Origin of the sequence: Aureimonas sp. SA4125, assembly GCF_019973775.1 — a bacterium.
Lineage (GTDB): Bacteria > Pseudomonadota > Alphaproteobacteria > Rhizobiales > Rhizobiaceae > Plantimonas.
On sequence record NZ_AP025032.1, the window covers coordinates 4,482,604 to 4,537,953 of the forward strand.

Below are 55,350 nucleotides of genomic sequence, written 5' to 3' on the forward strand. Positions count from 1 at the left end.
GCCGTCCTCCGCCGATCCTGCCGATCCGCCGTCTGCATCCCCCGTGAGCGCGCCTGCCATGGGCGATCCGGAGACGAGCCTGGCGGCGAGCGCGAGCGACACAGGCAGTGAAGCGTCGGCGAACCTGCCGGCTGCAGACGCAGCATCGACCGTCGAGGACGAGGTCACGGCACCGGCGAGCGGGCAGGAGGCATTCGCGGCGGAAGAAGGTCTGCAGGGGCCGACCGTCGCCAGCGACAGCGACGTCGACGAGACCATCCTCTCGGCGGCCGAACCCGACTTCATTCGCGACGAGAGCGCCGCGACCAATGGTCCGCCGCAGCCGACGCAGGACTACTCGGCGCCGGCCTCCGCCCATCAGGAGACGCGCAGCGGCGGGATGGGCTCGGCCTTCGGCGGTGCCCTTCTCGGTGCCGCGCTGGCGCTGGCCGGCGCCGGCGCGCTGCAATATGCCGGCGTCCTGCCGAGCGTCGGCCTCGCCGAGGTTGACGAGAACGCCCCGCAATATGCCAGGACCGGCGACGTCCAGCAGGTGTCGAGCGACCTTGGAACGCTTCGCGACGAGGTCGAGCAGTTGCGATCGGTCCAGGCGGCGGGCGGCACCGGTCCGGGCGCCTCGCAGGCAGACCTGACCTCGCTCGGAGACCGGGTCGCCGCGCTCGAACAGCGGGAGCCGCCGCCGGCCCCGACGACCGATCCGGCCGCGCTCGACGCGATCCGCGGTGCCGCCGATGGCGCGCGTGCGGCGGCTGAAACGGCGACGCAGACGGGCGCCGACGCCCGCACGGCCGCCGAGGTCGCCAAGAGCGCGGCCGATGCAGCCAAGACCGCCGCCGACCAGGCGGGCCAGCTCGCCGGCCAGTCGCAGTCGAGCGCCGAGAGCGCCCGGCAGGCGGCGGAGACGGCGCGGCAGACCGGCGAGACGGCGCAGCAGGCCGCCACGACTGCCCAGCAGACGGCGGCCGCGGCGCAGACAAGCGTTGCCGCCACCAACGAGGCCGTCGCCGCGCTGAAGCAGCAGCTGGCCGCGATCGAGGCGGCCAACCAGAAGGCCGGCGCGGCGATCGCGGCGGCCGGGCTGAAGGCGGCCATCGACCGCGGCGGCCCCTTCATGGGCGAACTCGAGGCGTTCGCCACGGCGACCGGCGACGAGGCCGTCGTCGGCGCCCTGCGCGGCTTTGCCGCCGAGGGCGTACCGACGCAGTCGCAGCTTCTGTCCGCTTGGCCCGAGGTCGAGACACGGATCCTCTCCGCCTTGAACCCGGTCGATCCCAATGCCAGCGTCGGCGACCAGATCCTGAGCGGACTGAGCGGCCTCGTCACGACCCGCCCGGTCGGCGCCGCGCCTGCCGGCGTGACCGGACCGAACGCCGCGATCTCGCGCCTGGCTGCCGATGTCGAGGGGAACGACCTTCCGGCCTTCCTCGCCGAATGGGAGGCGCTGCCGCAGCCGGCCAAGGATGTCAGCCAGGAATTCCAGGCACGCGTCGCGGCCCGGGTGAAGGCGGAACAGGTCGTCGGCGAGACCTTGACGAACGCGGTGAAAGCCGTCGGCCAGCCGGCCGGCACGGCAGGGTGAGGAACTGACATGCTGCGTATTCTGGCCTTCCTTCTCGTCGTCCTCGCGCTGGCCCTCGGCTTCGGCTGGCTGCAGGACAATCCCGGCACCATCCAGCTGTCCTGGCAGGGCGTATTGCCGGCGGGCAGCGACAGCCTGACGCTGCAGGTCTGGACCTTCATCGTCCTGCAGCTCGCGCTTCTCTTCCTCGTCGTCCTCACGGTCTGGGTCCTGCGCTCGTTCTTCAAGGCTCCGGACCGGATCGGCCGCTATTTCAGCACGAGGCGCCGCGACAAGGGCTATGGTGCCCTGTCGGCCGGCATCGTTGCCGCCGGTGCGGGCGACGCCGTCCTCGCCCGGCAGATGACGAAGCGGTCGCAGAAGCTCCTGACCGGCCGCCGCGAGCCGCTGGTGCAGTTCCTCGACGCGCAGACGGCCATGATCGAGGGCGATCACGATCGCGCCCGCTCGGCCTTTGAGACCATGGAGCGCGAGCCGGAGACGCGGCTTCTCGCGCTGCGCGGCCTCTTTCTCGAGGCCGAGAGGCTCGGCGACGACGCCGCTGCGCGCGGCTATGCCGAGCGCGCCGTCCGCATCGCCCCGCACGTTCCCTGGGCCGGGGGCGCCGTGCTGGAGGCCAAATCCATCGAGGGCGACTTCGACGGCGCCTTGGCGATCCTCGAGGCGCAGCGCAATGCGCGGCTGATCGAAAAGCAGGAATCGGCGCGACTGCGTGCCGTGCTCCTCACCGCCAAGGCCATGTCGATTGCCGAGCGCGATCCGAACGGCGCCAAGCTCGCCGCGACCGAGGCGCAGAAGCTTGCGCCGGACCTGACACAAGCCGCCGTCACCGCGGCGGAGGCGCTTTTCCGGCTCGGCGACCTGAAGCGCGGCACGAAGATCCTGGAAAAAGCCTGGACCGAATCTCCGCATCCCGATCTCGCGGTCGCCTATGTCCAGGCGCGCCCCGGTGATTCCGTCGCTGACCGGCTGAAGCGGGCGAAGGTCCTGCAGGACCTCCGGCCGACCCATGTCGAATCCTCGCTCGTCGTCGCCCATGCCGCGCTCGACGCGCGCGACTTCACCCTCGCCCGTTCGGAAGCGCTGAATGCCAGCCGCATGGAGCCGCGCGAAGGCGTGTTTCTCCTTCTGGCCGACATCGAGGAGGCCGAGACCGGCTCCGTCGGCAAGGTCCGCGAATGGCTCGGCCGGGCCATCCGCGCGCCCCGCGATCCCGCCTGGACCGCCGACGGCTACGTCTCGGAGAAATGGGCGCCGGTCTCCCCCGTCACCGGGCGCCTCGACGCCTTCCGCTGGAAGACACCGGGCCAGCGCATCGACGCGCAGGGCATGGTCATCGAGGCGCCGGCGGATACGGTCGAGGCGATCGGTCCAGCTTCCCCCGGCGTTGGCGAGGCGCCGCGCGAGATATCACCCGCGGCCGCCAGCGTCCCGGCTCCCGCCGCAGTAGTCTCCATACCGGCAGAGGCAGAGGCACCACCGCCTGGCCCGCCCGCTGCCAATGGCTGGACGGACCAGGAACCCGAGGTCGAGACCATTCCGCCGGGCCATTCGCCGAAGGCGCCCGGCGAAAGTCGCCTGCGACTGTTTTGATTTTTTCCGGACGCGCACGATTGGTCTTGGTCATGCCGCTGAGTTTGCGGCATGATCGCAGCTGTTGCACTGCAGCAGCACAACATGGATGGGAAGGTGCCCTCCAAAGGTGGACGACGGCTGATGTTTCAGGCCTTTCGTGATTTTCTGACCTCGATCAGCGAAACACCTGATCGCGCGCGCGCCGATGATCCGCGCGTCGCCGCTGCCGCCTTGCTCTATCATGTGAGCGCGGCCGACGGCATCGTCAGCGAGGCGGAGCTCGAAAGCCTCAAGGCCTCGCTTGCGCACGAGTTCGGCCTCGACGCGGATGCGGCCGACGAGTTGCTCGATGCCGGCCGGGAGGCCGACCAGGATGCCGTCGACCTCTATCGTTTCACCAGCGTCCTCCTCCAGAGCCTCGACGAGGCGGCCCGCATCCGCTTCGTCGAGCTGCTCTGGGAAATCACCTATGCCGATGGCGACGTGCACGAGCTCGAGGACAACACCATCTGGCGTGTCGCCGATCTGCTCGGCGTGTCGACGCGCGACCGTATGTTGATGAAGCAGGAAGCCGCGTCGCGGCACGTGCGCAACGGCGGTGAGTGAAGGCAGCCCTTTGGAACGGCAGGACAGCGAGAGCACCGGCGGCATCGGCGCACAGCATCGCCGCTACAGTCTCGAGGGAGCGAGCGATCCCCGTCCGGTGCTGGTCGTGCTCCATCAGGAGACCTCGACGCCCGGCCGTGTCGGCCAGGTGCTCGCCGCCCACGGCGTCGCGGTGGACATCCGCCGTCCGGTGATCGGCGACCCTCTGCCGGAGACGCTCGACGACCACCGCGGCGCCATCGTGTTCGGCGGCCCGCCGAGCGCCAACGATCCGGACGAGCATCTTCGCCGCGAAGTCGACTGGATGGCCGTTCCTCTGGCGGAAAACCGCCCCTTCCTCGGCATCTGCCTTGGCGCGCAGATGCTGGTGAAACATCTCGGCGGTACCGTCGCCCCGCATCCGGAGGGCCTTGTCGAGGTTGGCTACTATCCGCTGCAGGCGACGACCGAGGGGCGTATGCTCGTGCCGCAATGGCCCGAAATGGTCTACCAGTGGCACCGCGAGGGATTCACCCTGCCGCACGGCGCTATCAGGCTTGCCACCGGCGAGCGTTTCGAGAACCAGGCCATCCGCTACGGCGACCACGCCTACGGCGTCCAGTTCCACGCCGAGCTGACGCTGGCCATGCTGCATCGCTGGACCACCCATGGCCACGAGCGCACCCTTCTCCCCGGCGCCCAGAAGCGCCGCGACCATTTCGACGGCCGCGCCGTCTACGACGCGCCGGTGAAGCGCTGGCTGGAACAGTTTCTGGGACTGGTGTTTGGCGAGCCGGCCTGAAGGGACTGCAATGTCGGCCTGCCTGACCGACGAGGCCCGAACACGTGACCGCTTGCCTTCCCCGATCGCATCGGGGCGCCGGGATCAGGCGGCGACGGCCGAGCCGGCCTCAGGCAGGTAGCGCTTCTCGAAATCCCTCGCGGTCATCGGACGACCGAAAAAGTATCCCTGGCCCTCCGTCGCATAGGAGGTCATGTAGCGGGCCTGCGCCTCGGTCTCGATGCCTTCCGCGATGACCTCGAGCCCGCAGCCCTGCGCCATCCGGGCGATCGCGTCGACGATCGCCTGGTCCCGAAGGTCACTGTCGACGTTCCGGATGAAGGAACGGTCGACCTTCAGGCGGTCGATGTCGATCCGCTTCAGCATCGTCAGCGAAGCAAAGCCCGTCCCGAAATCGTCGAAGGCGATCTTCACGCCGAGCTTTCGCAGGTTCGTCAGATGGCCGAGGGTCATGCCCTCATTCTGCAGCACGATGTTCTCCGTCACCTCGATCTCGAGCGCGTCGGCGGAAAGGCCGGTTTCCCGGAGAGCCGTCGCCACGACCTCGACGAAATCCGGCGCCCTGAGTTGCGCGGGGAAGAGATTGACGCCGATCCGTAGATCGCCGAGACCGGCCGCCCGCCAGGCGGCGGCCTGACGGCAGGCGGTGGTGAGGATCCAGGTTCCCACGGGAACCGCGATCGCGCTGCTCTCGAGGACGTGAAGGAAGGCGCCGGGGGCCAGAACACCGCGATAGGGATAGTTCCAGCGCAGCAGCGCCTCCGCGCCGACGAGCGCGCCGTCCGACAACCGGACCTGTGGCTGATAGTAGAGCTCGAAGTTCCTTGCCTCCCAGGCGTCCCGAAGTTCCGAGGTCAGGTCGCTCCGTTCGATCGCCGCCTGGCGCAGTTCCCGCGTGAACAGTCGCACCCGGCCTCGACCGTTCGACTTCGCATCGTAGAGCGCCAGATCGGCGTTTTCGAGGATCTGCGTCGTATCGACATGCCGGTCCGTGGAGAGAATGGCGCCGATGCTCGCGGATACGTGGACAACATGGCCGGTTACATGGATCGGTTGCTCGAGGGCGGTGATGATCCGGTGACCCAAGGCATCGGCACGAAGAGGATCGGCGCCATCGCGGGTGAGGACGACAAATTCGTCACCGCCGAGACGTGCCGCCACGTGACACGTCTCGATGGTGGCTCGCAGGCGCTCGGATACGATGCGCAGAACCTCGTCGCCGCCGTGATGGCCCAGCGCGTCGTTGACACCCTTGAAGCCGTCGAGGTCCATCATGAGGACGGCAAAGCCTGGGCCTCCTTCCGAGGCTGCCTTCACGCTCTCGGAGAGCAGGTCGAGAAAACGGGTCCGGTTCGCAAGCCCCGTCAGATGATCGGAGAAGGCCAGGGTGCGGATCTTTTCCTCGCTGCTCAGCCGCTCGCGCTGGTCGCGGAAGGCAAGGACGGTCTGCGAGCGATGTCCCAGCCGGACCGCGCTGCGGATCACCCGCACCGGGACCAGCTCACCATCGGCATTGACCAATCTGGCTTCGACCTCCTCCCGCTCCGGAAGAGAGGCGATGTCGAGCGCGGGGATCAGCGATTTCAGGCTGCATGTTGCGAGGTCCTTGCGCCGCCGACCGCTCATCCTCTCCAGGCTCTCGTTGGCAGTCACGATGATGTCGCCATCGCAGATCGCAAGCCCTTCAAGACCGAGATTGGCCAGCTCTCCCAGTCGAAGCCGTTCCCGGCGGAGGGTGGCCTGGGCATGCAGCGTGAACCACAGGCCGAGAAGCGCGACCGCGAAAAGCCCCGCACAGACGATGGCGACGATCGGCGCCAGAACCTCGGGCGGCAGCGTGAGCGCGGGAAACGGCACCCTCGGATCGTAGGTGAGCCGAAGCGACGCCATGCCGCAAAGGTGCAGGACAGCAATGGACAGGAGCAGCATCGGTGCGCCGAGAAGCCGAACCTGCCTGTTTCTCTCTCCCGCCAGGGACAGGGACAGCGCAAACAGCGGCAGACTGCCGATGACCGAGGCGGCAACCAGGACATGGTCATAGGCAACGGTCCCCCGCACGACGTAGGCGAACTGACCGACATAATGCAGGGCCACGATGCCCAGCCCGAGCACCAGGCCGCCCAGAAGACGACGGGACCGCTTACGCTGGCCGAACGCGATCGCTATTGCGAAACCGATGCCGAGAATGCCGAGAAGCAGCGAAACCGCCGTCATTACCGGCTCGAAACCGGCGGGCATGCCGGGGGAGAAGGCGAGCAGGGCGATCATATGGGTCGCCCAGGCCGTGCAGCCCGCAGCGACAACGCCCGTCGCTGTGAGAACCGCGCGCCGTCGACCCGAGGATTTGGCGGCATGCTTGGCGACCGAGAAGGACCCGAACACACCGATGACGCAGACGGCGGCGGCAGCGAGCAAGAGCCAGCCGTCATGGGCATCTTGAATGCACGTTAAGAGTGTCTGCATCGGGGTCTCCCGATGCGCACAGTCCACCAAGCTTGTTAAAAGCCGGTATTCCAGCAGGAACAAATTTGTGGCTGCCTAATAACCGGCGGGGCCGGCTCATCGCGCCTCCCATGCCTCATCATCTCCCCATGGACGACAGCATCACCACGATCGGCTTCGACGCCGACGACACGCTCTGGCAGAGCGAACAGTTCTACAAACTGACAGAGGAGCGCTTCGCAGGGCTCCTGGCGGAGCATGCCGACGGGGCGGACATCTCGGTGCGGCTGCTCCAGGCCGAGCGCCGCAACCTGGCGCTCTATGGTTTCGGCATCAAGGGCTTCACCCTGTCGATGATCGAGACGGCGCTGGAACTGACGAAGAACGAAGCGCCCGGCACGCTGATGCGCGAGATCCTCGACATCGGCCGGGAGATGCTCGCCCATCCCGTCGAGACATTGCCGGGCGTGGTGCCGACGCTGGAAGCCCTCGGGCCCCGCTTCCGTCTCGTCCTCATCACCAAGGGCGATCTCTTCGACCAGGAACGCAAGCTCGCCGCCTCCGGCCTCGGCGAGTTGTTCGAGGCGGTCGAAATCGTCAGCGACAAGACACAGGCCGTCTACGAGGGGGTGTTTTCCCGGCATGGGGACGGGCCGGGCCGGGCGATGATGGTCGGCAATTCGCTGAAGTCGGACATCTTGCCGGCGATCGCCGCCGGCAGCACCGGCGTCTTCATACCGCATGATCTCACCTGGGTGCATGAGCACGCCGAGGCCCCGGAAAGCGATCCGCGCTTCTTCCGCCTCGAACGTTTTTCCGATCTTCTCGGCCTCGTCGACGATCTCGCCTGAGCCGGGGGCGCGGAGTGGCTATTCCCGTCCGCGCAGATGCTTGGCCTTGCGCAGGTCCGGAAAGAGCTTTGCCCAGAGCGCGGCGATGCCCATCGTCGCCATGCCGCCGACCACCACGGCCGGCACCGCGCCGATCCAGAAGGCCATGACGCCGGCGCGGAATTCGCCAAGCTCGTTCGACGCGCCGACGAAGACCATGTTGACGGCATTCACCCGCCCGCGCACCTCGTCCGGCGTCCAGAGTTGCAAGAGCGTCTCGCGGACATAGACGGAGATCATGTCGGACGCCCCCATGAGCGCCAGTGCTACGACCGAAAGCCAGGGCCAGGTCGACAGGCCGAAGACGACGGTGAACGCGCCGAAGAGCGCGACGAAGGCGAACATCACGAGGCCGGCATTGTTCTGAACGGGGTGGCGGGTGAGGTAGATCACCATGAGGATCGCGCCGATGCCGGGAGCCGCTCGCAGCATGCCGAGCCCCCAGGGCCCGACGTCGAGGACGTCGCGGGCATAGATCGGCATGAGGGCGACGGCGCCGCCGAGGAGGACGGCGAAGAGGTCGAGCGAGATGGCGCCGAGCACCACCTTCTCGTGCCAGATGAAGCGGAAGCCGGCAACGACGGTCTCCATCGTCGCCGGCTCGTTGGCCGCGGCCCGCGGCAGCTTGCGCATCGACAGGATGAGGGCGGCCGAGGCGAGAAACATCACCAGCGCCACCCAGTAGGCGGCATGGGCGGACAGCCCGTAGAGGAGGCCGCCCGCGACCGGGCCGACGATCGAGGCGATCTGCCAGGCCGAGGAGTTCCACGCGATCGCCTCGGGCAGTTCCTCGCGCGGGACGAGATTGACGACGAGCGCCTGGCTCGCCGGCCCGAAGAAGGCGCGGGCGATGCCGAAACCGACGAGGACGGCGAAGACCGGCAGCGGCGAGGAGAGGCCCTCATAGGTCATCGCCAGCAGCACCGCGGCGCCGACGGCCTCCATGCCGATCGACACGCCCATGATCTTGCGCCTGGAATAGCGGTCGGCGACCGAGCCGGTGACGAGCACCAGGAGCAATGCGGGCAGGAACTGACAGAGACCGACGAGGCCGAGATCGAGCGGATCGCGCGTCAGGTCGTAGATCTGCCAGCCGACCGAGACGGCGACGATCTGCACGGCAAAGGAAGTGCCGAGGCGGGCGAGCCAGTAGCGCAGATACTGTCCGTTGCGAAACACGGCGAAACGGTCATGCGACACAGGTTTGTCCGAGGCCCCCGGTGCTGCCGGCGTCCCGCTCTCGTCCTCGATGCTCACGGCTTGCTTTCCGGGGATGTGCTTGTTCGCCCGTGCCTAGCGAGGTTTCCCGGCTCGCGCCAGAGGCAGGCGGCAAAAGCCAGGCGCATTCCGACCTCGCCTGTCGGGCTTATCGAAGCTCGGCACAGAACGAGCCGAGTTTCCGAAGAGAGGCATCGCTGCTCGAGCGGAATCTCGCTGATCACGCGCGCACGGCCGCCTCCAGAACCGATGACGACAGTTTGCCGCGCGGCGCCTGCAACCACGAGCGCTAACGGCCGTTACGCTCCTGCTCCGATCGCCGGAGATGACGTTTTCCAAGGACCCGCAGATGATCCTCTCTTTACGCCGCCGCATCTCTCACCCGACGCCGATCTGGCCGACGCTGGCAACGGCGGCCGCCATGCTGATGGTTGGCGCAATGGTCTTCGCTTAGGTCGGTCGATGAGCGGGCAGCATCTGAGCGACAAGGCCATCTCGATTCTCGTCTTGGCCGCCTACCATTCCCTGTCCAGCGGAGAGACGGTCGGGCAGATCGTGCTGGACGATGGGCACGGCCACACGGCCGATGCCGATGGCCTGGGAGAGCTGCATGCCGAGGGATTGCTCGAAGTCAACGGCACCCGCGGCCGGCTGACGGAGGCGGGGTCGGAGGAGCTCCAGATCATCATAGACGCCATACGGGCCTCACAGACCTGATGGCGGTGGGTTTCAGGCCGCTTCCGGCCAGTCCACCCATTGTACCGACCCACAGCGACGCCGATGGCAGACAGGCCACCGCAAACGCTTGAGCTTGAAGTGGCACAATAATCGGCGGCACAATAATCGGCGGGATGAGCGACTGGTGGAGCTGAGCGGGATCGAACCGCTGACCTCGTCATTGCGAACGACGCGCTCTCCCAACTGAGCTACAGCCCCATTCACCAGTGGGCGGGATTTAGAGGCAGGGGCGGGAACTGTCAAGCACGGCGCGAAGCCCGCTGGCCGCGAAACCAGCGGGGGCGGGCCTTCGGCCTCGGTCCCTGCCAGCGCACGGGATCGCCGCAACGTCGGCAGTGAGGCCTTCGTTGGCGCCGATGCCGAAAGGCCGTGGCAACCACGCTGGCAGCCGGACGCCCGACAGGGCCGGCTGCGCCTTGCGCAGGGGCTTTCCGGTCTTTACATGGGAACCGATCTCATGAAGGTTTTTCCATGCTGGCTGTCCTGCAAGTCGTTCTCCTCATCCTCGATATGCTGTGGTGGCTGATCATCCTGTCGGCGATCCTGTCATGGCTCTACGCCTTCAACATCATCAATCCCGGCAATCAGTTCGTCGACCAGGTCGGCCGATTCTTCTACCGCGCGACAGAGCCGCTCTACCGGCCGATCCGCCGTGTCCTGCCCGATCTCGGCGGCATCGACCTGTCGCCGCTCGTCGTGCTGCTCGGCATCTTCTTCCTGCAGCAGCTCATCGTCCTCTATATCGCTCCGGCGGTGATCCGGGCCGGGATCTGAGCGAGCCCGGCTTCGCCGAGCTTTCCGAGAACGGCCTCTGCCTGCGTGTGCGTCTGACGCCAAAATCCTCCGCCGACCGCATCGACGGCGCGGGAACTGCGCCAGACGGGCGCCCGGTGCTGCTTGTCCGCGTGCGCGCCTTGCCGGAAAACGGCGCCGCCAACGCCGCGCTGCTGGCGGTTCTGGCCAAGGCGCTGAAGCTGCCGAAGTCGACCCTGATCCTCGACAGCGGCGGCAAGGGCCGCGTCAAGAGCGTGCGCGCCGCCGGCGACCATGCCGGCCTGCGCCAGGCGCTGGATCGCTTGTCCGTCTCTCTCGGTTCTGCGGTCGACTAGCCCCGTCTGGGCGCAGGACAGCGAGGGCCAGCCCGGCTGCGCCGTCGCCTCTGTCGACGCTCTCGCCAGCACGGACGCCAATGCCCCTTGCCCGCGACACCGCCGACGCCTCCGTGCAGCGCTTTCGCTACGGCATGCAAAGGCCCTTCGAGGCCGGCCGCACAGGGTAGCGGCCGAGCCCGGCCAGCGGCACCGAGGAAGGCCGCCGGCGTTTTCGGGGTCCGTTTGCCCGGCTTACAGATCAGCCATGGCGCCCCTGATCAGGCCTTGCCGGCCTTGTAGGCGGCTTCCCGGTCGATCGCCTCGGTGATCAGGCGCTTGGCCATGGCGGAGTCGCCCCAGTCGCCGATCTTCACCCACTTGCCGGGTTCGAGATCCTTGTAGTGCTCGAAGAAGTGCGCGATCTGCTCGAGCGTGATGGCCGGCAGGTCGCTGTATTCGGTGATGTTCTCGTAGCGGCGCGTGAGCTTGGGCGACGGCACGGCGAGGATCTTCTCGTCCTGGCCGCTATTGTCTTCCATCACCAGGACGCCGATCGGCCGGCAGTTGATGACGCAGCCGGGAAACAAGGGCCGTGTGTTGCAGACGAGGACGTCGATCGGGTCGCCATCGTCGGACAGGGTGTGCGGAACGAAGCCGTAATTGCCGGGATAGGTCATCGGCGTATAGAGGAAGCGGTCGACGAACAGAGCGCCGGCTTCCTTGTCCATCTCGTACTTGATCGGATGGCCGCCAACCGGGCATTCGATGATGACGTTGATGTCTTCGGGCGGGTTCTTGCCGCGGGGGATCGCGTCGATGCGCATGGCGTGCCTCTTTTGTGAAATTTCCTCGCGTCCTTAGCGGGACGGCAGACGCGAGGCAACTCGCGACGCCGCCGCCGACCGCCGTGGCCGGCAGGGTCGCCCCCCTTTGGCAAGGCGAAGTCGCCTCGCTGCGCCGGGCTCCAGCCCTGCGGTCCCGCAGCGCCCGGCGTCCGGCCGACGGCTTCTGTCGCGAACGGGCACGATATGCCAGCCTGCCCCGGCTATCCTGATGCGTATCGTCCATCACGGATCGGACCTTCCGGAGACGTCTTGCGCATGATCAGCATCTTCGAGCTCTTCAAGATCGGCATCGGACCCTCGTCCTCGCACACCGTCGGGCCGATGAAGGCGGCGCTCGCCTTTGCCCGGGGTGCCGCCGCTCTCGCTGATCCCGATTGCCGCCTGCAGGTCGTCCTCTACGGCTCGCTCGCCTGGACGGGAAAGGGCCACGGAACGGACAAGGCGGTGATCCTCGGCCTTGCCGGGATGAGCCCCGATACCATCGACCCGGACGAAGCGGATGCGATGCTCGCGGTCCTCTCCGACAAGCGTCGCCTGCCCTTCGCGGGACTGGCTCCGCTTGCCTTCGACGAGACGACCGACATCGTCTTCGACGGCGTCGCCGCGACGCCCCAGCATCCGAACACGCTCGCCTTCTCGCTCGTCTCCGGCGACGGCGCGGTGATCGTCGAAGAGCGCTGGTGCTCTGTCGGCGGGGGTTTCATCGTCCGCGAGGAGGAGGTCGGAAGCGTCTCCGGCGAGCAGCGCGACGTCCCCTACCCTTTCCGCAGCGGCCGGGCGCTCCTTGCCTTCGGTGAGGCGAGCGGGCTGTCGATCGCGGACATGGTGTTTGCCAATGAATGCGCCCTGAAGCCCGCGGCGGACGTCGAGGCGCATGTCACCCGCGTCCACGGCGCGATGATGGAATGCGTCGATCGGGGGCTCCGGCAGAAGGGCGAGCTGCCAGGCGGCCTGTTCGTCCGCCGAAGAGCCGCCGCCTTGCGCGAGAAGCTCGAGGCCGAGCGGGCCAGCAACGACCGGCCGCCGCACGAGATCATGGACTGGGTCAGCCTCTACGCCATCGCGGTGAACGAGGAGAATGCGGCGGGCGGGCGCGTCGTCACCGCCCCGACGAACGGCGCCGCCGGCGTCGTGCCCGCGGTGCTGCGCTACTACCGCGAGCATTGCCATGGCGCGAGCTTGGCTGGCGCCCGCGATTTTCTTCTGACGGCGACCGCCATCGGCGGGCTGTTCAAGATGAACGCCTCGATCTCCGGCGCCGAAGTCGGCTGCCAGGGCGAGGTCGGCGTCGCCTGCTCGATGGCCGCGGCGGGCCTTGCCGCAGCGCTCGGCGGCACCCTCCCGCAGATCGAGAACGCCGCCGAGATCGGCATGGAACACCATCTCGGCCTCACTTGCGATCCGATCGGCGGGCTCGTCCAGATCCCCTGCATCGAGCGCAACGCCTTCGGCGCGGTCAGCGCCATCCAGGCGGCCTCGCTCGCCTTGCGCGGCGACGGGATGCATTTCGTCTCCCTCGACAAGGTGATCCACACCATGCGCGAGACCGGCCGCGACATGCAGTCGAAATACAAGGAAACCTCGCTCGGCGGCCTCGCGGTGAATTTTCCGGAATGCTAAGCCGTGGCAGCAGAGGGAGATTGCCATGCTGTCGCACGTCCATGTCGGGATCGCGGACCTTCCGGAGGCCTTTGCCTTCTACGCCAGCGTCTTGACGGAACTGGGCCTCGCGCTGAAATTCCGCGACGATGCCGCGGGCTGGGCCGCCTGGCACCGGCCCGGCGCGGCGCGGCCGCTGTTCCTGATCGGGCGCCCCTTCGACGGCGAACCGGCGATGCCCGGCAACGGCCAGATGATCGCAATCCTCGCGCCCTCGCGCGGCGCCGTCGACCGCGCCTTCGCCGCGGCCATCGCTGCTGGCGGCACGTCCGAGGGCCTGCCGGGCCTTCGCCCGCACTACCATGCGCATTATTACGGCGCCTATTTCCGAGATCGCGACGGCAACAAGCTCTGCGTCTGCTGCCACGACGACCCCGCGGCCGCGCCGAGGGACTGAGCGGGCGGACGCGCCGTGCAGCACCCCGTCGCCATGAGCGCCCGACGGGACTTGCGCGCCGTTTTCGGGCGCGGCAATCAGGACAGCCCGGGTGCGCCCGAAACGAAGGCCTCGCCATGACGAACAACCGCGTGAATCGCTGGCATGTCCTTGCCGCCCTGGTGCTCCTGGCAGCCACCGCGGCGACGCTGCTCGCCATGGGCCGCAGCCCGATCTGCACCTGCGGCACGGTCAAGCTCTGGCATGGCGTGGTTCAGAGCTCGGAAAATTCGCAGCACCTCTCCGACTGGTACTCGCCCTCGCACCTGATCCACGGCTTCCTGTTCTTCGGCGCCTTGTACCTGGCCGCGCGGCGCTGGCCGCTTGGGCTGAGGCTGCTGGTGGCGATGGCCATCGAGGCCGGCTGGGAGATTGCGGAAAACACCAATATGGTGATCGAGCGCTACCGCGCCGCCACGATCTCGCTCGACTATTTCGGCGACAGCGTCGTCAACTCGGTGAGCGACATGCTGTTCATGATATTGGGATTTTTCCTGGCGAGCCGACTGCCCGTCTGGGCGACGATCACCATCGCCATCGGCTTCGAGATCGCCACCGCGGTCATCATCCGGGACAATCTGGTGCTGAACGTGATCATGCTGATCTCACCGCTGCAGGCGATCAAGGACTGGCAGGCGGGGATCTGAGCGGGCTGGGCCGCAGGAGGTCAGCCCCTCGGGCCGATCATTTCCAGGTAAACGCGACCTTGTGAAGCGTCACCGTCTCGAACCGCTCGGCCCCTTCCGCCACATCCGCTCCGCCGACCGAAGAGTAGAACCGCATGGCGTTGTCGTTGTCCGCCAGCGCCCAGACGACGACCCCGCGCATGCCGCGATCCCGCAGGAGCGCCCGCGCCTCGTCGAACAGCCGCCGGCCGAAACCAAGCCCCTGGAATTTCGGCTGGAGATAGATCTCGTAGATCTCGCCCTCGGCCGAGAGCGCCTTGGTGCGATTCCGCCCGAGAGTGGCATAGCCGGCGATCTCGCCGCCGAACTCGACGACCAAAATGGCGGCGCGGTTGTCGATCGCCCGCCGCCACCAGTCAGGTCCGCGACGCTCGACCATCTTGCCCAAAGTCTTGAAGGGGATGATGCCGCTGTAGGCACCACGCCACGACGCCTCATGGACCTGCGCAAGCTGTGCTGCGTCGCGGCCCTCGGCAAATCGTACTTCGGCGGCAATCGTCTTCATCGAGCGTTAACCATAAACCCGAGATTTCGATCCCTGGTTTCCTTGCTGAGCATTTAATTAATGATCACTAGACAGTGATGCGGACGAATTGAGCGGAAGAGCTTGAATCCGTCAACCTTCTGGTCAGCATCTCCTCGTCTTTGCACTTCTATTTCCGGCCGAGGATGCCCTCCGCCAGCGCCCGCTGGATGCCCGAGAGGTTGGAACCGCGCGAGATCTCGCGCGTCAGCGGCGCCGACTGCGAGGAGATCCAGATCCGCAGTTCCGCATCGGTCTCGAAAGTGCCGGCGGTCTCGACCGAGAACATCGTCACCGAGCGGTAGGGAATCGAGTGGATCTCGCGCTTGCGTCCGGTCAGGCCCTGCTTGTCGACGAGGATCAGCCGGTGGCTGGTGAAGATGATGAGATCGCGCACGACGGCGAAGGCAAGATCGATCTCCTCGTTCGGCAGCAGCATCGGCTCGAGGTCGCGGCGAACCGCCTCGACATCGACGTCGCTGGCAAGGCCCAGCAATCCCGATAGTAGTCCCATGGCTCCAAACTCCCTGGCCGATGGCGTTCGGCCGACGATGCCGCGACCGGCCATGCTGGCTGGCATGCCATTGCGGACAGAACGCGGCAGGCGCTATCACCTCCCTGACCGAATGGAAAACGCGCGGGAACGAGAAGACATGCGGCGATGAGCACCCTGTCCGGTTTTGGTCCCGACTTTCCCTTCGACTACGAGGCCTGGCTCACTCACGCGGCCGGCCTCGGCGCCCTCCCGCCCGAAAGCCTTGGCCGCGAGGTCGCGGTGATCGGTGCCGGCATGGCCGGGCTCGTCGCCGCCTTCGAGCTGATGAAGTTCGGGCTGAAGCCGGTGGTCTATGAATCCGGCCGGCTCGGCGGGCGCCTGCGCTCGCAAGCTTTCGAAGGCAGCGACGGCATCATCGCCGAGCTCGGCGCCATGCGCTTTCCCCGCTCGGCCAGTGCCTTCTTCCACTATGTCGAGGCGCTCGGACTGGAAACCCGGCCCTTCCCGAACCCGCTTACCGAGGCCGCCGGATCGACCGTCATCGACCTCGAGGGCGAGACGCATTACGCCGAGAGCCTCGCCGACCTGCCGCCGCTCTATGCCGAGGTCGCAGCCGCCTACGATACGGCCCTTGAGGACGGCTTCGGCTTCGCGGCCCTGTCGGCCGCCCTCACGGCGCGCGACGCCAAGGCCGTGAAGCGCCTGTGGGATCCGCTCGTTTCGCTCTGGGACGAGCGCACCTTCTACGATTTCGTCACGACGTCGGCGCCCTTCCAGGGCCTCAGCTTCCGCCACCGCGAAGTGTTCGGCCAGGTCGGCTTCGGCACCGGCGGCTGGGATTCCGACTTCCCGAACTCCATGCTGGAAATCCTTCGGGTCAACGCCCTGGGTTATGACAGCGACCAGCATCTCGTCGTCGGTGGCGCCGAGAAGGTGCCGCAGGGCCTCTGGCGGCATGCGCCGGCAAGCCTTGCCCACTGGCCGGCCGGCACCAGCCTCGCCAGCCTCAACGACGGCGCGACGCGCCCCGGCGTGGCCGCGATCAACCGCCTTCCCGGCGGCCAGATCGAAATCGTCGATCGCTGGGGCCGCAAGTGCGCCTATGACGCCGTCGTCGCGACCTGCCAGAGCTGGCTTTTGACGACCACGATCAAGACCGAGGAGAGCCTGTTCAGCCAGAAACTCTGGATGGCCCTCGACCGCACCCGCTACATGCAGTCGTCGAAGACCTTCGTCATGGTCGACCGGCCGTTCTGGAAGGACAAGGATCCGCTCACCGGGCACGACGCGATGTCGATGACGCTGACCGACCGCCTCACCCGCGGCACCTATCTCTTCGACAACGGGCCGGGGCAGCCGGGCGTCATCTGCCTCACCTATTCCTGGATGTCGGACGCCTTGAAGATGCTGCCCTTTCCCGCCGAGCGCCGGGTCGAGCTCGCTTTGTCGGCGCTGGCGAAGATCTATCCGACGGTCGACATTTCGGCCCACATCCTCGGCGACCCGATCACGGTGAGCTGGGAATCCGACCCCAATTTCCTCGGCGCCTTCAAGGGCGCCCTGCCCGGCCACTACCGATACAACGAGAGGATGTTCGGCCATTTCATGCAGAAGGACCTGCCGCCGGTCGAGCGCGGCCTGTTCATCGCCGGCGACGACGTCTCCTTCACCCCCGCCTGGGTCGAGGGCGCGGTGCAGACGGCACTGAACGCCGCCTGGGGGGTCATGCGGCAGTTCGGCGGGGAGAGCCACGCCGAAAATCCGGGCCCGGGCGACCGATGGGAAGAGTTGAAGCCACTGCGCCTCGGCGACTGAAGCGGCCGCTGGCCGCTTAGTTGCCGGCGCCGATGGTGAAGATCTTGACGAGATCCCAGGGATATTCGCCCATCCTGCTTTCGATGTCGTCGACCTTCCAGCCGCCCTTCTCCTTGACCAGGGTGTAGAACAGCTCCTGCTCGGTATCGAAATTGTCGAATCGGACGGTGACGCCGGCGGTATCGCCCTGGATTTTCGGCGCGCCGATCTGCAGCTTGCTGATGGCATAGTCCTGCCCGGCGATGACCGGATCGAAGTCCAGCGAGCCGATCTCGCCCACCGGCGTCTTCGCCGCATCCTCTGCGTAAAGACCGTTCAGCCTGTCGGAAAAGAAGGGTGTCAGGTCGGAAGTGTCGCCGTCCGCGATATAGGGTGCGTAAAGAGCCGTCAGCAGCGCCTTGGGGCTGTCGAAGGTCGCGGCGAGACCGGGCGTAACGGCCGCGATGGCAAGGATCAGGGCGGGGATCAGGGCGGCGATGAGGGCGGGCAGGCGCATGGAACTTTCCTCGTGACGCAGGGGCAGGTTCTGATATCAGAGCCGCCGGGCGCCGAACAGCGGAAACCGGGCTTCGCAGCACGCGCCGCCAGCCGCGCGCGTCCCCTCTTCGGCCTTGCCGCCGACGGCAATCTCCCATCGGTGCCGAAGCCGGGTGAACCGGCCGGCGGAGCCGAGGCGGGGCCGGCGAGAACCGCCATCAGACACTGTGCTTCACCGGACGACCAGAACCGGAACGGTGGCCTGCGTCAGCACCTTGGTCGCCTGGCTGCCGATCACCATGCGCTCGAGGCCACGGCGGCCGTGCGAGGTCACGACGATCAGGCCGCAGCCGCGCAATTTTGCTGCCTCGAGAATGGCGGCGGCAGGCGCGGTGTTGTCCACATAGAGCGTCTCGCAGGCGACGCCGACGGTCGCGGCGACCGTCTCGGCCGCGGCCAGAGTCTTGTCGGCGAGGACCTTGCAGTCGGCGGCATAGCGGGAGACCACCTCGGGATCCTGGAAGAAGCTGAGCTTGGAGACGAGATCGAAGGTCGGGAAGGGTTCGGAGACCGTCAGCACCGTCACTTTGGCGCCGCAGAGATGCGCGAGCGCCAGACCCTGCTCGACACCCTTCTGCGAGAGTACGGATCCGTCGGTCGCGATCAGAATGTTCTTGTACATGGGTCCCCCTCGGTGGCTGCCGCCGCTCTATCCCATAGAACGGGCCATGAAAAAAGGCGGGACACCGGGTCCCGCCTTCTCATTGACCGTCGATGCCGAAGGAGGCGATCAGGCCGCCTTGCTGGACTTCGAATGGCGCTTGCGCTCGTTCGGATCGAGATAGAGCTTGCGCAGCCGGATCGTCTTCGGCGTCACTTCGACGAGTTCGTCGTCCTGAATCCACGAAAGCGCGCGGTCGAGGGTCATGCGGATCGGCGGCGTCAGCTTGATCGCCTCGTCCTTGCCGGAAGCGCGCATGTTCGTCAGCTTCTTGCCCTTCAGGACGTTCACCTCGAGATCGTTCTCGCGGGTGTGAATGCCGATGATCATGCCCTCGTAGACCTTGGTGCCGGACTCGATCACCATCGGGCCGCGGTCTTCCAGGTGGAACATCGCGAAGGCGACGCTTTCACCCGAGTCGTTCGAGATCAGGACGCCCGTGTTGCGGCCGGCCAGCTCGCCCTTGTAGGGCGCGTAGGAATGGAACAGGCGGTTCATGATCGCCGTGCCGCGCGTGTCGGTCATGAGTTCCGACTGATAGCCGATGAGGCCGCGGGTCGGGGCATGGAAGACGAGGCGCTGGCGACCGCCGCCGGAGGGGCGAAGCTCGACCATCTCGGCCTTTCGCTCGCTCATCTTCTGCACGACGATGCCGGCATGCTCCTCGTCGACGTCGACCACGACCTCCTCGATCGGCTCCAGCTTCTCGCCGTTCTCGCCGGTCTGCATGATGACGCGCGGACGCGAGATGCCGATCTCGAAGCCTTCGCGGCGCATCGTCTCGATGAGGACGGCCAGCTGCAGTTCGCCGCGGCCGGAGACGTAGAAGGAATCCTTGTCCTCGGCCTCTTCGATCTTCAGCGCGACGTTGCCTTCGGCCTCCTTGAGCAGGCGATCGCGGATGACGCGGCTCGTGACCTTGTCGCCCTCGGTGCCGGCGAGCGGTGAGTTGTTGACGATGAAGGACATCGTCACGGTCGGCGGATCGATCGGCTGAGCGACCAGCGGCTCGGTGACCTGCGGGTCGCAGAAGGTGTCGGCGACGGTGCCCTTGGAAAGGCCCGCAATGGCGACGATGTCGCCGGCTTCAGCATAATCGACCGGAACCCGGTCGAGGCCGCGGAAGGACAGGATCTTGGTGATCCGGCCGGTCTCCAGCAGCGTGCCGTCGCCATGAAGAACCTTGACCGGCTGGTTCGGCTTGATCGAGCCGGACTGGATGCGGCCGGTGATGATGCGGCCGAGGAAGGGGTTGGCCTCGAGGATGGTGCCGATCATCTTGAACGGCTCGTCCTTGCCGCCCGTGTCCGGCTCCGGCACATGCTTGACGATGAGGTCGAACAGCGGCTCGAGGCCCTTGTCCTGCGGGCCTTCCGGCGCCTCGGCCATCCAGCCGCCACGACCCGAGCCGTAGAGGACGGGGAAGTCGAGCTGCTCTTCGGTGGCGTCGAGCGCGACGAAGAGGTCGAAGATCTCGTTCAGAACTTCCTGGTGACGCTCGTCGTGGCGGTCGATCTTGTTGATCGCGACGATCGGCTTCAACCCGACCTTGAGCGCCTTGCCGAGCACGAACTTGGTCTGCGGCATCGGGCCTTCCGACGCGTCGACGAGGATGACCGCGCCGTCCACCATGTTGAGAATGCGCTCGACCTCGCCGCCGAAGTCGGCATGGCCCGGGGTGTCGACGATGTTGATGCGGACATCCTTCCACTCGACCGAGGTCGCCTTGGCCAGGATCGTGATGCCACGCTCCTTTTCGAGGTCGTTGGAGTCCATCGCGCGCTCTTCCTGGCGCTGGTTTTCGCGGAACGAGCCCGACTGCGAGAGGAGCTTGTCGACGAGCGTGGTCTTGCCATGATCGACGTGCGCGATGATCGCGATGTTGCGGAGCTTCATTCTATACCACCGGAAAAGATTGGGATCGGCACGCCCGGCGCTCCCCGACAAAGGGGCACCCTCGTGCCTGCATGAGCGGTGCCTTACAGGAATTTTCGCATTTGCGAAAGGTCTAGCAGGCGGCGCCCGGTCTGAGATGGTGACGATGGGGCGGGATAGCGAGGGCGCGCCGTAATCTCGCCTTGCGCCCGGTGCCGCCTTGCCGAGCCTCCTTGCATCCGCGTTGCGGTGGGCGCGAGCGGCCCTCGCGCCCCTGCCCCACCCGCTGACCCGGATGCGCGGCGAATGCCGTTCCGCCGCGCCGATGGCGCCTCAGGCAGCAAATCCCCGCTTGCGCAGCAGCGCCTCGGTGGTCGGCATGCGGCCACGGAAGGCGGTGTACAGGACGGCCGGATCCTGCGAATCGCCGGCCGAGTAGACATGGCGCCGAAGTTTCTCCGCCGTCGCCTTGTCGAAGGCGTCGCCGGTCTCCGTGAAGGCCTCGAAGGCGTCGGCATCCAGCACTTCCGACCACATGTAGGAGTAGTAGCCGGCCGAATAGCCGTCGCCGGAGAAGATGTGGGCGAAGTGCGGCGCGCGGTGCCGCATGACGATCTCGCGCGGCATGCCGAGCCCGGCGAGGATCTCGGCCTCGCGGGCGAGCGGATCGGCCGGCGCGGTGCCGCTTTCGTGAAGAGCGAGGTCGACCAGCGCCGAGGCCGTGTACTCGACGGTGCGGAAGCCCTCGTCGAGATTTTCGGCGGCCCGCATCTTGTCGATCAGCGCCTGCGGCAGCGGCTCGCCGGTCTCGACATGCAGCGCGTGGCGCTCGAGCACCTCGGGCACGGTCAGCCAGTGCTCGTAGAGCTGCGAGGGCAGTTCGACGAAGTCGCGCGCCACCGAGGTCCCCGACAGGCTCGGCCAGGTGACGTCCGACAGGAGCCCGTGCAACGCATGGCCGAATTCGTGGAAGAGCGTCTTGGCATCGTCGACGGAGAGCAGTGCCGGCTCGCCGTCCGCGGGCTTGGCGAAGTTCATGACGTTGTAGATGATCGGCGTCTGGCCGCCATCCAGCTTGTGCTGGCCGCGAAGCGCGCTCATCCAGGCGCCGGAACGCTTGGATTCGCGAGCGAAATAGTCGCCGAGGAAGTGGCCGATCTCGGCCCCGTCGGCATTGCGCACGCGCCAGACCCGGACATCCCGGTGCCAGGTGGGCGCCTCGGAAAGGCGCTCGAAGGAAAGGCCGAACAGCCGCGACGACACGTCGAAGGCCGCCTCGATCATTCTGTCCAGCTGGAAATACGGCTTCAGCGCGCTTTCGTCGAAGTCGAATTCCGCTTGCCGGCGCTTCTCGGCATAGAAGCGCCAGTCCCATGGCTCCAGCGGCGCATTGCCACCATCTCCGGCGGAAAGGGCCTGCAGGGCCGCTGCATCGCCGAGCGCGCGGTCCCGCGCCTTGCCCCAAACTTCTTCCAGAAGGCTCCGCACCGAGGAGGGCGTCTTCGCCATGGCGTCGTCGAGCTTGTAGGCGGCAAAGGACGGAAAGCCGAGGAGCGCCGCCTTTTCGGCGCGCAAGGACAGGATCTCGGCGATCAGGCCGCGATTGTCCGTCGGGCCGGCATTCTCGCCGCGCGCAATCCAGGCCTTGAAGGCCGCCTCGCGCAGGTCACGGCGCTCCGAGAAGGCGAGAAACGGTACGACGATCGAGCGCGACAGCGTCAATGCATGGCCGCTCAGTCCGCGCTCGCGCGCCGCCTCGGCCATGGCCGAGCGCACGAAACCCGGCAGGCCGCCGAGATCCTCGTCGCCGAGGGGCAGAACGAAGTTTCGCTCGTCAGCGAGAATGTTCTGCGAGAACGCGGTGCCGAGTTCGGACAGGCGCGCATCGATTTCGGCCAGGCGCAGCCGCGCCTCGCCCTCCAGCCGCGCACCGCCCCGCACGAAATCCTGGTGGACGCGTTCGAGAAGCCGCAGGTCTTCCGGCGAAAGCTCCTCCGACACGGCGATCGCGGCGCGGCGCTGGAAGACGTCGTCGATTCGCGCGAACAGGGCGGCATCGAGCATGATGGCCGAGGAATGACGCGAGAGTATCGGCGACAGGCGGCGTTCCAGCGCCTGCAGCGCGGCATCGGTATGGGCGCCGGCAAGGGTAAAGAAGAGAGACGCGGCCTTTGACAGAAGGCGACCGGCCCGCTCCATGGCGGCGATAGTATTGGCAAAGGTCGCAGGCTCCGCATTCCCGGCAACCGCGGCGATCTCGGCCCGGTGTGCCGCCATTGCGGCGGTGAAGCTGGCGTCGAAAACCTCGGGGTTCAGCTTCTCGAAATCGGGCCAATCGCCGACCGAAGTTGTTGAATGCCAAAGGGAATGAGACAACACAATAGCGTGATTCGACACCGGGCGCTCCTATTTTCGCAAGTCAACGAGTTACTTATAGAATATGAATAACGACAGCGGCCGTAACCGCTCCTTATGATTACGGGCCGTGTTGAACGAACTCCTGCCCGACGGATCGGTGCCACCGAATACTTTGTCGATCGGTCGCAAATATCAAAAAGAAGAAGGACCATGACACAGATCATGCCCGAAAATTCCCTCGGCTTCCTCCTCAACGATCTTTCGCGCCTGTTTCGGCAGGCCTTCGAAAAATCGATGGGCGATGCCGGACTCGTTCTAACCCCCGGTGAGATTCGGGCTCTGGCCCATGTCGCCCGGCATGGTGGGGCACGGCAAGCCGTTCTCGCGGAAAGAATGGGTGTGGAGCCGATGACGCTGTCCGCCTATCTCGACCGCCTGGAAACCCGCGGCTTGATCATCAGGACGACCGATCCGACCGACCGGCGCGCCAAGGTGATCCACCTCACGGACAGAGCCGACGATGTGATCGACCAGGTCCGCCCCCTGGCCGCGCAGATCTACGCGCAGATCACCGACGGCATCGACGCCGGCGAACTCCGGACGATGGAAAGCGCTCTTTTGCGAATCCGGGACAATCTTGCTCAAACCGTCCCCTTCGTCAGCTTTCCGAACGACCTGCTGCCGATGGGGCGGTCCGCCCGCGCCTGATTCTCGGCTCGGTGCTGTCGGCTGGTACGGCCGATACAGTGGCGTCCAGTGGGACGGGAAGCCGGCTTGTGCCGCGTCATCCAGACCGATGTGTTGATGAGCGCGACGGGGCGGTTTGCTTGCGCGGTGCTCGCGGCTATAGATTCGCGCACGATGCGTCCCCGCGACAGCAATGACGGGGCGCCATAGGGTGGAAATGCACGCTCAGCCGATCGCCAGTCGATGCGGCGGAAGCGTCGACGGCGGAGTGATCAGGACCCGATGAGCCTGGAGAGCGACATCGCGGTGCTGCGGGACGTTCCGCTTTTTGCCGACCTCACCGACGACCAGTTGCGGCTTCTGGCATTCGGCGCCGATCACCGGCGCCTGCGCCAGGGCGAGGTGGTCTTTCGGGAGGCTTCGCGGGCCGACGCCGGCTATGTCGTCGCCAGCGGCGAGGTCATGCTGCAGAACAGCCGGGGCGGCCGCGAGCGGACCATCGGCCGCTTCGGCCCGGGCACGCTGATCGGCGAACTCGCTCTGATCACCGAAACCCGCCGACCGGCCGATGCCGTCGCCGCCACCGACTGCGACCTCATCCACGTCACCCGCGCGCTGTTCCACCGCATGCTGGAGGAATATCCCGAGATCGCCCTTTCCCTTCATGAGAAGATCGCCGACCAGCTCGGCCGGTTGACCGCCGAGATCCTTTCACTGGAAGAGCGTTTCCAGTAGCGGTCCGGCCACGGATCAGAGGTCGAGCGTCACCATCACGGGGACATGGTCGGACGGCCGCTCCCAGCCGCGCGCCTCCTTCAGGACGGTGAGGCCCCGCAGCGCCGAGACGAGATCGGTCGAGCCCCAGATATGGTCGAGCCGGCGGCCGCGGTCGGCCAGCGTCCAGTCCTTGGCGCGGTAGCTCCACCAGGTGAAGAGCTTCTCCTCGATGGGAATCTGCGCCCGCACGAGATCGGCCCAGCCGCCGTCGACCATCGCCCTGAGGAGGCCGTCTGTCTCCACCGGCGTGTGCGAAACGATCTTCAGAAGCTGCTTGTGCGACCAGACATCGGTCTCGAACGGCGCGATGTTCAGATCGCCGAGGAGAAGCGAGGAGACGCCGGGCTCGGCCGAGGCGCTCGTGCGCCGCATCTCCTCGATGAAGTCGAGCTTGTGGCCGAATTTCGGGTTGACCGTCCGATCAGGCTCGTCGCCGCCGGCCGGAACGTAGAAATTGTGGATGCGCAGATGCCGCTCCCCGAACCTCAGCCGCACCGACAGATGCCGCGCGTCGCCGACGGCGCAGAAATCCTGCCGCATGACGTCCTCCAGCGGATGCAGCGAGACCGTCGCGACGCCGTGATAGCCCTTCTGACCATGCATCGCGATGTGCTCGTAGCCGAGGGCCTGCAGGGCCGTCAGCGGAAACTGCTCCTCCTGGCACTTGATCTCCTGCAGGCAGAGGACGTCCGGCCGGTGTTCCCGCAGGAAATGCTCGACCAGCGGCAGGCGCAGGCGGACGGAATTGATGTTCCAGGTGGCGATGGAGAACATGTCGGACTTTCGGCGGCGAACGGGCCGCCCTTATGCGAGGCGGTGCGTCGGCCTGCAAGCCTTGGCTCGGCCCTTGGCCGCGGTGCCATCCGGCCCATATCGGCATGCATGGCACCAAGCCGTGACGACCGAGGGGGACCTGCATGTTCGACCGCTGCACCTGGCTGAACGAGCCCGTCCGTTGGTCGCTCGGCGAAAATCGTCTCGACGTCGTCACCGACGCCCGCACCGACTTCTGGCAGGAGACGCATTACGGCTTCAGCCGGGACAGCGGCCATTTCTTTGGCGCCCGCACGCAGGGCGACTTCACGGCGGAAGTCAGGGTCAGAGCGTCCTACGAGACGCTTTACGACCAGGCCGGAATGATGGTGCGCGTCGACGCTGCCAACTGGGTGAAGGTCGGGATCGAACATTCCGACGGTCGCCCGATGCTGGGCAGCGTCCTGACGCAGGGCCGGTCCGACTGGGCGACGGGGCCCTATGACGGCAATGCCGCGGATTTCCGCCTGCGGATCACCGTCCGGGAGGGCGTCCTCAGGCTTCAGGCCTCGAGCGACGGAGCGCTCTGGCCGCTGATGCGGCTTGCGCCCTTCATCCGCGCCGACTCCTATATGGTCGGACCGATGTGCTGCACGCCCGAGCGGGCGGGTCTGTCCGTCGCCTTCAGCGATTTCTCTATCGGGCCGCCCTCGACGAAAACCCTGCACGACCTGTCGTAGCAGGACTGCCTCTTGGCAGGGGCAAGGCAAAGCTCGCCGCCGATAGCCCGCCCTGCCCGGCAATATTGGCGCGCCGGCGCTACTTGCCGGTCTGGCCGGCGGCGATCGCGGTATAGGGAATCTTGAACATCGACTGGTCGAAGGCGACGCCCGAGCGGATGTTGTAGACCATCACGCTCGTGTCCTTGCCCTGGTTGTCGCGGATCGTCCACTGGCGCAGGTCAAAACTCGTCGGGTCGAACATCATGGTGATGCGGCTGTCGCCGAACACCGACTTGTCACCCATGACGATGGTCGTCAGGTCGGGCTCCTCCTTGACGCTCTCGATATTGGCCGAGGAGAGGTCGATGGTCTGGCCAAGCAGGAGCTTCAGCGGCGTCTTCGACAGGGGATAGAGATCCCAGGTGTTGAGCTTGCGGTTGTTGATGGCCACCTGCTCGCCATCGGCGATGACGCGCAGCGGCGCGCCGGAATAGTCGAAGCGGATCTTGCCCGGCCGCTCGATGTAGAATTTGCCTTCGGTCTGCTTGCCGTTCGGGTCGAACTGCATGAAGTCGCCGGTCATCGACTTGACCCCGGAAAAGTGATCGGCGACCGCCTGCGCGGCCGCGCTCGCCTGGGCATGCGCCGCCGGCATCGCGGCAGGCAGCATCAGGCCGAGACCGAGAAGCGCGGTCGCCAGGCGGCGGGTGGTGCGGGTCTTGTGGCGAAGCATCATCGTCCTCTTTCGTCGTTGCCCGTCCCGGCCGCCTTTCGGCGGCCCGTGTCGAAACACCATCCTCGAACGGGCTGTCGGCCAAATGGATGCCACGGGCTCAAGGCTTCAATAGGGCGCAGGCGCCGGCTACATCCGCTCTTCTTCCGTCGGCACGAGGATTTCGCGCTTGCCGGCATGGTTCGCAGGCCCGACGATCCCCTCGCGTTCCATCCTCTCGATGATCGAGGCGGCCCGGTTGTAGCCGATCGACAGGCGCCGCTGCACGTAGGAGGTCGAGGCCTTGCCGTCGCGCAGGACGATCGCCACCGCCTGGTCGTAGAGGTCGGCCTCGCCGTCCGGATCGCCGCCGGTATCGCCACCCTTGCCGCCCGTCTCGCCGCCCAACTCGTCATCTTCTTCGAGGATCGCGTCGAGATAGTCGGGCGTGCCCTGCGCCTTCAAATGCGCCACGATATGCTCGACCTCGGCATCGTCGACGAAGGGACCGTGGACGCGCTGGATGCGCCCGCCGCCGGCCATGAACAGCATGTCGCCCATGCCGAGCAGCTGTTCGGCGCCCTGTTCCTGCAGGATGGTGCGGCTGTCGATCTTCGACGTCACCTGGAAGGAGATGCGGGTCGGAAAATTCGCCTTGATGGTGCCGGTGATGACGTCGACCGAGGGGCGCTGCGTCGCCATGATGACATGGATGCCGGCGGCGCGGGCCATCTGGGCGAGGCGCTGGACCGTGCCTTCGATGTCCTTGCCCGCGACCATCATCAGGTCGGCCATCTCGTCGATGATGACGACGATGTAGGGCAGCGGCTGGAGGTCGAACTCCTCCGACTCGAAGATCGGCTCGCCGGTCTCGCGGTCGAATCCCGTCTGCACGGTGCGCGAGATCGTCTCGCCCTTTTCGATGGCGGCGGCGACGCGGGCGTTGAAACCGTCGATGTTGCGCACGCCGACCTTCGACATCTTGCGATAGCGGTCCTCCATCTCGCGCACCGTCCATTTCAGCGCGACGACGGCCTTCTTCGGATCGGTGACGACGGGGGAAAGAAGATGCGGAATGCCGTCATAGACGGAAAGTTCGAGCATCTTCGGGTCGATCATGATCATCCGGCACTCGGCCGGCGACAGCCGGTAGAGCAGCGACAGGATCATGGTGTTGATCGACACCGACTTGCCCGAGCCGGTGGTGCCGGCGACGAGAAGATGCGGCATCTTGGCGAGATCGGCGATGACCGCCTCGCCGCCGATCGTCTTGCCGAGCGCCAGCGCCAGCTTCGCCTTGTTGTGCTGGAAGGATTCCGACGCGATCATCTCGCGGAAGTAGACCGTCTCGCGTTTCTGGTTCGGCAGCTCGATGCCGATGGCGTTCTTGCCGGGAATGACGGCGACGCGGGCCGAGATGGCGCTCATCGAGCGGGCGATGTCGTCGGCAAGACCGATGACGCGGCTCGACTTGATGCCGGGCGCCGGCTCCAATTCGTAAAGCGTCACCACCGGACCGGGCCGCACCTCGATGATCTCGCCGCGCACGCCGAAGTCGTCGAGAACGCCCTCCAGAAGCCGGGCGTTCTCCTGCAGGATCTCGGGCGACAGCATGGTGTCGCGGCTACGCGGCCGCGGCGGCGCGAGCAGGTCGATCGGCGGCAATTCGAAGGGGAGCGGCACGGCGTTGCGGGCGAGCATCGCCTCGCCGCCGCGCTGCGTGCGGCCGCGCGCCGGAATGGTGGCAGCGGGCGCGACACGCACCGGTGCGGCGGCAAGCGCCGAGGTGCGGGCCGGAAGGGGTGCCGGCTCGGCACGGACGGCCTCCCGAGCCGCAGGCGCCACTGCCTCGCTCTTCCCGCGCCGCTTGCCGGGGAACGCGACGATATTGGCGGCAAGGCCCCGCCAGCCCGAGGTCTCCTCGACCGGGGGGCGGTCCGTGACGGGCTCGGCCGGCCCGACAATGGCGTCGTCGAGGTCGAGGCCGTCGACGTTCTGATCGTCTTCCAGGCCCTCGGCGCGGTAAGCGTCGTCTTCGTCCTCCACCTCGAAGGCATCGTCGTCGACAGCCGTCGCGCGCGGCGCGGCAACCGGCGTATCGAACTGGAAAGGCTCTGGCTTGTCGCTGCGGGGTTCGCCGTTCTCCTCGTCATCGAGCGGATCGATGTAGCCGCCGCTCTGCGCGGGCGCCGTGACGCGGATCTGGCGGGGATGGGTCTCACGGGGCGGCGGCGGCGGCGTGAACTCGGTATCCTCCTGCGGATTGTCGTGCCAGGTGTCGAAGCGGTCGGCGAACTCCGCCGGCTCGTTGCGCTTGGCCTGCAGATCGGTACGGCGCCGGTCGAAGGCGGCCTTGGCCGAATAGGCGGTGTGCGCGAGGGCGCCGAAGAGAAGGGCGAGCTTGCCTTCACCCTCGTCCTCGTCCTCCTCGGCGGCGGACCGGGCGGCCTGACCGGTCGCGGCGGCGCGCGCCGCAATCTGCGTGCGGCGGTCGGCGGCCACCATGGGATCGGCCGAGGGACGATCGATGAGCGCCGCGCCGTTTAGAAAGAGCCAGCCGGCCGGCACCGCGATCATCGCCGCCAAGACCATGGCGAGAACGCCATCGGGATAGGCGCCGGTGGCGAGCGCCGGAAACTTGAGGACCAGGTCGCCGGCGACGCCGCCGAGACCGATCGGCAGCGGCCAGCCGGCCGGCGCCGTCAGGCAGCCGAGCGCCGCAGACGCCAGCACCACGCCGGCCAGCGCCAGCCAGGCACGGCGCCAGATCCGGTCGATCGGCTTGCCCAGGGCGACGATGATGCCCCAGATGACGGGCAGGACCGCCAGAAGCACGGCGCCGAGGCCGAACACCTGCATGACGATGTCGGCCACCACCGCGCCGGCCGGGCCAGCGAGATTGGCGACCTCGTTGTGGTTGGACTGGCTGAAGGACGGGTCGGTCACCGTCCACGTCGCCATCGACACCGCGAGGAAGGCTGCAAGCCCGAGCAGCCCGAAACCGACGGCGATCTCGCCCTGGCGGCGCAGGAAGCCGGTCGGTTCGGGACGATGCGCCCCGTCGGTCCGCGCCGCTGTCCGTGGTCCCGTTGTCGTAGACGCCATCATCAATTCGCCCATTCCACTGCATCGGTCGACCCCGGTGAATCACCGAAGCCTGCTGGTGGACAGAGTAAGTCGTTCTGGTTAAAGCCTCTTTAACCCTAAGCTCGGGTTGACACGCCGCCACCGCCGCGCCGCCGCGGCACCGGCACGCTCGATCCGGCATGCGACCACTTGTCCCGGTCGAGCGATGGGTTAATTCTAGCCGAAACGAACTCGGGGAGGACGGCAGACATGCATATCCGACACGAAGCCACGGAAACCGGCGGACGCTTCCTCGTCAGCGACGTTCCCGGCGCCGAACTGATCTATCTCCATCCGCGTCCTCGGACGATCGTCATCGACCACACCTTCGTGCCGGAAACCCGGCGCGGCGAGGGCACGGGCGAGACGCTCGTGGCGGCGGCGGTCGACTATGCCCGGCGCATGGGATTGCAGGTCGACCCGCGCTGCCCCTTCGCCCAGCGCAAATTCGCTCGCCACGCCGACTGGCAGAGCCTGCTGGCGAAGTAGCGCCCGCCCGCCGGCATCGCCGGTCACGGCATCCGGCCGACAGACTTGCGCGCGACAGACTTGCGGCCGGCAGACTTGCGGCCGGCAGACATGAAAAAGGGCGAGCCTTGCGGCCCGCCCTTTTTGCCGAGGTGAAGGGGGCGCCATCGCCCCCTTGCCGGTTCAGGAGGCGTGATAGGCCGCCTCGCCGTGATAGGTGATGTCGAGACCCTCGCGCTCGGCTTCGACAGTCGGGCGCAGACCGATCACGAGATCGACGATCTTGTAGAGAATGAGCGAACCGATGCCGCTCCACACGAGGGTGATGAGCACGGCAATGATCTGCGAGTAGACCTGGCCGCCCATGGTGACGCCGTCGACATAGCCGACGCCGCCGAGCGAGGAGCTCGCCAGGAAGCCGGTGCCGATGGCGCCGATGATGCCGCCGATGCCGTGGATGCCGAAGACGTCGAGCGCATCGTCATAGCCGAACTTCGGCTTGATGACGGCGACGAAGAAGTAGCAGACGACAGAGGCGATCGCACCGAGGAAGATCGCCGCGACCGGCCCGATCAGGCCGGCGGCGGGCGTCACCGCGACCAGTCCGGCGACCATGCCGGACGCAGCGCCCAGCATCGAGGCCTTGCCCCGACCAAAGCTTTCCGCGATGGCCCAGGCGACGATCGCGCCGGCGGTTGCCGTGAACGTGTTGATCATGGCAAGCGCGGTGCCGCCATTGGCCTCGAGGTTGGAACCGGCATTGAAGCCGAACCAGCCAACCCAGAGAATGGAGGCGCCGACCATGGTCAGCGTCATCGAGTGCGGCGCCATCATGTCGCGGCCGAGGCCGGTGCGCTTGCCGATCATGATGCAGCCGACAAGTCCGGCGATGCCGGCATTGATATGCACGACCGTGCCACCGGCAAAGTCGAGCGCGGCGATACCGCCGGCATGGGCGCCGGTGAAGATGAGCCCTGCGGCATCCCACACCATGTGCGCGACCGGGAAGTAGATGAAGGTCGCCCAGAGGATCGAGAACAGGATCACCGCGGAGAACTTCACCCGTTCGGCAAACGCACCGATGATGAGCGCCGGCGTGATGGCGGCGAACGTCATCTGGAAGCAGATGAAGACATATTCCGGAATGACCTCGGAGGAGAACGTCGCCGAGACCGAATCCGTCGTGACACCGGCGAGGAACAGCTTGCCGAGGCCGCCCCAATACGGGCTGGTGGATCCGCCGAAGGCCATGGAATATCCGTAGACGACCCAGACGATCATCATCACGGCGGTGATCATGGTGACCTGCATCAGCACCGACAGCATGTTCTTGGCGCGCACGAGACCGCCGTAGAACAAGGCAAGGCCCGGCACCGTCATGAACAGGACGAGGATCGAGGAGATCAGCATCCAGGTCGTGTTCCCGGGATTGGGAACGGCAGGAGCTGCCGGCGCCACAGCGGCAGCCGCATCGACCGCCGGGGCGGCGGCGTCCTGGGCGAAGGCCGCGGTTGCGGCGAGGCCGGCGAGAACCGCGGTCGAGAGGAGGGTTTTGGCAAATCGCATGTGAATTCGGTCCTTTCTCAGAGCGCGTTCGCGTCGACTTCGCCGGTGCGGATGCGCACGGCGGAATCGATGCCGAAGACGAAGATCTTTCCGTCGCCGATCTGGCCGGTCTTGGCGGCGACCGTGATCGCCTCGACGGCGCGGTCGACCATGTCGGTCGCCACGGCGACCTCGACCTTCAGCTTGGGCAGGAAGCTCACGGCATATTCGGTGCCGCGATAGATCTCGGTATGACCCTTCTGGCGGCCGTAGCCCTTCACTTCCGTCACGGTGAGCCCCTGGATCCCGACGGCGGTCAGGGCTTCACGCACCTCGTCGAGCTTGAACGGCTTGATGATGGCCATCACGATTTTCATGTGCACCTCGAATCTTGAGCGGCGGCCGGGCGATCGGGCGCCGCTGTGCCGAGCCATCTGCCCTCCGGACTGCATGCCCGAGAAGGTGACTGCTCCTCACTATCCAAGCCGCGTGCCAAGTGAGCCGCTTGTCGCGATTTCGCCGCATTTTCGATGCCGCGACGCACAATCGCCCGATCATGCGTCAGCTCGGGGCGCACAATCTCCGATCAAATGCCGCATCACGAGGCATGTGACTAATTTTCCGGCATAATCTTCCTTGGACGGATCAGCCCTTCCTGAGCCACGGAGGCGACAAGGTTTCCGCTCAGCGAAAACAGCGAACCGCGCGTCAACCCGCGGCCGCCGGAGGAACTCGGGCTGTCCTGGGCGTAGAGCAGCCAGTCCGAGACCTTGGCAGGTCGATGGAACCACATGGAATGATCGAGGCTCGCGGCCTGGATGCCGGCGTCGAAGACCGAGCGGCCATGGGCGAAGAGGGCGGTATCGAGCAGCGTCATGTCGGAGAGATAGGCCAGGACGGCGGCATTCAGGGCCGGATCGTCGCCGATGTCGGACAAGGCACGGACCCAGATCTGCTGCACCGGGTCGAGCTTGTCGTTGGTCAGATAGTGATCGAAGGACACCGGCCGGAACTCGATCGGCCGGGGGCGGCGCCAGTAGCGCTGCACCGGCTCCGGCGCCTTGTCGAGCAGCAGGGCGGAGAGTGCCGCCCCGTGCGGCAGAGTGTCCGGATGCGGCACGTCCGGCATCGGCGCCTGGTGCGCCAGCCCCTCCTCGTGTCGCTGGAACGACGCCGAGAGCGAGAAGATCGCCGCGCCGTGCTGGATTGCGACGACGCGCCGCGTGGTGAAGGAGCCGCCGTCGCGGATGCGGTCGACATCGTAGACGATCGGCACCTTCGGATCGCCCGGCCTGAGGAAATAGCCGTGCAGCGAATGCACCATGCGTTCGGGATCGACGGTGCGCTGGGCGGCGACCAGCGCCTGGGCGATCACCTGCCCGCCGAACACACGCTGCCAGCTCTGATCGGGCGAAACGCCACGAAAGAGATTCTCTTCGATCCGCTCGAGATCGAGGATCTTCAAAAGCTTCGCGACGCCCTCGTCCATGGTCGTTCCCTTCTCTTTGCCGCCGATCGCGGTCCTTCGGCTATGCACCAGCTTGCCGAGGGGGCGTCAATGTGTCCGGCGCGCCTCGAGGGTCGCCGGTTCGAACGTTCTCCGGTTGTCGCCGCCGCCTTATGTCCCTAGATCAGACGACGCCTTGGAAAGGGCACGGGCCGCGCAATGGCCGAGGAGAGCTTGCATGTCCGATGTCGACACGACCTTCCCCGCCCGGATGCCCGCGGAGTTCCAGATACCCAAACGGGCCGACATCGTCGTCGCCGGTGCCGGCTATGTCGGGCTTGCAACGGCCGTCGCCATTGCCGATGCCGCGCCGAGCCTCAAGATCGTCCTCGTCGATGCCGCGCCCGAAGGCGCCTGGAAGAGGGACGGCCGCGCCTCGGCGATCGCCGCCGCCGCGATCCGCATGCTGACGCAGCTCGGACTCTGGGCGGACCTTCTGCCCGAGGCGCAGCCGATCACCGAGATGATCGTCACCGATTCCAAGACCGCGGACGTCGTGCGGCCGGTCTTCCTCACCTTCGGCGGCGAGGCCCAGCCGGGCGAACCCTTCGCCCACATGGTGCCGAACGTCGCCCTCAACGGGGCGCTGCGGGCCCGCGCCGCCGCGCTCGGCGTCGAGATCCGCGCCGCCTCGACCGTCACCGGCATCGAGGAAGGCCCGGCCTCGATCACCGTGCGTCTGGCGGGTGGCACCGGCATCGAGGCAAAGCTGCTCGTGGCCTGCGACGGCGTGAAGTCGGCGATCCGGGCCATGGCCGGCATTGCCACCATCCATAAGGACTACGGCCAGTCCGGCATCGTCTGCACCGTGGCGCACGAGCGCCCGCATGGCGGCCGGGCGGAAGAGCATTTCCTGCCCTCCGGCCCCTTCGCCATCCTGCCCCTGAAGGGCAACCGTTCCTCGCTCGTCTGGACCGAGCCGACGCGCGAGGCCGACCGCCTCGTCGCCGGCGACGACATGATGTTCGAGCTCGAACTCGAACAGCGTTTCGGCCACAAGCTCGGCCGCCTCTCCGTCGAGGGCGGCAAGCGCGCCTTCCCGCTCGGCCTCACCATCGCCCGCGCCTTCGTCAAGCCGCGTATCGCGCTCGCCGGCGACGCCGCGCACGGCATTCACCCGATCGCCGGCCAGGGTCTCAATCTCGGCTTCAAGGACGCTGCCGCGCTCGCGGAAGTCGTCGTCGACGCGGCGCGCCTCGGGCTCGATATCGGCGCGCTCGACGTGCTCGAGACCTATCAGCGCTGGCGTCGCTTCGACACGGTGCAGATGGGCGTCACAACCGACGTGCTGAATCGCCTGTTCTCCAACGACAACCCGCTTCTGCGCGCGGCCCGCTCCTTCGGCCTGTCGCTGGTCGACCGCGCTCCGCCCCTGAAGGATTTCTTCATCGGCCAGGCCGCCGGCCTCACCCGCGGACCGTCGCCGCGGCTGCTGCAGGGCGAGCCGATCTGACGCGGTTCCCGGTCGGTCTGCCGCCTTTGCCGCGGTGGCAGCGCGGGACCGGCAGCGCGGCCGGATCCGCCCCGACGTCCGCCGTCGCGCGCCGGCCGTCCACCGTGGCAAATTCTTCCCCTTACCGCCCGAGATAGAGAATTCCCGCCGCCGCGTGCCGGCGAAAAGCGCTCTATTTAGAACAATCTCAAACTCGGCGTTTTCGCGCCGGGCGAAAAGGCCTATGCAGCGGCATCGACGGCAGCGGGAAGGATCCGGTAATGGCGAATGAAGCGAAGGCGGGACCGAAGGCCTCGCCGAAGAGCAAGGGACCGCAGCTTCCCGTCGTGCTCAGCGCCAACAATCTGCTCGCCGGCGACGTCGTCTTCCTGGCGGCCGACGGCTGGACGCGCGATCCCTCCAAGGCTTCGGTCGGCGCCGACCCCGAGACCGCCGCCGCCATGGAAGCGCGCGCTGCTTCGGACGTGAAGGCCAATCTCGTCGTCGATCCCTATCTCGTGCCGGTGACGATCGCGGCCAGCGGCCTGCCGGTGGCGCGCCATTTCCGCGAGCTGATCCGCCAGAAGGGCCCGAGCATCCATCCCGACTACGGCAAGCAGGCCGAGTTCGACAACCGCTACGAAGCCTGAGCGCCATCAAGCCGAAAGGATGCCGCGATGTATCGCTACGACGAATTCGACGAGCGCTTCGTGCGCGACCGGGTCGCCCAGTTCACCAGCCAGGTCGAACGCCGGCTGGACGGCTCGCTGTCGGAAGACGAGTTCCGGCCGCTGCGGCTGAAGAATGGCCTCTATCTGCAACTGCACGCCTACATGCTGCGCGTCGCCGTGCCCTACGGCACGCTGCGCTCGAAGCAGTTGCGCCAGCTGGCGCTGATCGCGGAAAAGTTCGACAAGGGCTACGCCCACTTCACCACCCGCCAGAACCTCCAGTTCAACTGGCCGAAGCTCTCGGACGTGCCGGAGATCCTCGGCCTCCTTGCCGATGTCGAGATGCACTGCATCCAGACCTCGGGCAACTGCATCCGCAATGTCACCGCCGACCAGTTCGCCGGCATCGCCAAGGACGAGGTCGAGGATCCGCGTCCGACCGCCGAGCTGATCCGGCAGTGGTCGAGCCTGCATCCCGAATTCGCCTGGCTGCCGAGGAAGTTCAAGATCGCCGTCACCGGCGCCGAGCACGACCGTGCCGCCATCCTCGTCCACGATATCGGCCTGCGCGTCCGCCGGCATCCGGAGACGCAGGAAATCGGCTACGAGGTCATCGTCGGCGGTGGGCTCGGCCGCACCCCGATGATCGGCAAGGTGATTCGCGACTTCCTGCCGAAGGCCGAGATCCTGGCTTTTCTCGAGGCGGTGATGCGCGTCTACAATTCCGAGGGCCGCCGCGACAACAAGTTCAAGGCGCGGGTGAAGATCCTCGTGCACGAGACCGGCCCGGAGGAGTTCATCCGCCGCGTCGAGGCCGAATACGCGCAGTTGAACGGACCGACGATCAATGCGCCCGAAGAGGAAGTCGAGCGCATCGCTTCCTATTTTGCCAATCCCGAGTTTGAAGACCTCCCGGGGCACTCCGCCCTTTTGGCCGCCGCCCGGCAGATCGATCCCGGCCTCGACCGCTTCGTTTCGCAGAACGGCTTTGCCCATCGCCAGCCCGGCTATATCGCGCTCACCGTATCGCTGAAGCCCGTCGGCGGCGTTCCCGGCGACATGAGCGCCGACCAGATGCGCGCCTTCGCCGACATCGCCGAGCGCTGGTCCTTCGACGAGCTGCGCATCACGCATGCGCAGAACCTCGTCTTGCCCAGCGTCCGTTTGGATGATCTGCCCGAGGTCTACCACGCGCTGAAGGCCGCGGGGCTCGCCACCGCCAATGCCGGGCTCGTCACCGACATCATCGCCTGCCCCGGTCTCGACTACTGCGCGCTGGCGACCGCCCGCTCGATCGGCGTCGCCCAGGAGATCGCCGAGACGTTTCGCGACGAGGAACGGCAGAGCGCCATCGGCCCGCTGCAGATCAAGATCTCCGGCTGCATCAACGCCTGCGGCCACCACCATGTCGGCCATATCGGCATTCTGGGCCTCGAGAAGTCGGGCAAGGAGAACTACCAGATCACCGTCGGCGGCGACGCCACGGAGAATGCCGCCCTTGGCGAGCGTCTCGGCCCCGGCATCGACGGCGAGCATGTGTCCGGCGCGATCGAGGCGATCGTCGACGTCTACATGAATCAGCGCAAGGACGGCGAGGCGTTCATCCAGACCGTTCGCCGCGCGGGCCTCGAGCCGTTCAAGGCGGGCTTCACCGCCTATGTCAGCGAAAAGACCGGCAAGAGCCTGGAGGAACTGGCATGAGCATGCTCGTCGGTCCCGGCGGCGCCAAGGCCGATCTGTACACGCCGGTCGAGGACGCCGCTTCTCTGTCGCTCGTCGACGGCCCGATCCTGGTCGGGCTGACCGTGATCGATGCGGCCCTGGCCGACCGGCGTAACGAGCGCCTCGGACTCGTCGTGGCGAACGACACCCCGATCACCGCGATCGAGCCCTATTTCGGCAGCATCGACCTCATCGCCATCACCTTTCCATCCTTCTCCGACGGGCGCGGCCTGTCCCTGTCACGACGCCTGCGCCGAGCCGGCTTTGCCGGAACGCTGCGGGTGCGCGGCCCGATCGTCGCCGATCAGTTCGCCGAGGCGCTCGCCTGCGGCTTCGACGAGGTCGAGGTGCCCGACGCCATGGCCGCACGGCAGCCGCTCGACCAGTGGCTCGGCGCCAAGGACATCGTCACCGATCGCTATCAGGGCGGATACGGCGAGGGCGAGAGCATCCTGCAGAAGCGCCGCGCCGCGCGGCAGGGAGCCGGAAGCGACCGTCAGGGAAGCGACCGCTATGAGTGATTCACGTGAAACCCTCGCGGCCGAACTCGACAAGGCTTTCGCGGACCTGACCCCGCTCGAGCGCCTGACGATGCTGGTCGAGAGGGTCGATGCCCCGATCGTCTTCACCACCAGCCTCGGAATCGAGGACCAGATGCTGACGCATCTGATCTTCAGCGCCAGGCTGCCGATCGTTCTGAAGACGCTCGACACCGGCCGCCTGTTTCCCGAGAGCTACACGCTCTGGCGCGAGACCGAAGAAAAGTACGGGCGCCGCATCAAGGCGATGTATCCGCAGGCCCAGGCGCTGGAAGACCTCGTCAACGACCAGGGCATCGACGGGTTCTACTACGCCCCGGAGTTCCGCAAGGCCTGCTGCGGCGTGCGCAAGGTCGAGCCGCTGGGTCGCGCGCTCGGCGGTGCCGGCGGCTGGATCACCGGGCTTCGCCGCGACCAGTCGGCCAACCGCGAGGGCATGGAGTTCGTCGGCTACGATGCTGCGCGCGGCCTGATCAAGGCCAATCCCCTGTTCGACTGGACGCGGGAGGAAATCCGCGTCTTCGCCGAGACCGAGGGCGTGCCGGTCAACCCGCTGCACGCCCGGAACTATCTCTCCATCGGCTGCGCGCCCTGCACCCGCGCTTTGCAGCCGGGCGAGCCGGAGCGCGCCGGCCGCTGGTGGTGGGAGGAAGAGACCATGCGCGAATGCGGCCTCCATATCGACGCCGACGGCACGGTGTCGCGCGCGCGGCTGATCCCCGGCCATGAACATGGCGACGTCGCCTTCGAGCGGCTGGCGCCCGGCGAAACCCCGCCGAAAGGACCTCATTCATGAAGCACATGACGCATCTGCAGCGGCTCGAGGCCGAATCCATCTTCATCATCCGCGAAGTCGCCGCCACGGCGGAAAACCCGGTGATGCTCTATTCCATCGGCAAGGATTCGGCGGTCATGCTGCATCTGGCGCTGAAGGCGTTTGCGCCGGGCAAGCTGCCGTTTCCGTTGATGCACGTCGACACCAAGTGGAAATTCCGCGAGATGATCGAATTTCGCGATCGTCTGGCGGCAAAGCTCGGGCTCAATCTCATCGTCTACACCAATCAGGCCGGTGTTGCGGCGGGGATCAACCCGTTCGACTCCGGTTCGCGTGTCCATACCGACGTGATGAAGACCGAGGCGCTGAAGCAGGCGCTGGACATCCACAAGTTCGACGCCGCCTTCGGCGGCGCGCGCCGCGACGAGGAGAAGAGCCGCGCCAAGGAGCGGATCTTCTCGCTGCGCTCGGCCGAGCACCGCTGGGACGCCAAGAACCAGCGCCCGGAGCCCTGGCGCCTGTTCAACACGCGCAAGCGCGCCGGCGAGAGCTTTCGCGTCTTCCCGCTGTCGAATTGGACGGAGACCGACGTCTGGGACTACATCGCGCTCGAGAACATCGAGGTCGTGCCCCTGTATTTTGCCAAGAAGCGCCCGGTCGTCCAGCGCGACGGCATGCTGATCATGCGCGACGACGAGCGCATGGCGCTGTTGCCGGGCGAGGTCATCCAGGAGCGCACGGTCCGGTTCCGCACACTCGGCGACTACCCGCTGACCGGCGCGGTCGAGTCAACTGCCTCGACGCTGCCCGAGATCATCCAGGAAATGCGCTCGTCGAGATCCTCCGAGCGCGAAGGCCGGATGATCGACAAGGACGGCGGCGCCTCGATGGAAGAGAAGAAGCAGGAAGGCTATTTCTGAGATGGATTCTCTTGCCCGCATCGCCGACGCCGAATTCGCCGGCCCGGCCCCCGACAGTGTTGCCATCCCCGCTCCGGCGGAATCGCTGCTGCGCTTCATCACCTGCGGTTCGGTCGACGACGGCAAGTCGACGCTGATCGGCCGCCTGCTCTATGACGCCAACGCCGTCTTCGACGACCAGTTGGAAGCCTTGAAGCGCGACTCGAAGAAATTCGGCACCACCGGCGACGATCTCGACTTCGCCCTCCTCGTCGACGGCCTCTCGGCCGAACGCGAGCAGGGCATCACCATCGACGTCGCCTACCGCTATTTCTCGACGCCGAAGCGCGCCTTCATCATCGCCGACACGCCCGGCCACGAGCAGTACACCCGCAACATGGCGACCGGCGCGAGCTCGGCCGAGCTCGCGGTGATCCTCGTCGACGCGCGCAAGGGCATCCTGCCGCAGACCCGCCGGCATTCCTTCATCACCTCGATGCTCGGCGTCAAAAGCGTCATCATCGCCATCAACAAGATGGATCTCGTCGGTTTCGACCAGGCGGTCTTCGACCGCATCGTCGCCGCCTACAAGGAAATCCTGCCGGCCCTCGGCTTCACCGACGTCAGCTATATCCCGCTGTCGGCGAAGAACGGCGACAACATCACCAGCCGCTCGCCGCACACGCCCTGGTATTCGGGCGAGACGCTGCTCGAGCGGCTGGAGAGCGCGACGCCCGCCACCTTCGAGGCCGACGGCGCCTCCTTCCGCATGCCGGTGCAGTGGGTCAACCGGCCGAACCTCGATTTTCGCGGCTATTGCGGCACGATCGCTGGCGGGCGCGTCGCCAAGGGCGATCCCGTCACCGCTTTGCCGAATGGCGGCACCAGCCGCATCAAGGCTGTCTACGGGCCGGGCGGCGAGGTCATGAGTGCCGGGACCGGCGAGGCGATCACCGTCACGCTCGAGGACGAGGTCGACCTGTCGCGCGGCGACGTGCTCGTCGTCAGCGGCGACCCCGTCGCCGCGCACAAGAGCGTCAAGGCCGAGATCCTCTGGATGGTCGACCGGCCGCTGATCTCGGGAGGCCGCTTCGTCGCGCGCATCGGCACGGCGCAGACGCCGGCGACGGTGAAGAGCCTCGACAAGGCGATCGACATCCACAGCTACGAGCCGCGCGACGCCAACGCACTGTTGATGAACGAGATCGGCCGGGTGACCGTCGTCTTCGACCGCCCGCCGGTAACCGTTCCCTATCAGGAGAATCGCGACCTCGGCGCCTTCATCCTCATCGACCAGCTGACGAACGAAACCGTCGCCCTCGGCCTGGTGCGCGCGGTCGGCGCGGATGCGCCGCGGTTCGAGACGGCAGCCCCCCTCGCCGAGCCGACGGCAAGCGAGCGGGCGAAGCGCGCCTGGTTTGGCGCCGACGTGGCGATGCATCCGGAGCGCGCCTCGGGCGTCCTGCGCTTCCGGGCGCTGGCCGCGGTGCTGATCGCGCTTCTCGCGCTGGCCCTCGGCCTTGGCTGGTTCGCCGCGGCGGTGCTCGGCCTTGCCGATTTCGCCCTGCGTCCTTTGCTGCGGCAGGCCGTCGGCGGCACCGAACCCGGTCCGGGCGCCGCGTCCGACCCGACGACGGTTCGCGACGGAGCCGGCATTTGACCGGCGCTCCGCGCGGGAAGACGCCATACCGCCGCGCCGGACCTCCGGCGCGGCCGCATCGCCCGCTGCCGATCATCGAGGCCGCCCTCCTCACCGCCTCCATCGCCGCCTGCTTTGCGCTGACGGCGGGGATGCTGGGGTAGGCGATTACGTATAGAAATTCCTGAGCACCGCGAGGACTTGGCTCAAGGCCGTGTCGTCGGCGGTTCCGAGCGGTCTTATCAACCGTTGCTTGTCGACTGCTCGACACTGCTCTGGCAGAACAAGGCCGTAGACACCCTGAAACTGGATCTTGACGCGAAACGGTGCTGGCCTGCTTCCAGACGTCAGTGGAGCGACTGTGACGACGCGGGAATGCCGATTGAGGCTGTCCGGCGACAGGACCAGACAAGGCCGGGTTTTCTTGATCTCACTGCCGAAGGTTGGATCCAGAGCGACAAGCCAGATCTCCCCGCGCTTCACCATTTCAGGTCTTTGTCACCGTCATTTCCGAACTCTGGCCAGACCAAGCCGTCGTCACCTTCCGCCGCGAGCTGTTCGGCTGCCTCGGCCCAGCCCGCCTGCGGATCGCTATCAACCCGCTCGATGACGAGCCGCCCCGCCTCCATCGTCAGGCTGACCCCGTCGCCGGCGGACGCACCGAAGGCTGCCAGCAGCGGCTTCGGGATAATGATCCCCGTGGAGTTGCCAAATTTGCGGACGGCTGCGCGCATCTCATCCTCTCTCTCTGATAAGGGAGAAGGATACCAGCCGCATGCGCTCCGTTACAACAATGTTATGCCGGAAGCTCTTACCCCTGCGAATACGGCGAGATCGACACCTCGACGCGGCGGTTCTGCGCGCGGCCGTAGTCGCTGTCGTTCGGCGCGATCGGCCGGGCCTCGCCAAACCCCTGGACGTTGAGGCGCCGGCCGTCGATGCGCTGGCTGGCGAGATAGTCGGCGACGCTTTCCGCGCGGCGGCGCGACAGGTCGAGATTGTAGCCGTCCGAGCCCTGGCTGTCGGTATGGCCGTCGACGTCCACGGCCGAGCGGTCGTACTTCGCCAGGACGATCGCGACGGAGTTCAGGACGGGGTAGAAGGCCGACCGGATGGTGTCGCCGTCGGTGGGGAAGGTGATGTTCGACGGCATGTTGAGGACGATGCGGTCGCCGACGCGGGTCACCGAGACGCCGGTGCCCTGCAGCTGGCGGCGAAGGTCCGCTTCCTGATTGTCCATGTAGGCGCCGATGCCGGCGCCGCCGATACCACCGATGCCGGCGCCGATCAGCGCCGCCCGTCCCGCATCCATGCCCGTCGCCCGGCCGACGACGTAACCGCCGAGCGCCCCGACGCCCGCGCCGATGCCCGCGCCGCCGACGGTATTGGAGAGCTTTTGCTCGCCCGTATAGGGATCGGTGGTGCAGCCGGCCAGGACGAGGGCGGCACAGGCGAGGGTGGTGATGCGCTTCATGGGAACCTCGGTGGGGCGGAGCGTGTAGAGACGCCGGTCGCTCGCGGACAGCGGATACCTTGCCGAACAGTGACGAAATCGCGTTGAATTTTCGTTAAGCACGCCTTGACGGGCGCCGGCTGCTTTTTTGAATTGTCGGCACCGGCATTTCCCGCTGTTGAGCCGGCGAGCCAAGCGGAAGTACCATCATCGTCACAAAGCTATGATCTTGTCGCGGCAACAGGGTAGGACCGATGAGGTGGAACGCCCCACACCCGCCGACCGCCGATCTCGCCGCCTTTCGGAGATGCCGCATGCGCCTTGCTCTTCTGTCCCTCGCCCTCCTCTGCAGCGTCGCCGCCCCTGCCGCGGACATCGCGGTCCCGCCGGCGCCGGTCTATCGCGGCCAGATCGTCCTGCCGACGGGGCTGAAGGTCGCCGGCGCCGAGTTCGGCGGCATTTCGGGTCTCGACTACGATCCGGCCGCGGACGTCTTCTATGCCATTTCCGACGACCGCTCGGAAAAGGCCCCCGCGCGGTTCTATGCCCTGAAGATGGCCCTCGGCACCGATGGGATCAGCGGCCTCGACATCGCCGAAAGCCACGTGCTTCTCGCCCTCAACGGCAAGCCCTTCGCTCCCCGCACCGTCGATCCCGAGGCCGTCCGCCTGGTGGATGGTCGGTTGCTCTGGGCGAGCGAAGGCGATGCGACCGGGCGACCCTCGATCACCAAATCGGATCTTTCGGGCAAGGGATTGGGCGTCTTCAAGCTGCCGGACGCCTATCTCCCGACCGAAGCGGGCGGCAGCGGCGTGCGCGGCAATCTGGGCTTCGAGGGCCTGACGCTCTCGCCGGACGGCAAGACGCTCTATGCCGCGACCGAAAGCGCGCTGATCCAGGACGGCGACAAGGCGAGCCTTACTGCCGGCAGCCCGGCGCGCCTGCTTGTCCTCGATCTCGATTCGGGCAATGCGACGGCCGAGCATGTCTACCAGACGGACAGGATTCCGAACGCGCCGACGCTGCCGGCCGGATCCGCCGACAACGGCGTCAGCGAGATCCTCGCCCTCGACGCCGACCGCCTGATCGTGGTCGAACGCTCCTATGTCGCCGGCGTCGGCAACCGCATCGCCTTTTATGTCGTCTCGCTGCCGGGAGCCGAGGACGTCTCCGGTCGCGCGACGATCGCCGGCGCCCGGCCCTTGCCCAAGGCGCTGTGGTTCAAGATCGACGAGGGCGATTTCGGCGGGCTCGACATCGACAATATCGAGGCGGCAAGCTTCGGCCCGGAAATCGGTGGAGAGCACTCGCTGGTGCTTGCCTCCGACAACAATTTCAATCGGCAGCAGATCAGCCAGTTCCTGCTTTTTACCATCCCGAAGACGGCACCGTAGGCCGCCTCACTTCGTCGCTTCGCAAAAAGAACGGCCGCGTCGCAGCGGTGCGACGCGGCCGTTCTTTTGCTTCTTCCGGGCTGGGGCCGCTATGCCGCCTTCTTGCCCTTGAGGAGACCGCGGTTGACGAGGAGCTCGGCGATCTGCACGGCGTTGAGCGCGGCGCCCTTGCGCAGATTGTCGGCGACCACCCAGATATTCAGGCCGTTCTCGAGCGTCTGGTCCTCGCGGATGCGCGAGATGAAGGTCGCGTCCTCGCCGGCGGACTCGTAGGGCGTCGTGTAGCCACCGTCCTCGTGCTTGTCGACGACGAGGCAGCCCGGCGCCTCGCGCAGGATGGCGCGCGCCTCGTCGGCGGTGATCGGGTTCTCGAACTCGATGTTCACCGCCTCGGAATGCCCGATGAAGACGGGGACGCGAACGGCGGTGCAGGTGACCTTGATCTTCGGGTCGAGGATCTTCTTGGTTTCGGCCATCACCTTCCACTCCTCCTTGGTCGAGCCGTCTTCCATGAAGACGTCGATGTGGGGAATGACGTTGAAGGCGATGCGCTTGGTGAACTTGCTGACCTCGACGGCATCGGCGACGAAGACGGCGCGGCTCTGCTTGAAGAGTTCGTCCATGCCTTCCTTGCCGGCCCCGGAGACGGACTGGTAGGTCGACACGACGACGCGCTTGATCTTGGCGTGGTCGTGCAGCGGCTTCAGCGCGACGACGAGCTGGGCGGTCGAGCAGTTCGGGTTGGCGATGATGTTCTTGCGCGAGAACATCGCCACGGCGTCGGCATTCACTTCCGGTACGATCAGCGGCACGTCCGGATCGTAGCGAAAGGCCGAGGAGTTATCGATGACGACGCAGCCGGCCGCCGCGATCTTCGGCGACCACTTCTTCGACACCTCGCCGCCGGCCGACATCAGGCAGATATCGCTCTTCGAGAAGTCGAAGGTGTCGAGGAACTGCGTCTTCAGCGTCTTGTCGCCATAGGCGACTTCGGTGCCCTGGCTGCGGCGCGAGGCGAGCGCCACGACCTCGTCGGCCGGAAAGCCGCGCTCGTCAAGAATGTTGAGGATTTCGCGCCCGACATTGCCGGTGGCGCCTACGATCGCGAGCCTGTAGCCCATCGGAACTCTCCCCTCTCCCGCGGAAAATCCTGCGCTCGATCCCACCCCCGGGGAGAGCACGGGGAGGGAAGCGTCAGATAATCGGGGTTTTGATGGTGAGCGCGATCATGTCGGCGGTATGGCGCCGGCAAAGGACAAAGTCAATCTGCGAGATTGGGCTCGCTCTCCGGGGCGGAAAACATCGACGACGACCGCGAGGCTGCAGGAGACGGCCGTCGACACGCCCCCCGCCGCGCCGCCAGGCGCGATTATGCGTCGCGTCGGCCGTCGTTGCGGCGATTCTGACTCTGGGTGAAGCGCTTGGCGATCCAGCCGACGATCAGTACCTTGAGGATCTGTTTGATCATGGGAAGTGTCCTGTTGAGGGGCTAAAGGGAATGAACGCGGGAGAGAGGCTTCCGGTTGCCGCCCATTTCACACGCCATGAGTGCCCGTTTCCTCACATGAGTGCCCGTTTCCTCAGGGGAAGTGCCGGAGCCGATTTGGCCGGGAGTCGGCCCTCCGCCCGCCGGTCCACAGACGCGGCTCGGCTTGACCCAGCGGAACATTTGCGACCTCGGGCCGTTGCGGACGAAACAATTTCGCAAGGTTCGCAAGGGAGGACACCCGAATGTCTCGCGCCAAGGTTGCCGCGCTCGCGGCGTCGCTGATTCTCGTTTCGCCGGCTTTTGCCCAGTCGCAGTCGGACTCGTCCGTTCCGACGATCCCCGAATCCCAGATCGAGCCCCGCAAGGTGGCGACCACCTTCGAATTCGTGGCGACGGCAAGCTCCGGCAACGCCTTCGAGATCGAGGCGGCGACGATGGCCTTGGAAAGGGCGACGCTGCCGGAGGTGAAGGCGCTGGCGCAGAAGATGCTGGACGATCACACCGCCGCGCAGGCCGAACTCCTCGCCGCCGGCAAGGAGTCGCAGACAGACATCGCCAAGCCTGCGCCGGACGGCGAGCAGCAGGGACTTCTCGACAAGCTCGGCGCGGCGGACACGGCCGGCTTCGACGCCCTGTATGTCGACAGCCAGGTCTTCGCCCATCAGCGCATGCTGGCCCTGTTCAAGGGATATGCCGAAGGCAGCGACCCGCTGAACCAGTATGCCGCGAAGGCGCTGCCGGCCCTGCAGATGCACTACGCCATGGTTCTCGACCTCGCCGCCAAGATGCCCGGCAAGAATGCGGTGCAATAGGCCGTGGTTCGACGGGTGAGGCCAGCCGCAAGCTGTCGTCGCCCGCCAGCAGCCCGCCAGCAGCCTGGCGGGCGACTTGATGCGCAGTGTCCGCGCGGCGTGTTGGCGGCGTGGCCGCGTCAGGCGTCGAGTTTCTGGCGAAATGCCTTCAGGATCGCCTCGCCCATCTCGGCCGTGCCGACGCGCGTCGCGCCGGGCGCCATGATGTCGGCGGTGCGGATGCCCTGGTCGAGAACGCTGGCGATCGCCGCCTCGAGCGCATCGGCTTCTGCGACTTTCCCGAAGGAATAGCGCAGGCACATCGCGAACGACGCGATCATCGCGATCGGATTGGCGACACCCTTGCCGGCGATGTCGGGAGCCGAGCCGTGCACCGGCTCGTAGAGCGCCTTGCGCTTGCCGGTGACGGCGTCCTCGGCACCGAGCGAGGCGGAGGGAAGCATGCCGAGCGAGCCCGTCAGCATGGCCGCGATGTCCGACAGCATGTCGCCGAAGAGATTGTCGGTGACGATCACGTCGAACTGCTTTGGCGCGCGCACGAGCTGCATGCCGCCGGCGTCCGCCAGCATGTGCTCGAGCTCGAGATCGGCGAACTCCTCGCGGTGGACGCGGGTGACCACCTCGTTCCACAAGACGCCCGACTTCATCACATTGCGCTTTTCCATCGACGTCACCTTGCCGCGGCGCGTGCGCGCCAGCTCGAAGGCGGCCCGGGCGATGCGCTCGATCTCGTAGGTGTCGTAGATCTGCGTATCGATGCCGCGCTTCTGGCCGTTGCCGAGATCGATGATCTCCTTCGGCTCGCCGAAATAGACGCCGCCGGTGAGCTCGCGCAGGATCAGGATGTCCAACCCCTCGATGATCTCCGGCTTCAGCGAGGAGGCGTCCGCGAGCGCCGGGTAGCAGATGGCCGGGCGCAGATTGGCAAAGAGCTTCAGGTCCTTGCGCAGCCTGAGAAGCCCGGCTTCCGGCCGCTTGTCGTAGGGCACGGCATCCCACTTCGGCCCGCCGACGGCGCCAAACAGCACCGCGTCGGCAGCAAGCGCGGTCTCCATGTCGGCGTCGGCGATCGCCTCGCCATGCGCGTCATAGGCCGAGCCGCCGACCAGTGCCGTCTCGGTCGCGAAGGAGGCGACGCCCGCATCGTTCATGAAGCCCACGATCTTGTCGACCTCGGCCATCGCCTCGGGACCGATCCCGTCGCCAGGCAGGAGCAGGAGTTTGGACGTGTTCATCGGAAATCCTCGGGGGCTTGCTCTTCGTTGCTCCCTGCTAACTTCCAACGCTCGGCGCGGCAAGGCCAGGGCGACGCGCCGCGCGCCCCTGTTGGCTCGCGGCACGGACATGTTCCTTCCCGCCAGGATTCACACCCGTGGCCGGCGCGCCCCGACATTGCCCTGAATCGACCGCAATTTATCAATCTTCGCTTAACCTTGGCGGCGCCATAAGCGGGTTCAGGAAATGACGCCCGCCTGCCAGTAAGAGATTGATCGCAAAGGCGTGATTTTCTGCAGGCGGCGGGCGGCCGGAGACCGCAATGCCCGACTTCATCAGCCAGAAGGTCGCCGACAATCTCGGCCTCAGCCTCGCGATCCTGCTGGGTCTTCTCGCCTGCCGCTGGACGGCGGAGTTCTGGACGACCCGCGGCAAGGACGCCATCGCCGCGCGCCAGCGCCGCTTCACCATCCGCGCCGTCACCAACGCCCTCATCGCCGTCTGCCTCCTCGGCGTCTGGCTGGCGGAAATCCAGAATCTCGTCTTCTCGCTTGCCGCCGTGATGGTCGCCCTGGTGATCGCGACCAAGGAGCTTCTGATGTGCGTCGGCGGCGCGATGCTGCGGCTCGGCGGCCACCTGTTCAAGGTCGGCGACCGGATCGAGCTGAACGGGCTGCATGGCGAGGTGATCGACCACGGGCTGTTCTCCACGACCATCATGGAGATCCCGCCGGTGAGCCTCGGCCATGCCGGCACCGGACGCCGCCTGACCTTGCCCAACAGTCTCTTCCTCGCCTGCCCGGTCAGGGTCGAGCCGCAGCCGCGGCAGTTTGCGCCGCATCGCTTCACGGTGACGCTGGAACGGCCCGTGCCGGCGGCGCATGCCCTGAACCGGCTGGAGGCGTCGGCCGAGGCGGCCCTCGCCGAGGACACCGAGCGCGCCGCCCGCTTCCACCGCCTTGCCGTCGCCAAGACCGGCGTCGACATCGCCGGCCCCGGCTACGAGGTGACGCTCGGCACGAGCGATCTCGGCAAGCTGCAGTTCCACGTGATGCTCTACTGCCTGACGCAGGACGCCCGGGCGCTGGAACAGACCATCATCATCGGCTTTCTCACCGACCTCGAAAACCTCGCAATGCCCGACGCCGAGACGGCCCGCACGAAACTGTCCGAAAGCTGGGACGCCCTTGCCCGCAAGCTGCGCGATCCCCGCTCCAACGCCGCCTGACCCGCATTCTTCTGAAAGGACCTGTCATGTCCCCTTCTGCCCTCACCATCACGATCCTTCCCCGCGAGACTGGTACCGATGCCCGCCGCCGCCTCGGCGCCGACGTCGCCCAACCCTGCCGAGTCGCCCGCGGTCTCTCGACCGGCGGCCGGCGCTCCATGCTATAGGGGCCGGCGCGGGACCTTCGAGTTCCCCGTACGGTGCGATAAGGAGTTCGCCATGACCCGGCCGATGAAGATCGATTTCGTCTCGGACGTTTCCTGCCCCTGGTGCATCATCGGCCTCAAAGGTCTGGAGACGGCGCTGGAGCGGGTCGGCGATCTCGTCGCGGCAGACATCCGCTTCCAGCCGTTCGAGCTCAACCCGGCCATGCCGGCCGGCGGCCAGGATCTGGCCGAACACATCGAGGAAAAATACGGCTCGACGCCGGAGGAGTTTGCCGCGAGCAGCCGGATGATCCGCGAGCGGGCGGCCGCTGTCGGTTTCGACATCACGTCGCGCCGCAGCCGGATCTACAATACCTTCAACGCCCACCGCCTGCTGCACTGGGCCGGTCTCGAGGGCCGGCAGCAGGAACTGAAGCACGCGCTGTTTTCTGCCTACTTCACCCGCGGCGAGGATCCCGGCGACACTGACGTGCTGGTGACGGCAGCCCTCGAAGCCGGGCTCGACAGCGAGGTGGCCAAGGCGGTCCTTGCCTCCGACCGCTACGGCGACGACGTGCGGGCGGCCGAGCGCGAATGGCAGGCGAAGGGAATCACGTCGGTGCCGGCGGTGATCGTCGACGACAGATATCTGATCTCCGGGGGCCAGCCACCGGAAGCCTTTGAGCAAGCGCTGAGGACAATCGCGGCGGAGGGCTGACGGCGAAGCACCGCCGCCGCACCCACGACAACGATCTTACGCCCAGGGCCGCTCGGCCGCGTTCCTTGCCTCGAAACTGTCGATGCTGGAGCCCTTCTCCAGCGTCAGGCCGATGTCGTCGAGGCCGTTGAGGAGGCAGTGCTTGCGGAACGGGTCGATGTCGAAATGGATCATGCCGCCGTCGGGTCCGCGGATTTCCTGCGCTTCGAGATCGACGGAGATCCGTGCATTGGCGCCGCGCTCGGCGTCGTCCATCAGCATTTCCAGCTGCTCCGGCGTCACGCGGATCGGCAGGATGCCGTTCTTGAAGCAGTTGTTGTAGAAGATGTCGGCAAAGGACGTCGAGATCACGCAGCGAATCCCGAAGTCCAGCAACGCCCAGGGAGCGTGTTCCCGGCTCGATCCGCAACCGAAATTATCCCCGGTGACCAGAATCTCCGCGCCGCGATAGGCCGGCTTGTTCAGGACGAAATCGGGATTGTCCGACCCATCCGCCTGGTAGCGCAGCTCGGCGAAAAGGCCCTTGCCGAGGCCGGTGCGGGCGATCGTCTTCAGGTAGTCCTTCGGGATGATCATGTCGGTGTCGATGTTGACGATCGGCATCGGCGCCGCGATACCGGTCAGGCGATCGAATTTCTGCATGTCCTGTCCTTCAGACGTTGGCGGGCGGAGGCGTAGGGATAGCAGGTCCGCCGCGCCGGGCAAACGGTCGCGTCGCTTGCGCCCTGATCGCTCGTCTGCCCGCCCCGGCTCGTTGACGTAAACGGAAGCCAATTTCTCTTTTCTTCCATCTGCTGTATTCAGGATGGAAAAACAGGGAGGCACATGATGCACAAACCATGGCTCGCGCACTATCCGGAGGGAATCGCGGCGGACTTGCCGCCCTTCCCCTATCGCTCGCTTTCGGACCTTTTCGTCGAGGCCTTCGCGCGGCACGGCGCCAAGCCGGCCTTCCGCTTCATGGGCACGGTGCTGAGCTTCGCCGATCTGGATCAGCAGTCGCGGATCCTTGCGGCCTATCTGCAGTCGCTCGGCCTCGACCGGGGCGACCGGGTCGCGCTGATGATGCCGAACGTGCCGCAGTATCCGGTGGCGGTCGCGGCGGTGCTGCGGGCCGGCATGGTGGTGGTGAACACCAACCCGCTCTACACCCCCCGCGAGCTCGAACACCAGCTGACCGATTCCGGCGCGAAGGCGATCATCGTCCTCGAGAACATGGCCGCGACGCTGGAGGCCTGCGCCCCGCACATGACGCTCCCGCACGTCGTCCTCACCTCGATCGGCGACATGCTGCCGCCCCTCAAGGGGACGATCGTCGACTTCGTGCTGCGCCGCGTGAAGAAGCTGGTGCCTGCCTTCAGCCTGCCCGCGGCGGTGCGCTGGCAGAAGGCGATGTCCCTCGGGCGCGAAAAAACCTTCGTGCCGGTCTCGGCCGGCCTCGATGACCTTGCGGCGCTGCAATATACCGGCGGCACCACGGGCCTCTCGAAGGGGGCGATGCTGCTCCACCGCAACGTCATCGCCAACGTGCTGCAGACCGAGGCCTGGCATGCCCCGGCCATGCGCCGCATTCCGGCCGGCGAACAGCCGCTGACGGTGTGCGCGCTGCCGCTCTACCACATCTTCGGTTTCACCGTGAACATGATGCTCGCCATGCGCACCGGCGGCTGCAACCTCCTGATCCTCAACCCGCGCGACATCGGCGGCACGCTGAAGGAGCTGCGGCAGCATCGCTTTCACTCCTTCCCGGCCGTCAACACGCTGTTCGGGGCGCTGGCGCGCCATCCCGATGCGGCCAAGGTCGACTGGTCGAGCCTCTGCCTCTCCGTCGGCGGCGGCATGGCGGTCCAGGCGGCGACCGCCGCGCTGTGGAAGGAGACGACGGGAACGGCCATCGTCGAAGGCTACGGCCTGTCGGAGACGGCACCGTCCGCCTGCTGCAATCCGGTCGATTCGACCGTCTACACCGGCACCATCGGCTATCCCCTGCCCTCCACCACGCTGAAGATCATCGACGAGGACGGCCGGGAAATGCCGCCGGGCGAGCGCGGCGAGATCGCCATTTCCGGGCCGCAGGTCATGGCCGGCTACTGGAACCGGGCGGACGAGACGGCGCTGGCAATGACCGAGGACGGCTTCTTCAAGAGCGGCGACATCGGCGTGATGGACGAGAGCGGCGCCTTCACGATCGTCGACCGCAAGAAGGACATGATCAACGTCTCCGGCTTCAACGTCTATCCCAACGAGATCGAGGACGTCGTCACGCGCATGCCGGGCATTGCCGAGGCGGCGGCGATCGGCGTCACCGACGAGGGATCGGGCGAGGCGGTCAAGCTGTTCGTCGTGCGCAGCGACCCCGCGATCACCATTGAGGCGGTCAAGCTGTTCTGCAAGGCCGAGCTGACCGGCTACAAGCGCCCGAAGCACGTCGAGTTCCGCGACGACCTGCCGAAGACGAATGTCGGCAAGGTGCTGCGCCGGAAACTGCGCGACGGCTGATCGATCGCCGCTGGCGTGACCGGGTCGAACAGAGCACCGGCATGGCCTTGGGGTTGACCGGGCGCCTGCCCGCACACCCCGAGGCTTGCATCGTCTGAAAGAAGCCGGGCGGCATGCCGCGCCCTTGCCGGGGCCGACGGCATGCCGCGCCCTTGCCGGGGAAGGTCGCCCTTTCGGGGAACAGGCGGCCTAAAACAGGACAAAGCGCGAAAGCCGGGTCAGGATTGCCTGGGACGGCTGTCGATTGCCTTTTGCCGCGCAATGGGCTCTATTTTCTAAAAGGTCATGCAAGACGGCGGCACCCTTCGGAGCCGCCGCGCGGATTTGTCGTCTTACCTTCATATTTCCCCTTTCCAACCCGCCCGACATCGCCTATATCCAACTCACCGGAGACGAGGCGCTCGGCAACGAGCGCTGCAGTCGACGCCATGGCGCGGGGTGGAGCAGCCCGGTAGCTCGTCAGGCTCATAACCTGAAGGCCGCAGGTTCAAATCCTGCCCCCGCAACCAAGATACAAAAGCTAATTCAACAGCTTATGCAAAGCCCCGCCTGGCTCTCGCCAGCGGGGCTTTTGCTTGTGTCCGCACTGTGTCCGTTTTTAGGGCCATTCAGAAACACGTCTGCTCGTCGTGGTCTTGGCCGAGAGGGCTGGCCGCCTCAGGCGACGGGAAACTTGGCACCGGTGGGAACGACTTTAATGGCAAACAACAGTGTCTCGACTGCGTTCAGGGCACCTTGGACCTCATGACTGGTCACGGCGGGCACGCCTCCGTGGGATAACTTGTTGAAGAGTATCGCCGTGTACATGTCGATTGCCGCCAAAGGGATATCATAAGTCCCATTCGCCTTGGTGCTGAAGTCCTTCGCGGCCGTTAGCAAATCACTGGCGGGTGTCTTGTCCGGGAGCTGTTGATAGGCAACCATGACCCTCTTGGTCTCGCAGAACTCGCGCAGTGCCAGCTCAACGGCGATACGTGCATAGTTGCCCGCCGCGTTGACATGGCCTTGCTTCAGAAAGTTACGACCATCGGCCAGCACGTCCGCAGGCGCGCTCGATGATGCCAAAGTCACAATTGGCGCCTTCGTCGGGTCGTCGTCGGAGTGCATCTTGGCATAGGTCCAAAACCGATCCGCCTTATGCCGACGTTGATAGGCGCGGGCCATCTCGAACCAGACGCGGTCATAGGTAAGCAATATGACCTGCCAGTCCTTGAAATCATCTGCCAATAGATCGATCACAGGCAAACGATTCGATTGATCCAGGCCGATCAGCACATCATCCAGCACGATCAGCCGTGGCGTGTCAGCCTGTAGTGTTGCCGCGCAGACCTTCCTTCCGGCGAAGTAGATGGCGAGCGCCAGTGCCGACAGGCGCGCCTCGTTCAGAAACGCCTGCGGGCGGGCAACAGGCTGGTCGCGGAACGTGAGGTCGACGCCGATTTCGCGCGACTCGATCCTGCTAAGATGCGGCGTACCCCAATCTCGGTAAGTCAGGCCGGCAAAATTGAGCGCAGTGACAGCCAGGTCGTCCCAACCCAACTTCTTCAGCATCGGGTTGATCTGCGGCAGCACCGTTGCGATGGCGTCGCGCAGCCCCTGATTGATCACGGGCAGCAATGCCAGAAGTCTGGGTTTTTCAGTGCTTCCAAGACGCTGGCGGCCGCGAGCTTCGACGTCGGCCAGGTCGAGGACCTCTGCCCATAGGTCAAAGATCGGCCTCTGCTTTCCATCGTGAACGACTTCGAAGTCCCGCAACAGCACGTTGATGCAAACATCGAACAGGTTCACCGGACCGTCGCCGTGGCGGTAGTTCGTTTCGAGGAGCGATCTGTAGTCGAGTATAGCCTTGCGGTAGGCGGCGTTTTTCACTCGGTCGTCCGCCGCCGGCGCAATATCGACGGGGTGTCGGGCTGTTGTCCATTCGGCGACTGCCTTGCCATCATCGAACTCGACGCTGATCTTCAGTCCAGTATCGGGCTGCCCAGAGAAAACGTTCTTCAGCCCGAGCAATCGCTCCTTGCGCGCTTGCGGGCCACGGCGGGCGACGGAGAAAAACTCGTCCAGTGCATGGAACACTGAGGACTTGCCCGCGCCGTTCTCGCCGTAGATCAGCAGATTCTTGCCATCGAGCTGGAAGGTGACGGGTTCCGGGCCGGCGAAGGCGCGGAAGTCGCAGAGGGTGAAGGATTTGATGCGCGGCGGGGTGATGGCGGGTGCGGCTGCAACCGGTGTGGTAGCGGGGACTGCGGCGACCGTCGCCGAAGGAGGCGGAGCGGCTTCGCTCATTCACGGCCCTCGATAATGCGGACGACGTCGAGGGTGGCGAGGTCGGAGAGCATGGTGCGCAGGCGCGCGCCGGGGATGAGGTGGGTGGCGGCGAAGCTTTCCGCCGCCTTCACCAGTGCAGCGCCTTCGAGGCCGGCGAGAGTGCCGAGGCCGGCACGTTCCGCCTCGTCGAACAGGGTCAGGTCGCGGGCGTGCAGATCGTTTTGGAAGAAGAGTTCGTAGACGAAGCCGTTGAGGAGTTGTTCGAGGCGATTGTCGGGACGCTCCACCTGAACGCTGACAATGGTATCGATATGAGACCGCTCCGCTTCTGTCGGGTAGTGTCCGCGCTCGTGGTGGAAATTCCGACATTGAAAGGTGTGGCTGAGGCGGTCACCGGATAGGGCGGCTAAGGTGGAGTTGCGAGACTTCAACCTGACCGGAGAACCCGATGACCGAGGACAGACTACCGCTTGCCGAGCTTTTTGCGAAAGCCGGGGACGGCGATTTCCTGAGAACGATAGCCGAGAGCGTGATGCAGCTCCTTATGGAGGTCGACGTTGAAGGCATGATCGGCGCCGGGCGCCACGAACGGACGCAGGAACGGGCGACTTATCGCAATGGCTACCGCGACCGCTCGCTCGACACGCGGCTCGGCTCGTTGCAGCTTCGGATACCCAAGCTTCGGCAGGGCAGCTACTTCCCGCCGTTCCTGGAGCCGAGAAAGCTCTCGGAGAAGGCCTTGGTTGCCGTCATTCAGGAAGCTTGGATCAGCGGCGTTTCCACCCGGCGGGTCGACGATCTGGTACAGGCCATGGGGCTGTCGGGGATCGGCAAGAGCACCGTATCGAAGCTGTGCAAAGACATCGACGAACGCGTCGGCGGCTTCCTCGACCGTCCTCTCACTGGCGACTGGCCCTACCTCTGGCTGGATGCGACCTACCTGAAGCAGCGCGAGGGTGGACGCATCGTTTCGGTCGCCGCCATAATCGCCGTGGCCGTGAACACGGACGGCAAGCGCGAGATCGTCGGCCTTCACATCGGCCCCTCGGAAGCGGAGACGTTTTGGTCGAGCTTCCTCAAGAGCCTCGTGCGCCGCGGCCTGTCCGGCGTGAAGCTCGTGATCTCGGATGCTCACGAAGGGCTGAAAGCCGCCATTCGCCGGGTGTTCAGCGCCTCCTGGCAGCGCTGCCGGGTGCATTGGATGCGCAACGCCCTGTCGTATGTCCCGAAGGCGCAGCAGAGCATGGCGGCGGCCGCGCTGCGCCAAGCCTTCGCCCAGCCCGATCGTGCTAGCGCCAGCCAGGCGCTGCGCCACGTCGCCGACCAGCTTCGGGGAAAGTGTC

The 55,350-nt window shown here is 66.4% G+C and carries 55 protein-coding genes and 2 tRNA genes (1 of these 57 only partly in view); 33 read left to right on the plus strand and 24 right to left on the minus strand.

Annotated features, from left to right (window positions below; translation table 11 throughout):
- Positions 1-43 precede the first annotated feature (43 nt).
- The 4 genes from Sa4125_RS21190 to Sa4125_RS21205 are packed head-to-tail and all read left to right on the plus strand — an operon-like array spanning position 44 to position 4,541.
- On the plus strand, positions 44-1,579 hold the full coding sequence (locus Sa4125_RS21190; protein WP_224001395.1) for a hypothetical protein: 1,536 nt from the start codon (positions 44-46) through the stop codon (positions 1,577-1,579).
- 9 nt (positions 1,580-1,588) lie between these two features.
- On the plus strand, positions 1,589-3,172 hold the full coding sequence (locus Sa4125_RS21195; protein ID WP_224001397.1) for a heme biosynthesis HemY N-terminal domain-containing protein: 1,584 nt from the start codon (positions 1,589-1,591) through the stop codon (positions 3,170-3,172).
- Between the two features lie 51 nt (positions 3,173-3,223).
- On the plus strand, positions 3,224-3,760 hold the full coding sequence (locus Sa4125_RS21200) for a TerB family tellurite resistance protein (protein WP_345944301.1): 537 nt from the start codon (positions 3,224-3,226) through the stop codon (positions 3,758-3,760).
- A gap of 43 nt (positions 3,761-3,803) precedes the next feature.
- On the plus strand, positions 3,804-4,541 hold the full coding sequence (locus Sa4125_RS21205; RefSeq protein WP_224008111.1) for a glutamine amidotransferase: 738 nt from the start codon (positions 3,804-3,806) through the stop codon (positions 4,539-4,541).
- 84 nt (positions 4,542-4,625) lie between these two features.
- Here Sa4125_RS21205 and Sa4125_RS21210 read toward each other — a convergent pair whose 3' ends face one another.
- Entirely contained in the window at positions 4,626-7,004 is a 2,379-nt protein-coding gene (locus tag Sa4125_RS21210) for an EAL domain-containing protein (protein ID WP_224001399.1), read from the minus strand.
- Positions 7,005-7,132: 128 nt separating this feature from the next.
- On the opposite strand from Sa4125_RS21210, the gene Sa4125_RS21215 reads away from it, so the two are divergent.
- Complete coding sequence (locus Sa4125_RS21215; RefSeq protein WP_224001401.1) at positions 7,133-7,834, plus strand: HAD family hydrolase; 702 nt, start codon at positions 7,133-7,135, stop codon at positions 7,832-7,834.
- A gap of 18 nt (positions 7,835-7,852) precedes the next feature.
- Here Sa4125_RS21215 and Sa4125_RS21220 read toward each other — a convergent pair whose 3' ends face one another.
- Positions 7,853-9,073, minus strand: a complete 1,221-nt coding sequence (locus Sa4125_RS21220; protein ID WP_224008114.1) for an MFS transporter — start codon at positions 9,071-9,073, stop codon at positions 7,853-7,855.
- A 343-nt stretch (positions 9,074-9,416) separates the two neighbouring features.
- On the opposite strand from Sa4125_RS21220, the gene Sa4125_RS24255 reads away from it, so the two are divergent.
- Both Sa4125_RS24255 and Sa4125_RS21225 read left to right on the plus strand, forming a co-directional pair.
- Complete coding sequence (locus Sa4125_RS24255; protein ID WP_267461346.1) at positions 9,417-9,545, plus strand: hypothetical protein; 129 nt, start codon at positions 9,417-9,419, stop codon at positions 9,543-9,545.
- Positions 9,546-9,553: 8 nt separating this feature from the next.
- Positions 9,554-9,808: a hypothetical protein gene (locus Sa4125_RS21225; RefSeq protein ID WP_224001403.1), complete on the plus strand. Its 255-nt coding sequence runs from the start codon at positions 9,554-9,556 to the stop codon at positions 9,806-9,808.
- Positions 9,809-9,951: 143 nt separating this feature from the next.
- Here Sa4125_RS21225 and Sa4125_RS21230 read toward each other — a convergent pair.
- Positions 9,952-10,027 (minus strand) — tRNA-Ala (locus Sa4125_RS21230).
- Positions 10,028-10,300: 273 nt separating this feature from the next.
- Here Sa4125_RS21230 and Sa4125_RS21235 point away from each other — a divergent pair.
- On the plus strand, positions 10,301-10,603 hold the full coding sequence (locus Sa4125_RS21235) for a YggT family protein (protein ID WP_224001405.1): 303 nt from the start codon (positions 10,301-10,303) through the stop codon (positions 10,601-10,603).
- 47 nt (positions 10,604-10,650) lie between these two features.
- The gene (locus tag Sa4125_RS21240; RefSeq protein ID WP_224001406.1) at positions 10,651-10,938 is read left to right on the plus strand and encodes a DUF167 family protein; all 288 of its coding nucleotides are present in this window, start codon (positions 10,651-10,653) and stop codon (positions 10,936-10,938) included.
- 260 nt (positions 10,939-11,198) lie between these two features.
- Here the strand turns inward: Sa4125_RS21240 and ppa are convergent, their stop codons facing one another.
- The gene (gene ppa / locus Sa4125_RS21245; RefSeq protein ID WP_224001408.1) at positions 11,199-11,744 is read right to left on the minus strand and encodes an inorganic diphosphatase; all 546 of its coding nucleotides are present in this window, start codon (positions 11,742-11,744) and stop codon (positions 11,199-11,201) included.
- Positions 11,745-12,020: 276 nt separating this feature from the next.
- Between ppa and Sa4125_RS21250 the strand changes: the two genes are divergently transcribed.
- The 3 genes from Sa4125_RS21250 to Sa4125_RS21260 all read left to right on the plus strand — a co-directional run bounded on the left by Sa4125_RS21250 (position 12,021) and on the right by Sa4125_RS21260 (position 14,507).
- Positions 12,021-13,385 carry an L-serine ammonia-lyase gene (locus tag Sa4125_RS21250; protein WP_224001410.1) on the plus strand — a complete coding sequence of 455 codons (1,365 nt, stop codon included), beginning with the start codon at positions 12,021-12,023 and terminating at the stop codon, positions 13,383-13,385.
- A gap of 25 nt (positions 13,386-13,410) precedes the next feature.
- Positions 13,411-13,821, plus strand: a complete 411-nt coding sequence (locus Sa4125_RS21255) for a VOC family protein (RefSeq protein ID WP_224001412.1) — start codon at positions 13,411-13,413, stop codon at positions 13,819-13,821.
- A gap of 116 nt (positions 13,822-13,937) precedes the next feature.
- Entirely contained in the window at positions 13,938-14,507 is a 570-nt protein-coding gene (locus Sa4125_RS21260) for a DUF2585 domain-containing protein (RefSeq protein WP_224001414.1), read from the plus strand.
- Positions 14,508-14,544: 37 nt separating this feature from the next.
- Here Sa4125_RS21260 and Sa4125_RS21265 read toward each other — a convergent pair whose 3' ends face one another.
- Both Sa4125_RS21265 and Sa4125_RS21270 read right to left on the minus strand, forming a co-directional pair.
- On the minus strand, positions 14,545-15,051 hold the full coding sequence (locus tag Sa4125_RS21265; RefSeq protein WP_224001416.1) for a GNAT family N-acetyltransferase: 507 nt from the start codon (positions 15,049-15,051) through the stop codon (positions 14,545-14,547).
- A 148-nt stretch (positions 15,052-15,199) separates the two neighbouring features.
- A complete protein-coding gene (locus Sa4125_RS21270) occupies positions 15,200-15,583 on the minus strand; it encodes a PH domain-containing protein (protein WP_224001418.1) in 384 nt (127 codons plus the stop codon).
- A 147-nt stretch (positions 15,584-15,730) separates the two neighbouring features.
- On the opposite strand from Sa4125_RS21270, the gene Sa4125_RS21275 reads away from it, so the two are divergent.
- Positions 15,731-17,380 carry an NAD(P)/FAD-dependent oxidoreductase gene (locus Sa4125_RS21275; protein WP_224001420.1) on the plus strand — a complete coding sequence of 550 codons (1,650 nt, stop codon included), beginning with the start codon at positions 15,731-15,733 and terminating at the stop codon, positions 17,378-17,380.
- Between the two features lie 16 nt (positions 17,381-17,396).
- On the opposite strand, the gene Sa4125_RS21280 is transcribed toward Sa4125_RS21275, so the two are convergent.
- From Sa4125_RS21280 to Sa4125_RS21295, 4 genes are all read right to left on the minus strand, one after another.
- Positions 17,397-17,876 carry a DUF3828 domain-containing protein gene (locus tag Sa4125_RS21280; RefSeq protein ID WP_224001422.1) on the minus strand — a complete coding sequence of 160 codons (480 nt, stop codon included), beginning with the start codon at positions 17,874-17,876 and terminating at the stop codon, positions 17,397-17,399.
- 213 nt (positions 17,877-18,089) lie between these two features.
- Positions 18,090-18,539, minus strand: a complete 450-nt coding sequence (locus Sa4125_RS21285) for a universal stress protein (RefSeq protein WP_224001424.1) — start codon at positions 18,537-18,539, stop codon at positions 18,090-18,092.
- A 108-nt stretch (positions 18,540-18,647) separates the two neighbouring features.
- A complete protein-coding gene (gene typA / locus Sa4125_RS21290; RefSeq protein ID WP_224001426.1) occupies positions 18,648-20,474 on the minus strand; it encodes a translational GTPase TypA in 1,827 nt (608 codons plus the stop codon).
- A gap of 312 nt (positions 20,475-20,786) precedes the next feature.
- Positions 20,787-22,835 carry a M3 family metallopeptidase gene (locus tag Sa4125_RS21295; RefSeq protein WP_224008117.1) on the minus strand — a complete coding sequence of 683 codons (2,049 nt, stop codon included), beginning with the start codon at positions 22,833-22,835 and terminating at the stop codon, positions 20,787-20,789.
- Positions 22,836-23,021: 186 nt separating this feature from the next.
- On the opposite strand from Sa4125_RS21295, the gene Sa4125_RS21300 reads away from it, so the two are divergent.
- Together Sa4125_RS21300 and Sa4125_RS21305 are read left to right on the plus strand one after the other, a co-directional pair.
- Positions 23,022-23,519, plus strand: a complete 498-nt coding sequence (locus Sa4125_RS21300; RefSeq protein WP_224001428.1) for a MarR family transcriptional regulator — start codon at positions 23,022-23,024, stop codon at positions 23,517-23,519.
- Positions 23,520-23,780: 261 nt separating this feature from the next.
- Positions 23,781-24,233 carry a cyclic nucleotide-binding domain-containing protein gene (locus Sa4125_RS21305; RefSeq protein ID WP_224001430.1) on the plus strand — a complete coding sequence of 151 codons (453 nt, stop codon included), beginning with the start codon at positions 23,781-23,783 and terminating at the stop codon, positions 24,231-24,233.
- Positions 24,234-24,248: 15 nt separating this feature from the next.
- On the opposite strand, the gene Sa4125_RS21310 is transcribed toward Sa4125_RS21305, so the two are convergent.
- On the minus strand, positions 24,249-25,049 hold the full coding sequence (locus tag Sa4125_RS21310) for an exodeoxyribonuclease III (RefSeq protein WP_224001433.1): 801 nt from the start codon (positions 25,047-25,049) through the stop codon (positions 24,249-24,251).
- A gap of 143 nt (positions 25,050-25,192) precedes the next feature.
- Here Sa4125_RS21310 and Sa4125_RS21315 point away from each other — a divergent pair, with 143 nt between their 5' ends.
- A complete protein-coding gene (locus Sa4125_RS21315; RefSeq protein WP_224001435.1) occupies positions 25,193-25,768 on the plus strand; it encodes a DUF1349 domain-containing protein in 576 nt (191 codons plus the stop codon).
- 79 nt (positions 25,769-25,847) lie between these two features.
- On the opposite strand, the gene Sa4125_RS21320 is transcribed toward Sa4125_RS21315, so the two are convergent.
- Both Sa4125_RS21320 and Sa4125_RS21325 read right to left on the minus strand, forming a co-directional pair.
- Positions 25,848-26,483 (minus strand): outer membrane lipoprotein carrier protein LolA, encoded by a 636-nt coding sequence (locus Sa4125_RS21320; RefSeq protein WP_224001437.1) that lies wholly within the window; start codon positions 26,481-26,483, stop codon positions 25,848-25,850.
- Between the two features lie 129 nt (positions 26,484-26,612).
- On the minus strand, positions 26,613-29,567 hold the full coding sequence (locus Sa4125_RS21325) for a DNA translocase FtsK (RefSeq protein ID WP_224001439.1): 2,955 nt from the start codon (positions 29,565-29,567) through the stop codon (positions 26,613-26,615).
- A 231-nt stretch (positions 29,568-29,798) separates the two neighbouring features.
- Here Sa4125_RS21325 and Sa4125_RS21330 point away from each other — a divergent pair, with 231 nt between their 5' ends.
- Positions 29,799-30,077, plus strand: a complete 279-nt coding sequence (locus tag Sa4125_RS21330) for a GNAT family N-acetyltransferase (RefSeq protein ID WP_224001441.1) — start codon at positions 29,799-29,801, stop codon at positions 30,075-30,077.
- A gap of 162 nt (positions 30,078-30,239) precedes the next feature.
- Here the strand turns inward: Sa4125_RS21330 and Sa4125_RS21335 are convergent, their stop codons facing one another.
- The 3 genes from Sa4125_RS21335 to tesB form a co-directional block, all read right to left on the minus strand.
- Positions 30,240-31,622 (minus strand): ammonium transporter, encoded by a 1,383-nt coding sequence (locus Sa4125_RS21335; protein WP_224001449.1) that lies wholly within the window; start codon positions 31,620-31,622, stop codon positions 30,240-30,242.
- A 17-nt stretch (positions 31,623-31,639) separates the two neighbouring features.
- A complete protein-coding gene (locus Sa4125_RS21340) occupies positions 31,640-31,978 on the minus strand; it encodes a P-II family nitrogen regulator (protein ID WP_224001451.1) in 339 nt (112 codons plus the stop codon).
- A gap of 236 nt (positions 31,979-32,214) precedes the next feature.
- Positions 32,215-33,090, minus strand: a complete 876-nt coding sequence (gene tesB, locus Sa4125_RS21345; RefSeq protein WP_224001453.1) for an acyl-CoA thioesterase II — start codon at positions 33,088-33,090, stop codon at positions 32,215-32,217.
- 229 nt (positions 33,091-33,319) lie between these two features.
- On the opposite strand from tesB, the gene Sa4125_RS21350 reads away from it, so the two are divergent.
- The 8 genes from Sa4125_RS21350 (at position 33,320) to Sa4125_RS21385 (ending at position 40,949) form a co-directional block, all read left to right on the plus strand.
- A complete protein-coding gene (locus tag Sa4125_RS21350) occupies positions 33,320-34,561 on the plus strand; it encodes a ubiquinone biosynthesis hydroxylase (RefSeq protein ID WP_224008120.1) in 1,242 nt (413 codons plus the stop codon).
- Between the two features lie 260 nt (positions 34,562-34,821).
- Positions 34,822-35,190: a DUF2849 domain-containing protein gene (locus tag Sa4125_RS21355; RefSeq protein ID WP_224001455.1), complete on the plus strand. Its 369-nt coding sequence runs from the start codon at positions 34,822-34,824 to the stop codon at positions 35,188-35,190.
- Positions 35,191-35,217: 27 nt separating this feature from the next.
- Entirely contained in the window at positions 35,218-36,912 is a 1,695-nt protein-coding gene (locus Sa4125_RS21360; RefSeq protein ID WP_224001457.1) for a nitrite/sulfite reductase, read from the plus strand.
- Entirely contained in the window at positions 36,909-37,454 is a 546-nt protein-coding gene (locus Sa4125_RS21365; RefSeq protein WP_224001459.1) for a DUF934 domain-containing protein, read from the plus strand. The genes Sa4125_RS21360 and Sa4125_RS21365 overlap by 4 nt, the downstream gene beginning before the upstream one ends.
- Positions 37,447-38,268: a phosphoadenylyl-sulfate reductase gene (locus Sa4125_RS21370; protein ID WP_224001461.1), complete on the plus strand. Its 822-nt coding sequence runs from the start codon at positions 37,447-37,449 to the stop codon at positions 38,266-38,268. Before Sa4125_RS21365 ends, Sa4125_RS21370 begins: the two co-directional genes overlap by 8 nt.
- Entirely contained in the window at positions 38,265-39,167 is a 903-nt protein-coding gene (cysD, locus tag Sa4125_RS21375) for a sulfate adenylyltransferase subunit CysD (protein WP_224001463.1), read from the plus strand. The genes Sa4125_RS21370 and cysD overlap by 4 nt, the downstream gene beginning before the upstream one ends.
- A 1-nt stretch (position 39,168) precedes the next feature.
- A complete protein-coding gene (gene cysN, locus Sa4125_RS21380) occupies positions 39,169-40,806 on the plus strand; it encodes a sulfate adenylyltransferase subunit CysN (RefSeq protein ID WP_224001465.1) in 1,638 nt (545 codons plus the stop codon).
- Positions 40,803-40,949 carry a hypothetical protein gene (locus tag Sa4125_RS21385; protein WP_224001467.1) on the plus strand — a complete coding sequence of 49 codons (147 nt, stop codon included), beginning with the start codon at positions 40,803-40,805 and terminating at the stop codon, positions 40,947-40,949. The genes cysN and Sa4125_RS21385 overlap by 4 nt, the downstream gene beginning before the upstream one ends.
- Positions 40,950-40,953: 4 nt before the next feature.
- Here the strand turns inward: Sa4125_RS21385 and Sa4125_RS21390 are convergent, their stop codons facing one another.
- The 3 genes from Sa4125_RS21390 to Sa4125_RS21400 form a co-directional block, all read right to left on the minus strand.
- On the minus strand, positions 40,954-41,271 hold the full coding sequence (locus Sa4125_RS21390; RefSeq protein ID WP_224001469.1) for a type II toxin-antitoxin system PemK/MazF family toxin: 318 nt from the start codon (positions 41,269-41,271) through the stop codon (positions 40,954-40,956).
- Complete coding sequence (locus tag Sa4125_RS21395) at positions 41,265-41,519, minus strand: AbrB/MazE/SpoVT family DNA-binding domain-containing protein (protein WP_224001471.1); 255 nt, start codon at positions 41,517-41,519, stop codon at positions 41,265-41,267. The genes Sa4125_RS21390 and Sa4125_RS21395 overlap by 7 nt, the downstream gene beginning before the upstream one ends.
- A 77-nt stretch (positions 41,520-41,596) precedes the next feature.
- Positions 41,597-42,259 carry an OmpA family protein gene (locus Sa4125_RS21400; RefSeq protein WP_224001473.1) on the minus strand — a complete coding sequence of 221 codons (663 nt, stop codon included), beginning with the start codon at positions 42,257-42,259 and terminating at the stop codon, positions 41,597-41,599.
- A 293-nt stretch (positions 42,260-42,552) separates the two neighbouring features.
- Between Sa4125_RS21400 and Sa4125_RS21405 the strand changes: the two genes are divergently transcribed.
- Complete coding sequence (locus Sa4125_RS21405) at positions 42,553-43,632, plus strand: esterase-like activity of phytase family protein (RefSeq protein WP_224001475.1); 1,080 nt, start codon at positions 42,553-42,555, stop codon at positions 43,630-43,632.
- A gap of 89 nt (positions 43,633-43,721) precedes the next feature.
- Here the strand turns inward: Sa4125_RS21405 and Sa4125_RS21410 are convergent, their stop codons facing one another.
- Positions 43,722-44,753, minus strand: coding sequence for an aspartate-semialdehyde dehydrogenase (locus tag Sa4125_RS21410; protein WP_224001483.1), 1,032 nt, complete (start codon positions 44,751-44,753; stop codon positions 43,722-43,724).
- Between the two features lie 610 nt (positions 44,754-45,363).
- Here Sa4125_RS21410 and Sa4125_RS21415 point away from each other — a divergent pair.
- A complete protein-coding gene (locus Sa4125_RS21415; protein ID WP_224001485.1) occupies positions 45,364-45,933 on the plus strand; it encodes a DUF4142 domain-containing protein in 570 nt (189 codons plus the stop codon).
- Positions 45,934-46,052: 119 nt separating this feature from the next.
- Here Sa4125_RS21415 and leuB read toward each other — a convergent pair whose 3' ends face one another.
- Entirely contained in the window at positions 46,053-47,168 is a 1,116-nt protein-coding gene (gene leuB, locus Sa4125_RS21420; RefSeq protein ID WP_224001486.1) for a 3-isopropylmalate dehydrogenase, read from the minus strand.
- 302 nt (positions 47,169-47,470) lie between these two features.
- On the opposite strand from leuB, the gene Sa4125_RS21425 reads away from it, so the two are divergent.
- Genes Sa4125_RS21425 through Sa4125_RS21435 form a run of 3 tightly spaced genes read left to right on the plus strand, consistent with a single transcriptional unit; the run spans position 47,471 to position 49,240 of the window.
- Positions 47,471-48,376 (plus strand): mechanosensitive ion channel family protein, encoded by a 906-nt coding sequence (locus tag Sa4125_RS21425; RefSeq protein ID WP_224001487.1) that lies wholly within the window; start codon positions 47,471-47,473, stop codon positions 48,374-48,376.
- Positions 48,377-48,402: 26 nt separating this feature from the next.
- Positions 48,403-48,543 (plus strand): hypothetical protein, encoded by a 141-nt coding sequence (locus Sa4125_RS21430; RefSeq protein ID WP_224001494.1) that lies wholly within the window; start codon positions 48,403-48,405, stop codon positions 48,541-48,543.
- A gap of 52 nt (positions 48,544-48,595) precedes the next feature.
- Positions 48,596-49,240, plus strand: coding sequence for a DsbA family oxidoreductase (locus Sa4125_RS21435; protein ID WP_224001496.1), 645 nt, complete (start codon positions 48,596-48,598; stop codon positions 49,238-49,240).
- A gap of 36 nt (positions 49,241-49,276) precedes the next feature.
- Here Sa4125_RS21435 and leuD read toward each other — a convergent pair whose 3' ends face one another.
- Entirely contained in the window at positions 49,277-49,882 is a 606-nt protein-coding gene (leuD, locus tag Sa4125_RS21440) for a 3-isopropylmalate dehydratase small subunit (RefSeq protein WP_224001498.1), read from the minus strand.
- Between the two features lie 186 nt (positions 49,883-50,068).
- Between leuD and Sa4125_RS21445 the strand changes: the two genes are divergently transcribed.
- The gene (locus tag Sa4125_RS21445) at positions 50,069-51,739 is read left to right on the plus strand and encodes an AMP-binding protein (protein ID WP_224001500.1); all 1,671 of its coding nucleotides are present in this window, start codon (positions 50,069-50,071) and stop codon (positions 51,737-51,739) included.
- 432 nt (positions 51,740-52,171) lie between these two features.
- Positions 52,172-52,248, plus strand: a tRNA-Met gene (locus Sa4125_RS21450).
- Between the two features lie 148 nt (positions 52,249-52,396).
- Here the strand turns inward: Sa4125_RS21450 and Sa4125_RS21455 are convergent.
- A complete protein-coding gene (locus Sa4125_RS21455; protein ID WP_224001502.1) occupies positions 52,397-54,025 on the minus strand; it encodes an ATP-binding protein in 1,629 nt (542 codons plus the stop codon).
- On the minus strand, positions 54,022-54,294 hold the full coding sequence (locus tag Sa4125_RS21460) for a hypothetical protein (protein ID WP_224001504.1): 273 nt from the start codon (positions 54,292-54,294) through the stop codon (positions 54,022-54,024). The genes Sa4125_RS21455 and Sa4125_RS21460 overlap by 4 nt, the downstream gene beginning before the upstream one ends.
- A gap of 161 nt (positions 54,295-54,455) precedes the next feature.
- Between Sa4125_RS21460 and Sa4125_RS21465 the strand changes: the two genes are divergently transcribed.
- On the plus strand, positions 54,456-55,350 hold the 5' portion of the coding sequence (locus Sa4125_RS21465) for an IS256 family transposase (protein ID WP_223998301.1). It continues 314 nt past the right edge of the window; the window shows 895 of its 1,209 coding nt (coding positions 1-895); it begins with the start codon at positions 54,456-54,458; the stop codon falls past the right edge of the window.

Bases quoted from the DNA above. Each gene is read 5' to 3' on its own strand.
- Sa4125_RS21275 (WP_224001420.1), top strand. From the start codon at position 15,731: ATGAGCACCCTGTCCGGTTTTGGTCCCGACTTTCCCTTCGACTACGAG.
- Sa4125_RS21260 (WP_224001414.1), top strand. From the start codon at position 13,938: ATGACGAACAACCGCGTGAATCGCTGGCATGTCCTTGCCGCCCTGGTG.
- cysN (WP_224001465.1), top strand. From the start codon at position 39,169: ATGGATTCTCTTGCCCGCATCGCCGACGCCGAATTCGCCGGCCCGGCC.
- Sa4125_RS21330 (WP_224001441.1), top strand. From the start codon at position 29,799: ATGCATATCCGACACGAAGCCACGGAAACCGGCGGACGCTTCCTCGTC.
- Sa4125_RS21355 (WP_224001455.1), top strand. From the start codon at position 34,822: ATGGCGAATGAAGCGAAGGCGGGACCGAAGGCCTCGCCGAAGAGCAAG.
- leuD (WP_224001498.1), bottom strand. From the start codon at position 49,882: ATGCAGAAATTCGATCGCCTGACCGGTATCGCGGCGCCGATGCCGATC.
- Sa4125_RS21335 (WP_224001449.1), bottom strand. From the start codon at position 31,622: ATGCGATTTGCCAAAACCCTCCTCTCGACCGCGGTTCTCGCCGGCCTC.
- Sa4125_RS21425 (WP_224001487.1), top strand. From the start codon at position 47,471: ATGCCCGACTTCATCAGCCAGAAGGTCGCCGACAATCTCGGCCTCAGC.
- Sa4125_RS21395 (WP_224001471.1), bottom strand. From the start codon at position 41,519: ATGCGCGCAGCCGTCCGCAAATTTGGCAACTCCACGGGGATCATTATC.
- Sa4125_RS21305 (WP_224001430.1), top strand. From the start codon at position 23,781: ATGAGCCTGGAGAGCGACATCGCGGTGCTGCGGGACGTTCCGCTTTTT.
- Sa4125_RS21250 (WP_224001410.1), top strand. From the start codon at position 12,021: ATGATCAGCATCTTCGAGCTCTTCAAGATCGGCATCGGACCCTCGTCC.
- Sa4125_RS21265 (WP_224001416.1), bottom strand. From the start codon at position 15,051: ATGAAGACGATTGCCGCCGAAGTACGATTTGCCGAGGGCCGCGACGCA.
- Sa4125_RS21410 (WP_224001483.1), bottom strand. From the start codon at position 44,753: ATGGGCTACAGGCTCGCGATCGTAGGCGCCACCGGCAATGTCGGGCGC.
- Sa4125_RS21200 (WP_345944301.1), top strand. From the start codon at position 3,224: ATGATCGCAGCTGTTGCACTGCAGCAGCACAACATGGATGGGAAGGTG.
- Sa4125_RS21310 (WP_224001433.1), bottom strand. From the start codon at position 25,049: ATGTTCTCCATCGCCACCTGGAACATCAATTCCGTCCGCCTGCGCCTG.
- leuB (WP_224001486.1), bottom strand. From the start codon at position 47,168: ATGAACACGTCCAAACTCCTGCTCCTGCCTGGCGACGGGATCGGTCCC.
- Sa4125_RS21315 (WP_224001435.1), top strand. From the start codon at position 25,193: ATGTTCGACCGCTGCACCTGGCTGAACGAGCCCGTCCGTTGGTCGCTC.
- Sa4125_RS21350 (WP_224008120.1), top strand. From the start codon at position 33,320: ATGCCCGCGGAGTTCCAGATACCCAAACGGGCCGACATCGTCGTCGCC.
- Sa4125_RS21225 (WP_224001403.1), top strand. From the start codon at position 9,554: ATGAGCGGGCAGCATCTGAGCGACAAGGCCATCTCGATTCTCGTCTTG.
- Sa4125_RS21280 (WP_224001422.1), bottom strand. From the start codon at position 17,876: ATGCGCCTGCCCGCCCTCATCGCCGCCCTGATCCCCGCCCTGATCCTT.
- Sa4125_RS21195 (WP_224001397.1), top strand. From the start codon at position 1,589: ATGCTGCGTATTCTGGCCTTCCTTCTCGTCGTCCTCGCGCTGGCCCTC.
- Sa4125_RS21255 (WP_224001412.1), top strand. From the start codon at position 13,411: ATGCTGTCGCACGTCCATGTCGGGATCGCGGACCTTCCGGAGGCCTTT.
- Sa4125_RS21400 (WP_224001473.1), bottom strand. From the start codon at position 42,259: ATGAAGCGCATCACCACCCTCGCCTGTGCCGCCCTCGTCCTGGCCGGC.
- Sa4125_RS21235 (WP_224001405.1), top strand. From the start codon at position 10,301: ATGCTGGCTGTCCTGCAAGTCGTTCTCCTCATCCTCGATATGCTGTGG.
- Sa4125_RS21455 (WP_224001502.1), bottom strand. From the start codon at position 54,025: ATGAGCGAAGCCGCTCCGCCTCCTTCGGCGACGGTCGCCGCAGTCCCC.
- Sa4125_RS21340 (WP_224001451.1), bottom strand. From the start codon at position 31,978: ATGAAAATCGTGATGGCCATCATCAAGCCGTTCAAGCTCGACGAGGTG.
- Sa4125_RS21320 (WP_224001437.1), bottom strand. From the start codon at position 26,483: ATGCTTCGCCACAAGACCCGCACCACCCGCCGCCTGGCGACCGCGCTT.
- tesB (WP_224001453.1), bottom strand. From the start codon at position 33,090: ATGGACGAGGGCGTCGCGAAGCTTTTGAAGATCCTCGATCTCGAGCGG.
- Sa4125_RS21365 (WP_224001459.1), top strand. From the start codon at position 36,909: ATGAGCATGCTCGTCGGTCCCGGCGGCGCCAAGGCCGATCTGTACACG.
- Sa4125_RS21390 (WP_224001469.1), bottom strand. From the start codon at position 41,271: ATGGTGAAGCGCGGGGAGATCTGGCTTGTCGCTCTGGATCCAACCTTC.
- Sa4125_RS21270 (WP_224001418.1), bottom strand. From the start codon at position 15,583: ATGGGACTACTATCGGGATTGCTGGGCCTTGCCAGCGACGTCGATGTC.
- cysD (WP_224001463.1), top strand. From the start codon at position 38,265: ATGAAGCACATGACGCATCTGCAGCGGCTCGAGGCCGAATCCATCTTC.
- Sa4125_RS21405 (WP_224001475.1), top strand. From the start codon at position 42,553: ATGCGCCTTGCTCTTCTGTCCCTCGCCCTCCTCTGCAGCGTCGCCGCC.
- ppa (WP_224001408.1), bottom strand. From the start codon at position 11,744: ATGCGCATCGACGCGATCCCCCGCGGCAAGAACCCGCCCGAAGACATC.
- Sa4125_RS21445 (WP_224001500.1), top strand. From the start codon at position 50,069: ATGCACAAACCATGGCTCGCGCACTATCCGGAGGGAATCGCGGCGGAC.
- typA (WP_224001426.1), bottom strand. From the start codon at position 20,474: ATGAAGCTCCGCAACATCGCGATCATCGCGCACGTCGATCATGGCAAG.
- Sa4125_RS21210 (WP_224001399.1), bottom strand. From the start codon at position 7,004: ATGCAGACACTCTTAACGTGCATTCAAGATGCCCATGACGGCTGGCTC.
- Sa4125_RS21415 (WP_224001485.1), top strand. From the start codon at position 45,364: ATGTCTCGCGCCAAGGTTGCCGCGCTCGCGGCGTCGCTGATTCTCGTT.
- Sa4125_RS21430 (WP_224001494.1), top strand. From the start codon at position 48,403: ATGTCCCCTTCTGCCCTCACCATCACGATCCTTCCCCGCGAGACTGGT.
- Sa4125_RS21370 (WP_224001461.1), top strand. From the start codon at position 37,447: ATGAGTGATTCACGTGAAACCCTCGCGGCCGAACTCGACAAGGCTTTC.
- Sa4125_RS21285 (WP_224001424.1), bottom strand. From the start codon at position 18,539: ATGTACAAGAACATTCTGATCGCGACCGACGGATCCGTACTCTCGCAG.
- Sa4125_RS21435 (WP_224001496.1), top strand. From the start codon at position 48,596: ATGACCCGGCCGATGAAGATCGATTTCGTCTCGGACGTTTCCTGCCCC.
- Sa4125_RS21360 (WP_224001457.1), top strand. From the start codon at position 35,218: ATGTATCGCTACGACGAATTCGACGAGCGCTTCGTGCGCGACCGGGTC.
- Sa4125_RS21215 (WP_224001401.1), top strand. From the start codon at position 7,133: ATGGACGACAGCATCACCACGATCGGCTTCGACGCCGACGACACGCTC.
- Sa4125_RS24255 (WP_267461346.1), top strand. From the start codon at position 9,417: ATGACGTTTTCCAAGGACCCGCAGATGATCCTCTCTTTACGCCGCCGC.
- Sa4125_RS21300 (WP_224001428.1), top strand. From the start codon at position 23,022: ATGACACAGATCATGCCCGAAAATTCCCTCGGCTTCCTCCTCAACGAT.
- Sa4125_RS21325 (WP_224001439.1), bottom strand. From the start codon at position 29,567: ATGGCGTCTACGACAACGGGACCACGGACAGCGGCGCGGACCGACGGG.